The 57,671-nt window shown below is 33.6% G+C and carries 56 protein-coding genes and 1 pseudogene (2 of these 57 cut by a window edge); 46 read left to right on the forward strand and 11 right to left on the reverse strand.

Features of this window, described 5'->3' with window-relative positions:
* From ABH960_RS20460 to ABH960_RS20510, 11 genes are all read left to right on the forward strand, one after another.
* Positions 1–10: the end of a TIGR00282 family metallophosphoesterase gene (locus tag ABH960_RS20460; protein WP_404447978.1), read on the forward strand. The gene continues 785 nt to the left of window position 1, outside the view; the window shows 10 of its 795 coding nt (coding positions 786–795); its start codon lies beyond the left edge, outside the window; its stop codon occupies positions 8–10.
* 149 nt (positions 11–159) lie between these two features.
* The gene (gene spoVS / locus ABH960_RS20465) at positions 160–420 is read left to right on the forward strand and encodes a stage V sporulation protein SpoVS (protein ID WP_000404341.1); all 261 of its coding nucleotides are present in this window, start codon (positions 160–162) and stop codon (positions 418–420) included.
* Positions 421–479: 59 nt separating this feature from the next.
* A complete protein-coding gene (locus ABH960_RS20470; protein WP_061688551.1) occupies positions 480–1,403 on the forward strand; it encodes a dipeptidase in 924 nt (307 codons plus the stop codon).
* Positions 1,404–1,630: 227 nt separating this feature from the next.
* A complete protein-coding gene (locus ABH960_RS20475) occupies positions 1,631–3,388 on the forward strand; it encodes a 2-oxoacid:acceptor oxidoreductase subunit alpha (protein WP_016092174.1) in 1,758 nt (585 codons plus the stop codon).
* Positions 3,375–4,241: a 2-oxoacid:ferredoxin oxidoreductase subunit beta gene (locus ABH960_RS20480; protein ID WP_002088040.1), complete on the forward strand. Its 867-nt coding sequence runs from the start codon at positions 3,375–3,377 to the stop codon at positions 4,239–4,241. Before ABH960_RS20475 ends, ABH960_RS20480 begins: the two co-directional genes overlap by 14 nt.
* 433 nt (positions 4,242–4,674) lie before the next feature.
* The gene (gene miaB, locus ABH960_RS20485) at positions 4,675–6,204 is read left to right on the forward strand and encodes a tRNA (N6-isopentenyl adenosine(37)-C2)-methylthiotransferase MiaB (RefSeq protein WP_404447986.1); all 1,530 of its coding nucleotides are present in this window, start codon (positions 4,675–4,677) and stop codon (positions 6,202–6,204) included.
* 3 nt (positions 6,205–6,207) lie between these two features.
* Positions 6,208–6,639, forward strand: coding sequence for a YlbF/YmcA family competence regulator (locus ABH960_RS20490; protein WP_002033698.1), 432 nt, complete (start codon positions 6,208–6,210; stop codon positions 6,637–6,639).
* Between the two features lie 127 nt (positions 6,640–6,766).
* Entirely contained in the window at positions 6,767–7,309 is a 543-nt protein-coding gene (gene cotE, locus ABH960_RS20495; RefSeq protein ID WP_002014610.1) for an outer spore coat protein CotE, read from the forward strand.
* Positions 7,310–7,489: 180 nt separating this feature from the next.
* The gene (mutS, locus tag ABH960_RS20500; RefSeq protein WP_002128699.1) at positions 7,490–10,162 is read left to right on the forward strand and encodes a DNA mismatch repair protein MutS; all 2,673 of its coding nucleotides are present in this window, start codon (positions 7,490–7,492) and stop codon (positions 10,160–10,162) included.
* An 8-nt stretch (positions 10,163–10,170) separates the two neighbouring features.
* Positions 10,171–12,114 carry a DNA mismatch repair endonuclease MutL gene (gene mutL, locus ABH960_RS20505; protein ID WP_002167757.1) on the forward strand — a complete coding sequence of 648 codons (1,944 nt, stop codon included), beginning with the start codon at positions 10,171–10,173 and terminating at the stop codon, positions 12,112–12,114.
* Between the two features lie 238 nt (positions 12,115–12,352).
* A complete protein-coding gene (locus tag ABH960_RS20510) occupies positions 12,353–13,339 on the forward strand; it encodes a choloylglycine hydrolase family protein (protein ID WP_404447992.1) in 987 nt (328 codons plus the stop codon).
* 453 nt (positions 13,340–13,792) lie between these two features.
* On the opposite strand, the gene ABH960_RS20515 is transcribed toward ABH960_RS20510, so the two are convergent.
* Positions 13,793–13,978 (reverse strand): hypothetical protein, encoded by a 186-nt coding sequence (locus tag ABH960_RS20515; protein WP_002014615.1) that lies wholly within the window; start codon positions 13,976–13,978, stop codon positions 13,793–13,795.
* Between the two features lie 484 nt (positions 13,979–14,462).
* Between ABH960_RS20515 and ABH960_RS20520 the strand changes: the two genes are divergently transcribed.
* Complete coding sequence (locus tag ABH960_RS20520) at positions 14,463–17,246, forward strand: dynamin family protein (protein WP_404447995.1); 2,784 nt, start codon at positions 14,463–14,465, stop codon at positions 17,244–17,246.
* Positions 17,247–17,345: 99 nt separating this feature from the next.
* Here the strand turns inward: ABH960_RS20520 and ABH960_RS20525 are convergent, their stop codons facing one another.
* The 3 genes from ABH960_RS20525 to ABH960_RS20535 form a co-directional block, all read right to left on the reverse strand.
* A complete protein-coding gene (locus ABH960_RS20525) occupies positions 17,346–19,265 on the reverse strand; it encodes an LTA synthase family protein (RefSeq protein ID WP_404447998.1) in 1,920 nt (639 codons plus the stop codon).
* A gap of 550 nt (positions 19,266–19,815) precedes the next feature.
* Entirely contained in the window at positions 19,816–21,153 is a 1,338-nt protein-coding gene (locus tag ABH960_RS20530; RefSeq protein WP_404448001.1) for an NAD(P)/FAD-dependent oxidoreductase, read from the reverse strand.
* A gap of 303 nt (positions 21,154–21,456) precedes the next feature.
* Complete coding sequence (locus tag ABH960_RS20535) at positions 21,457–22,254, reverse strand: cell wall hydrolase (RefSeq protein ID WP_404448004.1); 798 nt, start codon at positions 22,252–22,254, stop codon at positions 21,457–21,459.
* Between the two features lie 381 nt (positions 22,255–22,635).
* On the opposite strand from ABH960_RS20535, the gene ABH960_RS20540 reads away from it, so the two are divergent.
* The 10 genes from ABH960_RS20540 to ABH960_RS20585 all read left to right on the forward strand — a co-directional run bounded on the left by ABH960_RS20540 (position 22,636) and on the right by ABH960_RS20585 (position 30,950).
* The gene (locus ABH960_RS20540; RefSeq protein ID WP_404448007.1) at positions 22,636–23,625 is read left to right on the forward strand and encodes a phosphatidylinositol-specific phospholipase C; all 990 of its coding nucleotides are present in this window, start codon (positions 22,636–22,638) and stop codon (positions 23,623–23,625) included.
* A gap of 205 nt (positions 23,626–23,830) precedes the next feature.
* Entirely contained in the window at positions 23,831–25,240 is a 1,410-nt protein-coding gene (locus ABH960_RS20545; RefSeq protein ID WP_103458250.1) for a glycoside hydrolase family 1 protein, read from the forward strand.
* A 30-nt stretch (positions 25,241–25,270) separates the two neighbouring features.
* A complete protein-coding gene (locus tag ABH960_RS20550; protein ID WP_404448010.1) occupies positions 25,271–25,978 on the forward strand; it encodes a GntR family transcriptional regulator in 708 nt (235 codons plus the stop codon).
* 193 nt (positions 25,979–26,171) lie between these two features.
* Entirely contained in the window at positions 26,172–26,366 is a 195-nt protein-coding gene (locus tag ABH960_RS20555; RefSeq protein ID WP_002066705.1) for a hypothetical protein, read from the forward strand.
* Positions 26,367–26,398: 32 nt separating this feature from the next.
* Positions 26,399–27,079, forward strand: coding sequence for a bacillithiol biosynthesis deacetylase BshB2 (bshB2, locus tag ABH960_RS20560; RefSeq protein WP_404448111.1), 681 nt, complete (start codon positions 26,399–26,401; stop codon positions 27,077–27,079).
* On the forward strand, positions 27,079–27,876 hold the full coding sequence (locus ABH960_RS20565) for an alpha/beta fold hydrolase (RefSeq protein WP_404448013.1): 798 nt from the start codon (positions 27,079–27,081) through the stop codon (positions 27,874–27,876). The genes bshB2 and ABH960_RS20565 overlap by 1 nt, the downstream gene beginning before the upstream one ends.
* 67 nt (positions 27,877–27,943) lie before the next feature.
* Positions 27,944–29,377, forward strand: a complete 1,434-nt coding sequence (gene pdxR / locus ABH960_RS20570) for a MocR-like pyridoxine biosynthesis transcription factor PdxR (RefSeq protein ID WP_002088019.1) — start codon at positions 27,944–27,946, stop codon at positions 29,375–29,377.
* 33 nt (positions 29,378–29,410) lie between these two features.
* The gene (locus ABH960_RS20575; protein WP_404448016.1) at positions 29,411–29,767 is read left to right on the forward strand and encodes a CidA/LrgA family holin-like protein; all 357 of its coding nucleotides are present in this window, start codon (positions 29,411–29,413) and stop codon (positions 29,765–29,767) included.
* A 23-nt stretch (positions 29,768–29,790) separates the two neighbouring features.
* Positions 29,791–30,462 (forward strand): LrgB family protein, encoded by a 672-nt coding sequence (locus ABH960_RS20580; RefSeq protein WP_404448019.1) that lies wholly within the window; start codon positions 29,791–29,793, stop codon positions 30,460–30,462.
* A 65-nt stretch (positions 30,463–30,527) separates the two neighbouring features.
* Complete coding sequence (locus tag ABH960_RS20585) at positions 30,528–30,950, forward strand: YfmQ family protein (protein WP_002088014.1); 423 nt, start codon at positions 30,528–30,530, stop codon at positions 30,948–30,950.
* Positions 30,951–30,977: 27 nt separating this feature from the next.
* Here the strand turns inward: ABH960_RS20585 and ABH960_RS20590 are convergent, their stop codons facing one another.
* Both ABH960_RS20590 and ABH960_RS20595 read right to left on the reverse strand, forming a co-directional pair.
* Positions 30,978–31,379 (reverse strand): CBO0543 family protein, encoded by a 402-nt coding sequence (locus ABH960_RS20590; protein WP_044442960.1) that lies wholly within the window; start codon positions 31,377–31,379, stop codon positions 30,978–30,980.
* Entirely contained in the window at positions 31,354–32,532 is a 1,179-nt protein-coding gene (locus tag ABH960_RS20595) for a DUF2515 domain-containing protein (RefSeq protein ID WP_219303385.1), read from the reverse strand. The genes ABH960_RS20590 and ABH960_RS20595 overlap by 26 nt, the downstream gene beginning before the upstream one ends.
* Before the next feature lie 467 nt (positions 32,533–32,999).
* Here ABH960_RS20595 and ABH960_RS20600 point away from each other — a divergent pair, with 467 nt between their 5' ends.
* Genes ABH960_RS20600 through ABH960_RS20615 form a run of 4 tightly spaced genes read left to right on the forward strand, consistent with a single transcriptional unit; the run spans position 33,000 to position 36,314 of the window.
* A complete protein-coding gene (locus ABH960_RS20600) occupies positions 33,000–33,986 on the forward strand; it encodes a UDP-N-acetylglucosamine 4,6-dehydratase family protein (protein ID WP_404448024.1) in 987 nt (328 codons plus the stop codon).
* Positions 33,983–34,894, forward strand: coding sequence for an SDR family oxidoreductase (locus tag ABH960_RS20605; protein ID WP_404448027.1), 912 nt, complete (start codon positions 33,983–33,985; stop codon positions 34,892–34,894). Before ABH960_RS20600 ends, ABH960_RS20605 begins: the two co-directional genes overlap by 4 nt.
* 25 nt (positions 34,895–34,919) lie before the next feature.
* Complete coding sequence (locus ABH960_RS20610) at positions 34,920–35,228, forward strand: DUF6572 domain-containing protein (protein WP_060752180.1); 309 nt, start codon at positions 34,920–34,922, stop codon at positions 35,226–35,228.
* A gap of 21 nt (positions 35,229–35,249) precedes the next feature.
* Positions 35,250–36,314: an undecaprenyldiphospho-muramoylpentapeptide beta-N-acetylglucosaminyltransferase gene (locus ABH960_RS20615; RefSeq protein WP_404448030.1), complete on the forward strand. Its 1,065-nt coding sequence runs from the start codon at positions 35,250–35,252 to the stop codon at positions 36,312–36,314.
* A 99-nt stretch (positions 36,315–36,413) separates the two neighbouring features.
* On the opposite strand, the gene ABH960_RS20620 is transcribed toward ABH960_RS20615, so the two are convergent.
* Positions 36,414–39,134 (reverse strand): putative bifunctional diguanylate cyclase/phosphodiesterase, encoded by a 2,721-nt coding sequence (locus ABH960_RS20620; protein ID WP_404448033.1) that lies wholly within the window; start codon positions 39,132–39,134, stop codon positions 36,414–36,416.
* Between the two features lie 435 nt (positions 39,135–39,569).
* On the opposite strand from ABH960_RS20620, the gene ABH960_RS20625 reads away from it, so the two are divergent.
* From ABH960_RS20625 to ABH960_RS20640, 4 genes and pseudogenes are all read left to right on the forward strand, one after another.
* A complete protein-coding gene (locus ABH960_RS20625; protein WP_113936867.1) occupies positions 39,570–39,956 on the forward strand; it encodes a VOC family protein in 387 nt (128 codons plus the stop codon).
* A gap of 19 nt (positions 39,957–39,975) precedes the next feature.
* Positions 39,976–40,464, forward strand: a pseudogene (locus ABH960_RS20630) (alpha/beta hydrolase); the annotation flags it as partial.
* A 94-nt stretch (positions 40,465–40,558) separates the two neighbouring features.
* Positions 40,559–41,134, forward strand: coding sequence for a histidine phosphatase family protein (locus ABH960_RS20635; protein ID WP_404448037.1), 576 nt, complete (start codon positions 40,559–40,561; stop codon positions 41,132–41,134).
* 322 nt (positions 41,135–41,456) lie between these two features.
* Entirely contained in the window at positions 41,457–41,774 is a 318-nt protein-coding gene (locus tag ABH960_RS20640; RefSeq protein ID WP_404448040.1) for a hypothetical protein, read from the forward strand.
* Between the two features lie 136 nt (positions 41,775–41,910).
* Here ABH960_RS20640 and ABH960_RS20645 read toward each other — a convergent pair whose 3' ends face one another.
* Complete coding sequence (locus ABH960_RS20645; protein WP_404448043.1) at positions 41,911–42,555, reverse strand: YczE/YyaS/YitT family protein; 645 nt, start codon at positions 42,553–42,555, stop codon at positions 41,911–41,913.
* A gap of 183 nt (positions 42,556–42,738) precedes the next feature.
* Here ABH960_RS20645 and pepT point away from each other — a divergent pair, with 183 nt between their 5' ends.
* Positions 42,739–43,971 (forward strand): peptidase T, encoded by a 1,233-nt coding sequence (pepT, locus tag ABH960_RS20650; RefSeq protein WP_404448045.1) that lies wholly within the window; start codon positions 42,739–42,741, stop codon positions 43,969–43,971.
* A 101-nt stretch (positions 43,972–44,072) separates the two neighbouring features.
* On the forward strand, positions 44,073–45,137 hold the full coding sequence (locus ABH960_RS20655) for a lactonase family protein (protein WP_404448048.1): 1,065 nt from the start codon (positions 44,073–44,075) through the stop codon (positions 45,135–45,137).
* Between the two features lie 34 nt (positions 45,138–45,171).
* On the opposite strand, the gene ABH960_RS20660 is transcribed toward ABH960_RS20655, so the two are convergent.
* The 3 genes from ABH960_RS20660 to ABH960_RS20670 are packed head-to-tail and all read right to left on the reverse strand — an operon-like array spanning position 45,172 to position 47,187.
* On the reverse strand, positions 45,172–46,083 hold the full coding sequence (locus ABH960_RS20660; protein ID WP_404448051.1) for a DNA-3-methyladenine glycosylase 2: 912 nt from the start codon (positions 46,081–46,083) through the stop codon (positions 45,172–45,174).
* A 2-nt stretch (positions 46,084–46,085) separates the two neighbouring features.
* The gene (locus ABH960_RS20665) at positions 46,086–46,610 is read right to left on the reverse strand and encodes a methylated-DNA--[protein]-cysteine S-methyltransferase (RefSeq protein ID WP_113936875.1); all 525 of its coding nucleotides are present in this window, start codon (positions 46,608–46,610) and stop codon (positions 46,086–46,088) included.
* A gap of 4 nt (positions 46,611–46,614) precedes the next feature.
* Entirely contained in the window at positions 46,615–47,187 is a 573-nt protein-coding gene (locus ABH960_RS20670; RefSeq protein WP_002014656.1) for a bifunctional transcriptional activator/DNA repair enzyme AdaA, read from the reverse strand.
* 154 nt (positions 47,188–47,341) lie between these two features.
* Between ABH960_RS20670 and ABH960_RS20675 the strand changes: the two genes are divergently transcribed.
* The 14 genes from ABH960_RS20675 to ABH960_RS20740 all read left to right on the forward strand — a co-directional run.
* On the forward strand, positions 47,342–48,100 hold the full coding sequence (locus ABH960_RS20675) for an exodeoxyribonuclease III (RefSeq protein ID WP_404448054.1): 759 nt from the start codon (positions 47,342–47,344) through the stop codon (positions 48,098–48,100).
* 309 nt (positions 48,101–48,409) lie between these two features.
* Positions 48,410–49,375, forward strand: coding sequence for an iron-hydroxamate ABC transporter substrate-binding protein (locus ABH960_RS20680; RefSeq protein ID WP_002087985.1), 966 nt, complete (start codon positions 48,410–48,412; stop codon positions 49,373–49,375).
* Positions 49,376–49,402: 27 nt separating this feature from the next.
* Positions 49,403–50,410, forward strand: coding sequence for a FecCD family ABC transporter permease (locus ABH960_RS20685; RefSeq protein WP_002087983.1), 1,008 nt, complete (start codon positions 49,403–49,405; stop codon positions 50,408–50,410).
* Positions 50,403–51,425, forward strand: a complete 1,023-nt coding sequence (locus ABH960_RS20690; protein ID WP_219303371.1) for a FecCD family ABC transporter permease — start codon at positions 50,403–50,405, stop codon at positions 51,423–51,425. The genes ABH960_RS20685 and ABH960_RS20690 overlap by 8 nt, the downstream gene beginning before the upstream one ends.
* Before the next feature lie 15 nt (positions 51,426–51,440).
* Complete coding sequence (locus ABH960_RS20695) at positions 51,441–52,259, forward strand: ABC transporter ATP-binding protein (protein ID WP_219303370.1); 819 nt, start codon at positions 51,441–51,443, stop codon at positions 52,257–52,259.
* Positions 52,260–52,274: 15 nt separating this feature from the next.
* Positions 52,275–53,093 carry an alpha/beta hydrolase gene (locus tag ABH960_RS20700; protein WP_404448059.1) on the forward strand — a complete coding sequence of 273 codons (819 nt, stop codon included), beginning with the start codon at positions 52,275–52,277 and terminating at the stop codon, positions 53,091–53,093.
* A 171-nt stretch (positions 53,094–53,264) separates the two neighbouring features.
* A complete protein-coding gene (locus ABH960_RS20705; RefSeq protein ID WP_404448062.1) occupies positions 53,265–53,639 on the forward strand; it encodes an ArsR/SmtB family transcription factor in 375 nt (124 codons plus the stop codon).
* 66 nt (positions 53,640–53,705) lie between these two features.
* On the forward strand, positions 53,706–54,413 hold the full coding sequence (gene gpmA, locus ABH960_RS20710) for a 2,3-diphosphoglycerate-dependent phosphoglycerate mutase (RefSeq protein ID WP_404448065.1): 708 nt from the start codon (positions 53,706–53,708) through the stop codon (positions 54,411–54,413).
* A 55-nt stretch (positions 54,414–54,468) separates the two neighbouring features.
* Positions 54,469–54,702: a ferredoxin gene (locus ABH960_RS20715; RefSeq protein WP_219375941.1), complete on the forward strand. Its 234-nt coding sequence runs from the start codon at positions 54,469–54,471 to the stop codon at positions 54,700–54,702.
* 54 nt (positions 54,703–54,756) lie between these two features.
* The gene (locus ABH960_RS20720; protein ID WP_404448068.1) at positions 54,757–55,704 is read left to right on the forward strand and encodes a cation diffusion facilitator family transporter; all 948 of its coding nucleotides are present in this window, start codon (positions 54,757–54,759) and stop codon (positions 55,702–55,704) included.
* 259 nt (positions 55,705–55,963) lie between these two features.
* Positions 55,964–56,191: a hypothetical protein gene (locus tag ABH960_RS20725; protein ID WP_000849103.1), complete on the forward strand. Its 228-nt coding sequence runs from the start codon at positions 55,964–55,966 to the stop codon at positions 56,189–56,191.
* A 386-nt stretch (positions 56,192–56,577) separates the two neighbouring features.
* Positions 56,578–56,880: a metal-sensing transcriptional repressor gene (locus ABH960_RS20730; protein WP_002014668.1), complete on the forward strand. Its 303-nt coding sequence runs from the start codon at positions 56,578–56,580 to the stop codon at positions 56,878–56,880.
* Between the two features lie 195 nt (positions 56,881–57,075).
* The gene (gene copZ, locus ABH960_RS20735) at positions 57,076–57,282 is read left to right on the forward strand and encodes a copper chaperone CopZ (RefSeq protein ID WP_002066751.1); all 207 of its coding nucleotides are present in this window, start codon (positions 57,076–57,078) and stop codon (positions 57,280–57,282) included.
* Positions 57,283–57,377: 95 nt separating this feature from the next.
* On the forward strand, positions 57,378–57,671 hold the 5' end (the start) of the coding sequence (locus tag ABH960_RS20740; RefSeq protein WP_404448075.1) for a heavy metal translocating P-type ATPase. 2,127 nt of this gene lie beyond the right edge of the window; the window shows 294 of its 2,421 coding nt (coding positions 1–294); it begins with the start codon at positions 57,378–57,380; its stop codon lies beyond the right edge, outside the window.

The following is a 57,671-nucleotide window of genomic DNA, read 5'->3' on the forward strand; positions in this document are numbered from 1 at the left end:
TTTTGATTGATTTTCAACGAAAAGTTAGAGAATTCGTTATATTTTAATTTTTTAGAAAAATTACAGAAATTTAGCAGGAATACGTGCCATTCCTCGTGAATATAAGTTAAAGTGAAATAATTGCTATTACTTTTTATAGAAACGAGGAGGAAACGCGGAATGGAAATATTAAAAGTTAAAGCAACGTCGGTCCCTAATTCTGTAGCTGGTGCACTTGCAGGTGTTATTCGCGAACGCGGAACAGCAGAAATTCAAGCTATTGGTGCAGGTGCATTAAACCAAGCGGTAAAGGCAGTAGCAATTGCAAGAGGATTTGTAGCGCCTAGCGGTTTGGACTTGATTTGTATCCCAGCGTTTACAGATATTATGATTGATGGTGAAGAGCGTACAGCGATAAAATTAATTGTAGAACCTCGTTAAGTTGAAACAACCTGTTTGCATGTATGCAAACAGGTTGTTTTTGTAATGGAGGAATGAAAATGAAAATTTTTGATGCACATTGCGATGTACTCTTTCAGTTATGGAGTGCAAAGGGAAAAAAAGACTTTCAAAACGATTCACAATTACATATTACATTTGAACAATTAATGAAAAGAAAAGGAAGTATACAATGCTTTGCTATATATATACCAGAAACAGTAGCGTATGAAAAGCGTTTTGAAGTTGCGCTGCAAATGATAGATATTTTTCATAATGAAATTCTATCGCTACCAGGAATGAAGTTTATTCAGACAAAAAACGATATTAACATGCTAAAACAGGACGAGATTGGAGCATTATTAACATTAGAAGGATGCGAAGCAATTGGAAAAGAAGCGATGAAATTACGTTTGTTTTATCGCTTAGGTGTACGTTCCTTTGGATTGACATGGAACTATGCCAATCTGTTAGCTGATGGAGCGCTAGAGGCACGTGGAGCAGGTTTAACTACATTTGGTAGACAAGTTGTACAAGAACTTAATACGTTACATTTATGGACCGATGTGTCTCACTTAAATGAAAGAAGCTTTTGGGATGTTATTGAAATTGCTAAAAACCCAATTGCATCTCATTCAAACTGTTATCAACTTTGTGGGCATCCACGCAATTTAACCGATGAACAAATAAGAGCCCTTATAAAGAAAAATAGCATTATTGGTATTACTTTCGTACCGCAGTTTTTAACGAATGAAAGACAAGCGAATATAGCAGATATATTAAGGCATGTGGAATATATCTGTTCATTAGGTGGAGAAAAAAATATAGGATTCGGTTCTGATTTTGATGGGATTTTAGAAACTGTTGTAGGTGTAGAAGTATATAGGGATTATGAAAATATAATGAATCAACTGTGTAAAAAGTATAATGAATCAACTGTAGAGCGATTTTTGTATAAAAATTTTGTTGACTGTATAACGTTCTAAAAATTATATTTTAATAATTCGGAAGAATTAAAATAAATTCACTTGAATTTATTGATTTTTTTAAGACCTAATACTAGAATGGTAAACGAAATAGCATTATACTAAAGATTCAGGGAAAACAGAAGAGGCATAATTTGCGTCCATTGTAGTTTATTTGCATAAAAAATGCTAAACTAATACTGTAAAAAAATACACTACAATGAATGCAGCCAAAAGGGGTGTAGGAGATGATTAGTCAACTTTCATGGAAAGTTGGAGGCCAACAAGGTGAAGGAATTGAAAGTACAGGGGAAATCTTCTGTATTGCATTAAACCGATTAGGATATTACCTATACGGTTACCGCCACTTCTCATCACGTATTAAAGGCGGCCATACAAATAATAAAATTCGTGTAAGTACAACAGAAGTACGCGCGATCTCAGATGATTTAGATATTTTAATTGCTTTTGATCAAGAAACAATTGATTTTAACTTCCACGAACTACGTCCGGGCGGAATTGTAGTTGCGGATGCGAAATTTAATCCGACAATACCTGATAATACAGATGTAAATCTATATGTGATACCGTTTACAGATATCGCTTCAGAATTAGGCACATCTTTAATGAAAAATATGGTTGCTGTTGGGGCATCTAGTGCGGTATTAGGATTAGACGAAACAGCTTATTTAGAGGTTGTTGAAGAAATCTTTGGTCGTAAAGGAGAGCAAGTCGTTCAAAAGAATATGGAAGCAATTAAACGCGGCTCTCAATACATGAAAGAATTGCTTGGTGAGAAAGTAAACATGATGCAGCTTGAAAAAGCTGATGGTCAGAAACGCATGTTTATGATTGGAAACGACGCAATCGCATTTGGTGCGGTAGCTGGTGGTGCTCGCTTTATGTCTGCATATCCAATCACACCTGCATCTGAAATTATGGAATATTTAATTAAAAAGTTACCAAAAGTCGGCGGAACAGTAATCCAAACTGAGGATGAAATCGCAGCTTGTACAATGGCGATCGGTGCAAACTACGCTGGTGTTCGTACATTAACAGCATCTGCTGGTCCTGGTCTTTCTTTAATGATGGAAGCAATTGGTTTAGCAGGTATTACTGAAACACCGCTAGTTATCATTGATACACAACGCGGTGGCCCAAGTACGGGCTTACCAACAAAACAAGAGCAGTCTGACTTAATGGCTATGATTTACGGAACGCATGGTGAAATTCCAAAAATCGTAATGGCGCCAAGTACAGTTGAAGAAGCTTTCTATGATATTGTAGAAGCGTTTAACTTAGCAGAAGAATATCAAGTGCCTGTTATTTTCTTAACAGATTTACAGCTTTCTTTAGGAAAGCAAACAGTAGAACCACTTAAGTTAGATAAAGTGGAAATTCGTCGTGGTAAGCTTGATTTAGAAGTAGAATTACCAGAACGTGAAAATAAAGCATACTTCAAGCGTTATGAAGTAACAGAAGATGGGATTTCACCACGTGTTTTACCTGGTATGAAAAATGGTATTCACCATGTTACAGGTGTAGAACATGATGAAACGGGTAAACCATCTGAATCAGCGTTAAATCGTAAAGATCAAATGGACAAACGTTTCCGTAAAATGGCGAATTTACAGTTTAATACCCCTATTTACAAAAATGCTAAGCATGATGACGCAGACGTATTGTTAGTAGGCTTTAACTCAACTCGTGGTGCGATCGAAGAGGCAATGCAGCGTTTAGAACAAGAAGGAATGAAAGTAAACCATGCCCATGTACGTTTAATTCATCCGTTCCCAACAGCTGAAATCGATCCACTTGTGAAAAAAGCGAAGCGTGTTGTAGTAGTAGAAAACAATGCAACTGGTCAGCTTGCTAACATTATGAAAATGAATCTTGGCAATGGTGAGAAAATTTCTAGTCTTTTAAAATACGATGGAAATCCATTCTTGCCGAAAGAGATTTACAACGAATGTAAAAAAGGGGTTGTATTAAATGGCAACATTTAAGGACTTTCGTAACAGTGTAAAACCAAACTGGTGCCCAGGTTGCGGAGACTTCTCGGTGCAGGCTGCGATTCAGCGTGCGGCAGCTAACGTTGGTTTAAATCCAGATGAGCTAGCTGTTATTTCTGGTATCGGCTGTTCCGGTCGTATTTCAGGGTATATTAATTCATATGGTTTGCATAGTATTCACGGACGTGCTCTTCCGATTGCACAAGGTGTGAAAATGGCAAATCGTGATTTAACAGTTATTGCATCCGGTGGTGACGGTGATGGTTTTGCGATTGGTATGGGACATACAATCCATTCTATTCGTCGTAACATTGATATTACGTACATCGTAATGGATAACCAAATTTACGGATTAACAAAAGGTCAAACTTCACCACGTAGTGAAGCTGGATTTAAAACGAAAAGTACACCACAAGGTTCAATTGAACCATCACTAAATGTTATGGAAATGGCTTTAACAGCTGGTGCGACATTTGTGGCGCAAAGCTTTTCAAGTGATTTAAAAGAATTAACGCAAATTATTGAAGCTGGTATTAATCATAAAGGCTTTTCATTAATTAATGTATTTAGTCCATGTGTTACTTACAATAAAGTAAATACTTATGATTGGTTTAAAGAGAATTTAACGAAACTAAGTACAGTAGAAGGATATGATCCATCTAACCGCATGATGGCTATGCAAACATTAATGGAAAAGAACGGGTTAGTAACAGGTTTAATTTATCAAAATACAAAGCAGCCCTCTTACCAAGAGCTTGTAAAAGACTATAGTGAAAAACCTTTAGTGCAAGCTGATTTGAATATGGATCAGAAAATGTTTGATGAGCTTGTTGCTGAATTTATGTAATGATCGGAGAGAAGGTTGCCACTTGGTAACCTTCTTTTTGAGTGAATAAAAATAATTAATAGATTTGTTTACTTAGAAAATTCTGAATGATAAAATAATATATAAATCGTTGTATAAAAATAGCATGTTCATTAACTGTGAAATGAAATATAGGATAAGAAGCCTTCTTCGTTAAAGTTGGCTAAAGGCTCTATACTATGATAATGTGTATAGGGATAAAGCAATATGCTTTTGGGTAGGACAAGATGAAATAATAAAAAGGGAATGTCTATTTGTGTGGGGAAGACTTCATTCTTACGGATGATTAGATCGATTACTCAAGTTTCAAAGGGCAAGTTATCTCTCATGCTATCTAACATCATTGAGATGGGTCTAAGCGCATTAAAATGGACTACAGAGTGTGTGTATAGTTAAGGGTGAAAGGAGATTACCGATGAACGAGCAACAACGATTAGCAAGTCGACAAGCAAATTCCTCTACGAAAAAAGAAGAGAAAGATTATAGTAAATACTTTGAAAGTGTATACCAACCACCTTCCTTGAAATTGGCGAAAAAGCGTGGGAAAGAAGAAGTTAAAATTGAAAGAGATTTTGGCCTACCTGAAGAGTTTCGCGATTTTGGCGCAGGAAGAAAGTTTTACATTCGTACATATGGCTGTCAAATGAATGAGCATGATACAGAAGTAATGGCTGGGATTTTTACAACACTTGGATATGAGCCAACCTTTTCAACTGAAGAGGCAGATGTAATTTTATTAAATACTTGTGCAATTCGTGAAAATGCTGAAAATAAAGTGTTCGGTGAACTTGGTCATTTAAAATCATTAAAGCGAAGAAATCCGGATCTTATAATTGGTGTATGTGGTTGTATGTCTCAAGAGGAATCTGTTGTAAATAAAATTATGCAAAAAAATCAGCATGTAGATATGGTGTTTGGTACACACAATATTCATAGATTACCGTATATCTTAAAGGACGCAATGTTCTCAAAAGAGACGGTAGTTGAAGTTTGGTCAAAAGAAGGGGATGTAATTGAAAACCTTCCGAAAGTACGTCGTGGTGATATTAAAGCTTGGGTAAATATTATGTATGGCTGTGATAAGTTTTGTACATATTGTATTGTACCGTATACACGCGGAAAAGAGCGCAGCAGACGTCCAGAAGATATTATTAAAGAAATTCGCCATTTAGCTGCGAACGGTTATAAAGAAATTACGTTACTTGGACAAAACGTAAACGCATACGGTAAAGACTTTGAAGATATACAATATGGTCTTGGCGATTTAATGGATGAACTTCGTAAAATCGATATCGCGCGTATTCGTTTTACAACAAGCCATCCACGTGATTTTGACAATCATTTAATTGATGTTCTTGGAAAAGGTGGTAACCTAGTAGAACATATCCACTTACCAGTTCAATCTGGTAGTACAGATATGCTTAAAATTATGGCGCGTAAATATTCGCGAGAACACTATTTAGAGCTTGTACGAAAAATTAAAGAAACAATTCCAAATGCAGTACTAACGACTGATATTATCGTTGGTTTCCCAAATGAAACGGACGAACAGTTTGAAGAGACGATGTCGTTATATCGTGAAGTAGGATTTGATACGGCATTTACATTTATTTATTCTCCGCGTGAAGGTACACCAGCTGCAAAAATGCAGGATAATGTTCCGATGGAAGTGAAGAAAGAGCGATTACAACGCTTAAATACACTAGTGAATGAATATGCAGTTAATAAGAATAAGCGTTATATAGGTCAAGTTGTAGAAGTATTAGTTGAGGGAGAAAGTAAGAATAATCCTGAAGTACTTGCGGGATATACACGTACGAATAAACTTGTAAACTTTGTTGCTTCAAAATCTTTAATTGGTCAGCTTGTGAAAGTAAAAATAACGGAAGCAAAAACTTGGTCTCTTAACGGGGAATTGGTTAAGGAGCCGATTGAGGTGAAATAATAGATGAAAGTATATACGAAAGATGAAATTGTTGAGCAAGCGAAAGAATTAGCGAAAATGATCTCTGAAACAGAAGAAGTCGATTTCTTTAAGCGAGCAGAAGCACAAATTCATAAAAATGAAAATGTAAAGCGAGCAATTGATGAAATAAAAGCTTTGCAAAAACAAGCAGTAAACTTGCAACATTATGGGAAATGGGAAGCTTTGAAAAAAGTAGAAGCTGAAATTGATGCACTTCAAGATAAGTTAGATAATATCCCAGTTGTACAGGAGTTTAAATCTTCACAAACGTATGTAAATGACTTACTACAGCTAGTTGCTAGTACCATTTCTAACAATGTAACAGATGAAATATTAGTTTCAACTGGCGGCGATGTGTTGAAGGGTGAAACTGGTGCAGCAGTAGAAAGTAAAAAAGGAAATTGTGGTTGTTAAAGAGATGTCTTATTGACATCTCTTTTTTTTTGGGGTTATATCGGAAATTCTTCTCAAAAAAAAGAATGACACATTCCGCTATTGTCACGCATATGATTAAGTGAATAGTGATTGAGGAGGGTTACGAATGTCCGAATTTAGAGAGATTATTACAAAAGCAGTGGTTGGAAAAGGACGTAAGTATACAAAGTCAACGCATACATGTGAATCGAATAATGAGCCAACAAGTATTTTAGGGTGCTGGGTAATTAACCATTCGTACGAAGCGAGAAAGAATGGAAAACATGTGGAAATTGAAGGTTTCTATGATGTAAACACTTGGTATTCATTTGATGGAAACACAAAGACTGAAGTTGTAACAGAACGTGTTAACTACAATGATGAAGTAAGTATTGGGTATCGTGATAAAAACTTCTCTGGTGACGATTTAGAAATTATCGCTCGTGTAATTCAGCCGCCAAATTGTTTAGAAGCTCTTGTATCGCCAAATGGTAATAAAATTGTTGTGACGGTAGAACGTGAATTTGTAACAGAAGTAGTTGGGGAAACGAAAATTTGTGTAAGTGTAAATCCTGAAGGTTGCGTAGAATCAGACGAGGATTTCCAAGTCGATGATGATGAGTTTGAAGAATTAGATCCGAACTTTATCGTCGATGCAGAAGAAGAGTAAGAGAAAGCTAGGGAGAAGTTCTTCCTAGCTTTTTACAGTACATAAGTGGTTCTGCATGAACATGATTCCTTATGAAATGTGCTATAATGAGGAGAGACTCCTGGAATAGGAGATATGGATGTCCGTGAAGTGTGACATATATGAATATAGATTATTATGTAAGAATTATGGAGGAAAGACATGACGCAATATACGCCTATGATACAGCAATACTTAAAGGTTAAGGCAGACTATCAAGATGCCTTTTTATTTTTCCGATTAGGTGATTTTTATGAAATGTTCTTTGAAGATGCGGTTAAAGCAGCTCATGAACTTGAAATTACATTAACGAGCCGAGATGGTGGTAGTAGTGAACGTATACCGATGTGTGGTGTACCACATCATGCAGCTAAAAATTATATTGAACAACTTGTTGAAAAAGGATATAAAGTAGCTGTTTGTGAGCAAGTGGAAGACCCAAAAACAGCTAAAGGTGTAGTACGTCGTGAAGTAGTACAACTAATTACGCCAGGAACGATGATGGAAGGGCGTACAATAGACGAGAAGGAGAATAACTTCTTAGCAGCATTAACACATTTCGAAGATGGATCTTATGCGCTAGCTTGTAATGACTTAACGACTGGACAAAATACAGTGACGTTATTAACTGGTTCAGTAGAAGATATTTTATTAGAAGTGTATGCGACTGGTTCAAAAGAAATTGTTGTAGATTCTACATTTTCAAAAGATGAATTAAATAAGTTAACTGAAACATTAAAAATGACGATTTCGTATGAAGATGCAACAACTATTCCAGAAGGATTAGAACATCTTGTGAAAAGTGTTTCCCAAGCAAAATTAATTAAAGCAATTGGACGCTTATTTAACTATGTGATAAGAACACAAAAACGTTCATTAGATCACTTGCAACCAGTAGAAATTTATTACACGAATCAATTTATGAAAATTGATGTGCATTCAAAACGTAATTTAGAGTTAACAGAGACTCTTCGCACGAAGGAAAAGACAGGCTCATTATTATGGCTATTAGACAAAACAAAAACGGCTATGGGTGGGCGTATGTTAAAACAGTGGATGGAACGTCCGCTTATCCAGAAAGAAAAAGTTGAAGAGCGTTTAGAAATGGTTGAAACGTTTGTAAATGATTACTTCTTACGTGAAGATTTAAAAGAAAAGTTAAAAGAAGTATATGATTTAGAGCGTTTAGCAGGGAAAGTTGCATTTGGTAATGTAAATGCACGGGACTTATTACAATTAAGACGTTCTTTACTGCAAGTACCAGCTATTTTAGAAGCGATTAGTCTTTTAGATAATGCTTATGCAGCAAGGTTAATTCAAGGTGCAGATCCATGTGAGAGCTTAACTGAATTACTAGGAAGAAGTATTCAAGAAAACCCACCGCTTTCTATTAAAGATGGAGATATTATTAAAGATGGCTATAATGATAAGCTTGATCAATATCGTTACGTTAGTAAAAACGGAAAAACGTGGATTGCTGAGCTTGAAAAACGAGAGCGTGATATTACAGGGGTTAAATCATTAAAAATTGGGTACAACCGTATTTTCGGCTACTATATTGAAGTGACGAAGGCTAATCTTGCAGCACTTCCAGAAGGGCGCTATGAGCGTAAACAAACACTTGCAAATGCAGAGCGTTTCATAACAGATGAGCTAAAAGAAAAAGAAACATTAATCTTAGAAGCAGAAGAGAAAATTGTACAATTAGAATACGATTTATTTACAGCACTTCGCGAAGAAGTAAAAGTATTCATTCCGAAATTACAGCATTTAGCGAAAGTAATTAGTGAACTAGACGTACTGCAAAGCTTTGCGACAGTTAGTGAAGAAGAGCAGTTTGTAAAACCTGTTTTAACAAATAAGCGCGAAATCTTTATTAAAGATGGTCGTCATCCTGTCGTTGAAAAAGTATTGAACGGGAAATTGTATGTACCGAATGATTGTATTATGCCGGAGAAGATGGATGTCTTTTTAATTACAGGACCGAACATGTCTGGTAAAAGTACGTATATGAGACAATTAGCACTTGTTACTGTTATGTCACAAATTGGTTGTTTTGTACCAGCGACAGAAGCAGTATTACCTGTCTTCGATCAAATCTTTACGAGAATTGGTGCAGCGGATGATTTAATCTCAGGTCAAAGTACATTTATGGTTGAAATGTTAGAAGCGAAAAATGCAATTGCAAATGCATCAGAGAGAAGTTTAATTTTATTCGATGAAATTGGACGCGGTACATCCACGTATGATGGTATGGCACTTGCGCAAGCAATCATTGAACATATTCATGACCAAATTGGTGCGAAAACATTATTCTCTACACATTATCATGAATTAACAGTGTTAGAAGAAAGTTTAGACCAACTAAAGAATGTACATGTTTCAGCAATTGAAGAGAATGGAAAAGTAGTTTTCCTTCATAAAATTCAAGATGGAGCGGCTGATAAAAGTTACGGAATTCACGTTGCTCAACTTGCCGAGCTTCCAGAGAGCTTAATCGCTCGCGCGAAAGAAGTGTTAGCACAACTAGAAGGACAGGAAGAAATTGTTATTCCGAAACGAGTAGAAGTGAAAGTGCCAGAAGTCGCTCCAGAACCAGTTGTTGTAAAAGAAGAACCAGCAGAAATACAAGAAAAGAAAGAAGAGACTGAAGAAGATTCACAACTATCTTTCTTTGGAGGAGAACAGTCTTCGAAAAATCAAGACAAGCCTGTGCTAAATCCAAAAGAAACGGCAGTACTTGCACAAATTAAAAAGATTGATTTACTCGATATGACGCCTTTAGAAGCGATGAATGAACTGTATCGTTTACAGAAAAAGTTAAAGAAAGGATGAGTAAGTAGATGGGGAAAATTCGCAAACTCGATGATCAACTCTCTAACTTAATTGCGGCAGGGGAAGTAGTAGAGCGCCCGGCCTCAGTTGTAAAAGAACTCGTGGAAAATTCCATCGATGCGAATAGTACATCTATTGAAATCCACTTAGAAGAAGCTGGATTATCGAAGATTCGCATCATCGATAATGGAGATGGTATTGCTGAAGAAGATTGTATCGTTGCATTTGAACGACACGCAACGAGTAAAATTAAAGATGAAAATGATTTATTTCGTATAAGAACGCTCGGTTTCCGCGGAGAGGCCCTGCCGAGTATTGCCTCAGTGAGTGAATTAGAATTAATTACGAGCACAGGTGATGCGCCTGGTACACACCTTAGTATTAAAGGTGGAGACATTATAAAACAAGAGAAAACGGCAAGCCGAAAAGGAACAGATATTACTGTACAAAACTTATTTTTTAATACACCAGCGCGTCTTAAATATATGAAAACTATTCATACAGAGCTTGGGAACATTACAGATATCGTGTATCGTATTGCAATGTCTCATCCAGAAGTATCGTTAAAACTGTTTCATAATGAAAAGAAATTGCTTCATACATCAGGGAATGGTGATGTAAGACAAGTACTTGCATCGATTTACAGCATTCAAGTTGCGAAGAAACTTATTCCGATTGAAGCTGAATCTCTAGACTTTACAATTAAAGGATATGTAACATTACCAGAAGTAACGAGAGCGTCGCGTAACTATATGTCAACGATTGTAAATGGCCGTTACGTTCGAAATTTCGTATTAATGAAAGCCATTCAGCAAGGATATCATACGTTATTGCCAATCGGACGATACCCAATCGGTTTCTTATCAATTGAAATGGATCCAATGCTTGTTGATGTCAACGTACATCCAGCAAAATTAGAAGTACGCTTTAGTAAAGAACAAGAATTGCTAAAGCTTATCGAAGAAACATTGCAAGCTGCATTCAAAAAAATACAACTCATTCCAGATGCTGGTGTAACAACGAGGAAAAAAGAAAAAGATGAAAGTGTGCAAGAACAGTTCAAGTTTGAGCATACAAAACCGAGAGAATCATCTATGCCTAACATCGTTTTACCAACAGGAATGGATGAGAAACAAGAAGAAACAACGACTGTAAAACAACCAGCACAACTGTGGCAACCGCCGAAGCAAGAATGGCAACCACCACAGTCACTAGTAAGAGAAGAGCAAAGCTGGCAGCCATCCTCTAAGCCGGTAATAGAACAAACGGTTCGAGAGGAAAAGGAATGGACTAGCAACGATGACGATTTTGAATTAGAGGAATTGGAAGAAGAAGTTCACGAAATAAAAGAGATTGAAATGAACGGTAACGATTTACCACCACTTTATCCAATTGGACAGATGCACGGAACATATATTTTCGCTCAAAATGATAACGGGCTATATATGATTGATCAGCATGCTGCGCAGGAGCGCATCAATTATGAATATTTCCGTGATAAAGTGGGACGAGTTACGCAAGAAGTACAAGAATTACTTGTACCGTACCGCATAGATTTATCTCTTACCGAATTTTTACGTGTCGAAGAGCAGTTAGAAGAACTAAAAAAAGTCGGACTATTTTTAGAGCAGTTTGGCCATCAATCCTTTATCGTTCGTTCGCATCCAACGTGGTTCCCGAAAGGACAAGAAACAGAAATCATTGATGAGATGATGGAGCAAGTCGTCAAACTAAAAAAAGTTGATATTAAAAAATTACGTGAAGAAGCAGCTATTATGATGAGCTGTAAAGCATCGATTAAAGCAAATCAATATTTAACGAACGATCAAATATTCGCTTTACTTGAAGAACTTCGTACAACAACAAACCCATATACATGTCCGCATGGAAGACCGATTCTGGTGCATCATTCTACTTATGAGTTGGAGAAGATGTTTAAGAGGGTTATGTAGGTATACTGTCCATAGAGAAAAAATGGTTCCTGGTTATTTTAATAAAATATAGAGAGAAATAAAAAGGAGCGATAGTAACAAGTCGCTCCTTTTTTAACATTCATTTATAAACTAGAAATGACCTATTTGTAATTTATATGTGCTTTCCCATTTTTTTGTAAGGAAAGGGTTTTTTTAATTTACAGATTTATCGGAATTATGTAAAGTGTATATAAAGCCATAAAATGGGGTGTTCTTTATGTGTACTAGTTTGACATTACAGACAAAAAGCGGTCAGCATCTTTTTGCAAGAACGATGGATTTCACATTAGATTTGAATCAAGAAGTAATAATCATTCCTCGACATTACCAGTGGAATAATATAACTGGTGAAATCATTAATACGAAACATGCTACGGTCGGAATGGGGATTAATCATCAAGGAAGGGTCATTATGGCGGACGGAGTAAATGAAGCAGGTATGACATGTGCAACACTCTATTTTCCAGGATTCGCTACTTATAGTAAAAGTATAGATGATAACAAAACGAATCTGGCTCCATTTGATTTTGTGACTTGGAGTCTTACACAATTCAATTCTGTCAAAGAGTTAAAGAAGTCTGTAGATAGCATTACCTTTTTGGATATACCATTACCGGATTTAGGACTTACGCCACCACTACATTGGATTTTAGCGGATAAATGGGGAGATTGTATTGTACTGGAGCCGACAAATGAAGGATTAAAAATGTATGACAACCCACTAGGAGTGATGACTAATAGTCCGGAGTTTAATTGGCATTTACAAAATTTAAGACAATATATTGGCCTTAAAGCGCAGCCATTCGCGCCAACAGAGTGGAGTGATTTACCATTAAGTGCTTTTGGGCAAGGCTCAGGCTCAATGGGACTTCCTGGGGATTTCACCCCGCCATCAAGGTTTGTGCGGGCAGCATATGGCAAACAAAATATTCAAGATATAGATAGCGAAGAAGAGGGAGTATCGGTCCTTTTTCATATCTTATCAAATTGCGAGGTTCCTAAAGGTGGAGTAATAACAGAAGAAGGTACATTAGATAATACCATATATACAAGCGTAATGTGTATGGAGTCCGGAACATATTATTACCATACCTACGATTGTAGACAAATTATAGCCATTCATTTATTTCATGAAAATTTAGATACAGATGAGATTAAAGCCTATTCGTTCCAACGAAAACAAAAAATATTTTATGAAAACTAAGTAGCTTTGAAACAACGCTTAGTAAATTTTTAAATATATATAATAGAGCAATAATGACCTATAAAAAGTAGGAATCGGAAGGGATATAATTGATAATCTAATAAGTAATCCGAATAAATATCCCTTAAGAAAAAATAGACGCAAAATATTCAAGGTATTATATAAATTCAATACAACGACTTCTAGAAGTGCCATTAAAGTGCTATTATGCAAAGTAAACATGAGCGTACTCCATTTATAAATAACAAAGAACAAAAAAGGTATGGAAAAAATCCATACCTTATATTTATAATTCAAGTTCTTCCATTATCTATGTATAAAAAAGCGCTGTATATCAGCACTTTTTAAAAGTACATGAGTTGTATAAGAAAGATTTATACATTAATAAAAACATAACTATGCAAGGTCTAATATAGATTCTTATTTGGCACATTGTTACAAGGATCTATGCGATTATTTATTTTTATTATTATTAATTTTTTCAGTATATAAAACCTGCTCTTTATAATGCTTTTTAATTGGGAAGTTATGTGTATCCGTGCCGTTCTTGAATTTTTTATCAATGGGGTTCTTTAGAGGAACTGTTGTAGTTTCAGTAAATTCGTATGGGTAATTTATTTTAGATTTATCTTCAAACATGAAAATGCCTCCTTTTTAGGATTTTCTAAATTCTTTACTATAACATGATATGCATATATATTTTTTTGGACTAGTTATTTATATAGGTTAATGGAATTTAATTACGTAACTACTGAAATATTTCAAAGGAAAACAATGTGAGAAATATATTATAATGATTTCTTTTATTTATTAGCGAAGGGAATCTTGCATATATATTCGTTATAGATTGTTTTTATAATGTAATATATATATAGTTTTCCTGATAATATAATGTGGAATATTATAGTGTTATTAGGTTATTAGGAACATTTAATGTTGTTTCACAACTGAAAGGGAATTGAAAAAAAACTGAAACTTTTCTCATAAAAATTCAATCTTACTTGAAAAATGAAAGGAAAATGAAATTTTTCAAAAGGAATTCTTTGTTAAGATAAAAAGCATACATACAAAAAAGTATTGACATATCTCAAAAAATGTATTTTGAGATATAGTGGGGGAAAAGATGAGATTAGAAAAACAATTAATAAAAAAGATGTATTATGAAACATTCCTAATGGAGAATGAAACACACCCACCTCTTCAAGTACTTGGAGAAGCTTATGTAAACGAAGAAAAAAATGAGATTTCTGATGGATCTTATATTCGTTTTGCACAAGGTGAATTTTATTATCACCATCAAGATTTTGAAACAGCTATTTTTAAATGGGAGAAAGTTAGTAATGAATTAGCGCCATGGGCACAAAAAAATATTGCGGATGCTTACTTCGAACTTAATAGATTATCAGTTGCTGAAAATGTGTATACTTCCATTACTACTGATAACAAAATACTTATGACCGAAATTGTACTGCAATTACTGTCTCTTTACATCGAGCAAAATAATTTTGATTCAGCTTTCGCTGTTATAAAAGAAGCGGTTTCTTTAAATCCCGATTATCCAAACGTCACAACAATTGCCCGTTCCTTTTATGAAGAACAGCAAGATTTTGATAGTGCAATAGAGCTTGCTGTGAACGAGTTAATTCGAACAGAATCTTATCCGTGGTTTGAGGTCCTAAAAGAATACATCGATAAAGGATTTACTAAAAATATTTCACCAGACTATTTTTATAAAGTATTAGTTACATTAAATAATGTAGATCAAGTACAATTTACGCAAATTGTTTCATCATTTTGGCACAGCTATAAAGATGAACAAAATTACTTATTATGGCTCAACACAATAAATGAATTTTTCATACATATCGAAATACATTCGTCCGATATATGGGACGAAATTTCTTCTCTTTACGAAGAAACATACTTTGAATTAATTCAAGGTCAATATATGCTTAGACAATTACACGATATCATTCCAAATCTGTTAACAAATTGGTTAAAGGTAGTCAATCCCTCTCATGCTGTATTTCCATCTGCAGCAGTATTGGCATGGGATGAGATTTTTCCTTCTAAAATAGATTCAGCGGATATAAAAGATGCGGAAAACCTACTTTCATATTCTATTAATCATGTGAATGGCTTAGAGTATAGTTTACATCTTTTTGAATCTATTACACACTGGGCACAAGAACATAATTTAGAAATGGGTCACCGATTTAGCTGGTTAGTTGGTGAGCTTGCAGATTTAAGAACAAATCGCCTATTAGTAACTGGAACTTCAGGAAACGGAAAAGCGTCGTTTATTAACTCTATTTTAGGAGAAAATATATTAGAAAACTCAATCTCAAATGTAGTTGTTTTTAAAAATGACACTTATACAGAAATTAACGCTATAACAGATTCGGAAATTACAACAACTGAGAATTTCTCTGATTTCCATAACATGATGGCAGTACACCGTCAAACATATAGAGATAGAGCATGTGTTGAATTTAAGTTACCATGCAGATTTTTAAGTAAAAACAAACTTACATGCGTTGTTACACCTAGCTTTAATAGGAACAATGATGCGAGAGATGAGGTGTTTGAATATTTAAATTCTGTAGATGAATTATTATTCGTATTGAATGCGGATTCACCTTTTACTGACAAAGAACGTGACATTCTATTAAGTATCCAAGAACATACACCACATCTACAAGTTCATTTTTTATTAAATAAAATTGATAACATTTACAATGAAGCAGAAGCAAAAAGAGTTATACAAGATACGCAAGTGAGAATTAACACATATTTCCCTAATGCAAGAGTTTTCCCTTATTCTTCGTTATATACAAATAGTAAACAACTAAACGATTTAACTGAGTTTATTCATTTTAACTTTAACTATAAAAATATCGATGCAGAACGTACTGAAAAGCTATTATTTTTCATTCGAAAAACAATTACATATCTTTTGGATAAACGCGTCGAGAGGGAAAAAGATCTAGTGGATTCTATTAATTCGAATGAAGATATGTTAGTTAAACTTAATGGTTGTATTAATAACCTTACTGCTTTTGAGAAGGAAAAAATTCATTTAATTACAGAATCATATCGTACGATGAAAAGCGAAATTACTAATGATCTTAAAGAACATATTCCGAAACTATTGCAGAGTTGTTCCGATTTAATTAGTGAAGAAAGCGACTTTAGTCACATTGATATTGAACTAAACACAGCGATGAATGGAAGAGTGCAACAATATCTAGAACAAACTGTATTACCTAATCTTGCTCGCTCTATGCAAAATTGGATTGCGACCTCTAATAATGAGCTCCTTCAAAGTCAATTGTACTTAAAAGAAACCAGTGAAGGACTTAATTCTTTATTTGGAGAAAATCGAATACAGTTAGAATGTGACTTTAAAGTAATTGATGACTGGCGCAGAGATACTGATAGAATGACAACTAGAATACAAATGGAAGAAGTAAATATTTTACGCCGATTTACACCAGCGCAATTTTTACTGAAAAGTGCCGGTAAATTATTTGGAGTTCTTCCTAAAAATAAAGCTATGCTATATAACAAATACAAACAGTATTTAGAAAATGAAGATTATACCGATGTAACGACTTCTATTATGAAGAAGTTTTTCTTGCAATTTGAGCTGTTTGAAAACACACAAGAGCGGGATATTAATATGTTCTTTAGAAATCCATTTGGTGCGTTGGAACAAGCTATAGAAAACACTCATTTAGAAATAAAAGAAAAACAAGATAAATTGCATAAAATGAAATCAAACCCTGAAGTTTACCATGATCCTATAAAGCTCTTTGAATTGAGATTACGTCAATGTGAAGTAATCTTGAATATAGGTGAGGATAATTCCTATACAGATGTAACTTTAGAAACAAGCGTAGAATAAAAGTAAAATATATCAGGTTTTTTATATGAAATTGCACCATGTGTTATAAGAAAGTAAAAAGGGAGCAACTTTTAATAAGTTGCTCCTTTGCCATATAGATTATTTTTCAGTTTCTTTAATTTTAGTTTTTACTTCTCCAGTTTTAATTTTATTACTTTCTGAGAAACGTAATAAATCGCCTTCAATAATTTTGTCAGACATTCGTAATTCATTTTGTGCACGGTTAATCATTTCTTGAGCTTCTTTTTTTGGTAAATCTACAACCTCACCTGTTTCTCGATTATAAAAAGTATGATTTGTATATGCATACTTGTCTGTAATAAAGCTACCATCACGTAAAACAACAAAACCGGTATATTCATCTGAAAACATATCATGGCCAAAACGGATATCGTTAGTAGTATCAATCCCTAATAAATTTAGAATGGTAGGTTTCATATCGATTTGTCCCGTAGGCTTTGAAATAGTTTGACCTTCTGTTTGGCCAGGGATATGAATATATAAAGGTGTGCGTTGTAAATTTAAAGTATCAAATTCTGTTATTTGATCTTTTTCTAAAAACTGTGCCATTGCGCGATTATGTTTTTCAGAAATGCCGTAATGATCACCGTATAACACAATAATAGAATCATCATACATTCCCTCGGCTTTTAAACGTTCAATAAATTTTTTAATTGATTCGTCTAAGTAACGTGCTGTTACGATGTAACGATCAAATACGCCATTACCAGAGTTGTATGGTTCAATGAATTTTGTATCTTCATCATACGTAAATGGATAATGGTTTGTTAAAGTAAGGAAACGAGCGTAAAATGGTTGATCAGCAGTTTTTAATATATCTACTGATTGATCAAAGTATTCGATATCTTTTAATCCCCAATTTAAATTTGTTTCGGGCGTAATTTTGTAATCAAGTTCATTATAGTAACGATCATAACCAAGAGCGGAGTACATAATATTACGATTCCAGAATGTTGCGTTATTCGCATGGAATACAGAAGTGAAATAGCCTTGCTGACGTAAAATTTCTGGAGTCGCAGTATAATCGTTGTTACCGTGCGTGAAGAATACAGCACCTCGATTTAATGGATACAACGATGTATCTATTAGAAATTCAGAATCCGATGTTTTTCCTTGACCAGTTTGGTGGAAAAAGTTATCGAAATAATAGCTTTCATTTATGAATTCATTTAAGAATGGCGTAACTTCTTGACCGTTAACTGATGCACCTATTAAAAAGGTTTGCAAAGATTCAAGAGTAACGACAATTACGTTTTTTCCTTTCGCTGCACCAAACATATTAGGATTTGGTTCACTTTGGTTTGATTTTACGTAGTTTTCAGTTTCTTGTAATTTACTACTATCTGCAAGTGCCTTTTGGGATCCAGCCTTTACTTGTAGTGTTAAATCATATACTTGATGAGTGTATAGTCCTAAATTTTTCACAAGCATTACGCGGTCGAAGGATCTCGTTAATAATTCAGGTCGTTCTTTTTCTGCAAGCTGTAGATTTGCAAAAAATACACCAATTGTTAAAAGAAAATATAATAAGCGTGAAGAATGAGTTACACGTTCTGTTTTAAAGACTATTGCTTTCTTTTTTAATAAAATAAAGAAGAAAATAATGTCTACGAATGCGAGTATAGTTTTGTAGTTCAATATTTCTATAATACTGCCGCCTAATTGGCCGAAATTTGATGTTTGTCCAAGTACTGGTAACGTAACGAAATCATTATAAAAATCATAGAACATTACATTCCCAACAAGTACGATTGTTAATAAGAGATTAATACATAGCGCTATATAATTTCTCTTTTCACCGGTTGCAAATAATGCTAATCCAACAAATGCTAACGATGCAGCGAGAGGGCTAATAAACAAAATAAGTTCTTGTGTAGAAGACTCAATTTTTAAATCAAAACTGAATCGCGTAATAAGATATGTTTTTAACCATACTGCTAAAGCAATTATTATAACAAAGCTTATATTTTGCAGTTGTAAATTTATTTTATTTTTCATTTTTACACCTTCTTTATAGAATTTATTTAACTAATGTTATATATTATATTTTTATAACTATTAGAGTGTGGTGAACCATTTAGATTATATTTTTCTAAAGGTAATAATTTGAAGTATTCAGATACATATAATGGAGAATTTTAAAGCGAAGTAACATAAATCTAATTTTTTTAGAAACGGAGCAGAAAAAGTCATAGTTGTAGTAAAAAATACTTATAGACATCCTAACATATTAAACACTACGGCGATGTTACAAAATATCGAACAAATGAAAGTGAAAATGAATAGATGATTTTTAAACTATTGACATTTAACCAGTTTAAATTTTCAGAAAATAAAGCTTGAAGAAAACGGTTATATTAATTAGTAGAAAACTACATTCTATATAGAATGTAGTTTTTCATGTGTGTTCAATATATCCCGTAAAATCCTGATTCTTTGTGGCTTAATCATCAGCGGGGGAGGGATAATAATTTCGTTAAAGCTATTATTAGATAAGTAAAGTGTTGGTGAAACTTAAAACATTTGACTGGTATCTTAATTAAAAAGTTTAAATACCTGATAAATATTTTCCAACATACAGACCACTTGCAGCTGCTTGAGATAATGAATGAGTGACGCCTGAACAATCTCCAATTAAAAATAGCCCATTCATACTTGTTTCAAAATGGTTATTGATTTTTATTGTAGGAGCGTAGAACTTTCCATCAATTCCATATAATAAAGTATCTTTATCGATAGGTTCTTGGATAAATTGTTCTAAACGTAATAAAAATTTTTTGAGTCCTTCAATATATAATGGAGGAATTTCTTCATTCAAATCTCCATAATCTCCGTGTAGTGTAGGCTGTATACGATTATGTTTCATGTTGTTCTCCGCTGTAGGTTGTTTCTTTATTAAGTCCTCTAAACGCTGTATAACAATCCGATTTCGTCCTTGGTTAATGCTTTTAATAATTGAACTTGCGTATACATTTGCTTCTTTGAGAGTTGGAAAATAGCGCGGGATAAATAAAGTGAAATTTAAGTTAGAAGTGCCAGTTCCTTGCTCTCGAAAATTTTGACCGTCAGGCATAACTAAACCTTCTTCATACTTTCGAATAATGCGTCCTTTTGGATTCATACAGTAAGTAGTAGCCGTGAAATGTTCATGCTGATAAGAAAGTTTCGTCTCAAATGTATCTTTTAATATAGAACGTAATTGATGTTCTTTCATCTCTACCCTAATACCTAAATCTATACGGGTTTGCTCCTGTGCAATTTCAAGGGAAGAGCACATTTCTTTTAACCAATCCGTTCCAGAACGCCCAGTTGCAAATACTAATTGCTTAGAATGGACAGTTCCTTGATTTGTAGATATTTTAAAATGGTCTTGCTGCTTAACGACATGTTGTACATCTATATGAAATCGGATATTTATTTTCGTAAGTAAAAATTCGTAGAGCTGCTGAAAAATGTTACTTGAAAGTGTAGTACCAAGATGCCTTACTTCTGTTGTTAGCATTTGTAAACCACAAGCTTCAGCTCTCTTAGTGAGATTTAGATTTTCTGTAGAATATTTTGAAACGGAACTTCCACCAAACTGACATAGAATTTCATCTACTTCAGCCATGAGTTGTATAAAAGCTTTTTTACCTACTTTTTGCTCAAGTTCGCCACCAAATCCATTTGTATAATTAAATTTCCCTTCAGACTTTCCTAAACCACCAAATCCGAAATATTTATCACATGTAGTACAATTACACACTTTTCCTTGGTCTAAAGGACAATGGCGATCTTTTAGCGCTTTACCTTTATCAAGAATTAAAATCTTTTTGTTACTTTGGGCTAATGAATAAGCCATAAAGATGCTACTTACTCCAGCTCCGATAATTGTAACATCATACATATTCTTTCACCTGCTAACGAATAGTTTGTTTTTTATTTTCTTAGTGTATAACACTTTTATGAAGTTAAGAAATAGCTTTTATTAATAAAGAGGGAGTTTTTGAACTTGATGCTTTTTTAATTTCTCCGAGTGGTGGAGTAAATACAAATGTTTTTATTTGAAAGAAGAAATAGATTTAAATGATCACTATGTCATATGATTAATAAAATCTTACATATAAAAAAAACAGACCTTTTAAGTGAAGAGGTCTGCTAATCATTGGAAATAGTTGTTAAGTGCATAAATTTGAAGAGAATTATAGTTTTATTTAGCGAAGACGTGGTTACCGATTACCGCTACTGTTTGACGTGTCGTAATCCATTTGTTTGTTGAAGTTTTTGGATTATAAAAATAAAGCCAATCAGAATTTATTCCATTTGTAGAGATAGCCTCTTCTACTGCCATTTTTGCTTCTGCGCTTGCAGGCTGATTAATTCTACCATCAGTAACAGGAGTAAATGCATATCCGCGTTTAATAGGTTCATAAATAACACCTGTTATTGTATTTGGAAAACCATTTGCATTTACACGATTCAAGATAACTTTCGCCACCGCTACTTTTCCTTTATATGATTCGCCACCTGCCTCAGCAGTAACTAAGCGTGCCATTAAGTCTTTTTCTTTTTCTGAAATACTTGAATTGATTTTTAAATGTTGTCCTGTATAAAGCTTGTTTCCGACTGTATTGTTAATTTGTTTTATAGATTGAACGGTAACATTGTAACGCTTTGCTATAATTTCTAATGAATCTCCCGGCTGTACTTGATAAATAATTTGTCCAGAGATGTTCTTAGGTTTGTCGTTTTGATGAACAGTGACCTCATTTGATTTCATGGATCCTGGAATATGTAACTGTTCACCAATAAAAGTTTGATCTTTTCCTTTATTATTTGCTTGTTTAATAGATTGTATTGAAACTCCATATTGTTTACTGATACCCCAAAGTGTATCATTCTTTTTTACTGTATGAATGGTGGAAGCCTCAGCTACACCTTGATTACATACGAATGTAATTGCTGCCGCAGATAAAGGAATTATATGTTTTATTTTTAATAATTTCATTGTAAATCCTCCCAATAAAAAATTAAGTTTTAACTGTTGAGTAATGTAGTTCAGAGTATATAAGGTATGTATTTGTATTTTAATATAAGTATATTAGCACGTATAGAATAAATAATCATTATAAGTTTTTTATTTATATCATGTAGGACCCAAATATGAAATATTGCATATGAAAGCCCATTGAAGTTCGAGTTGTTGCTTACTATAATTTATCTAGTGAAAAGGGATATTAAATTTTTTTAATGCATTGAGATGAGAATATGTGGATGTTTTTAAATTTTACTTCTATGCAATATTCCATATTTATGAAACATTATTTATTAAGTAGCTTATATTATATTCAATAAGTTTGATATAAAACAGAAAAAGAGAGGGATAAAAATGAGCAATAAGAAGTTTATTTTGAAATTATTCATATGTAGTACTATACTTAGCACATTTGTATTTGCTTTCAATGATAAGCAAGCAGTTGCTGCTAGCGCTGGTAATGGGCTTGAAAACTGGTCAAAATGGATGCAACCTATACCCGATAACGTACCGTTAGCACGGATTTCAATTCCAGGAACACATGATAGTGGAACATTCAAGTTGCAAAATCCGATAAAGCAAGTATGGGGAATGACGCAAGAATATAATTTTCGTTACCAAATGGATCACGGAGCTAGAATTTTTGATATTAGAGGGCGTTTAACAGATGATAATACGATAGTTCTTCATCATGGGCCATTATATCTTTATGTAACATTGCATGAATTTATAAATGAAGCGAAACAATTTTTAAAAGATAATCCAAGTGAAACGATTATTATGTCTTTAAAAAAAGAGTATGAGGATATGAAAGGGGCAGAAGATTCATTTAGTAGTACGTTTGAAAAAAAATATTTTCCTGATCCTATCTTTTTAAAAACAGAAGGGAATATAAGACTTGGAGATGCTCGAGGAAAAATTGTGCTACTAGAAAGATACAGTGGTAGTAATGAATCTGGAGGATATAATAATTTTTATTGGCCAGATAATGAGACGTTTACGACAACTGTAAATCAAAATGTAAATGTAACAGTACAAGATAAATATAAAGTGAGTTATGATGAGAAAGTAAAATCTATTAAAGATACGATAAATGAAACGATTAACAACAGTGAAGATTGTAATCATCTATATATTAATTTTACAAGCTTGTCTTCTGGTGGTACAGCATGGAATAGTCCATATTATTATGCGTCCTACATAAATCCTGAAATTGCAAACTATATGAAGCAAAAGAATCCTACGAGAGTGGGCTGGGTAATTCAAGATTATATAAATGAAAAATGGTCCCCAATACTTTATGAAGAAGTTATAAGAGCGAATAAGTCACTTGTAAAAGAGTAAAGATTGTCATAGTAAGAAGCGATGAAATACATCGCTTCTTTTTTGTTTTCTAAAAATTAACATCAAATATAGCTTTACATATCGTACGTTCATGATAGAAAAAAATCGAAACTTAAGCTATAATTACTACATATAAAATTTGTACCTATAAATTTTATATGTAGTAATGAATTTGATTTATTGTAATGAAACGGAGGTATATACTATGAAGTTTCCACATGATTTTTTATTCGGAGCTGCTTCAGCTTCTTATCAAGTAGAAGGTGCATGGAATGAGGATGGAAAAGGTGTTACGAATTGGGATGAGTTTTCAAAAATTCCTGGCAAAACATACGATGGAACAAATGGTGATATAGCGGTTGATCATTATCATCGATATAAGGAAGATGTTCGTTTAATGGCTGAGATGGGATTGGAATCGTATCGTTTTTCGATTTCTTGGGCGAGAATATTGCCGACTGGAGATGGAGAGGTAAATGAAAAAGGAATTGAATTTTATAACAATTTAATTGATGAATGTTTAAAGTACGGGATTGTACCGTTTGCCACTTTATATCATTGGGATCTACCATTACCGTTAGAAAAAGATGGTGGGTGGACGAATAAACGAACAGCAGAGGCTTTTGTAAAGTATGCAGAAATTTGCTTTAAGGCATTTGGTGATAGAGTGAAACATTGGATTACTTTCAATGAAACAGTAATGTTTTGTGGATTAGGCTATTTAAAAGGTGCACATCCACCAGGAATACAAAATGATGTTCCAAAGTATTTTCAAGCGACTCATTATGTATTTTATGCGCATGCGAAAACAGTTGCGGTGTACAAGCAGCTGAAACAGTATGGGGAGATTGGGATTACACATGTTTTCTTACCTGCTTATAGTGTGGATGATCAAAAAGAAAATATACTAGCAGCAACTCATGCGAATGAATATGAAACGTATTGGTACTACGATCCAGTTTTAAAAGGTGAGTATCCGTCTTATGTTGTACAACAATTAAAGGAAAATGGGTGGACTCCTAATTGGACGGTTGAAGAATTAGAAATCATTAAACAAAATGCCGAAAAAAATGATTTTATCGGCTTGAATTATTATCAGCCAATACGAGTAGAAAGATATGATATGGATATAAAGAGCGAGGAGCATTCTCGAGAAAACTCAACACTTGCTCCAGGTAATCCTTCTTTTGATGGTTTTTATCGAACAGTAAAAATGGATGATAAAACATATACCAAATGGGGTTGGGAAATATCTCCCGAAGGTTTCTTAGATGGATTGCATATGTTGAAAGCGCGTTACGGTGACATAAAGATGTATGTAACGGAAAATGGACTTGGTGATGAAGATCCAATCATTGACGGAGAAATTGTAGATGTTCCGCGAATTAAATTTATTGAAGAGCATTTAAAAGTAATGAAGCGTGCAATTCAAGAGGGAATTAATTTAAAAGGTTATTATGCATGGTCAGTTATTGATTTGTTAAGTTGGTTAAATGGATATAAAAAGCAATATGGCTTTATTTTTGTCGATCATAATGATAACTTAAAACGTAAGAAGAAACTTTCGTTTCATTGGTATAAACATGTGATCGAAACGAGAGGAGAAGAGTTATAACAGATAAAAGAGTATTTTAGGAGAAAGTGTATGAGTGCAAAGTATAAACAAATTGCAGATGTGTTAGAGCAAAACATTCGAGATGGGCTTTTTAATGAAACGAAAAAATTACCTACAGAAGAAGCGTTGATGAATCGATTTGAAGTAAGCCGTAATACGATACGTAAAGTAATTAGTCAACTTGTGAATAGAGGTTATATTTTTCAAGTGCAAGGTAGTGGTATGTTTTTACGTGAAACTTCTGTAACAGATTACATTAATTTAGGAAGTTTACGTGGATTAACGAAAAATCTCGTTTCACAAAATATTGAAACGAAAGTGCTAGAGATTGAAGTAATAGAGGCAAATGAAGAGATAGTAGAACGGATGCAATGTGAGATTGGAACTAGGCTATATTTTTTGAAGCGCTTAAGAATTGTAGATGGTAAACCATTCTCTATTGAAGTAAGTTATTTCAAAAAAGATATCATCCCATATTTGAATGAAGAAATAGCATTAAGTTCTGTATACAGTTATTTCATTGAGGATTTACGATTAAATATTGGCTTTGCCGATAAAGTTATTAGTTGTGAAAAAATAAATAAAGAAAATGCAAAGCTTTTAGAACTAAATGAAGATGATCCAGCGCTTCTTATTGAAAATACAGTTTATCTTGTAAATGGAACAATTTTCGAGCTATCTCAATCAATGTTTCATTATGAAAAGACTAAACTTTTAAATCGGATTAATTTTAATTGAAAATGAATATAAGTAGCCTTGTAAAAAAGCAACTGGTCCTAAGTGAGCAGTTGCTTTTTATTTTTAAAGTGGATGAGCAAAAAAACACAAAAGTGGTTGGTCCGTTTTTTATAAACTTCTATTATGATAAGAGAAGAAAGGTAGTATTTTATTCATGCTTTAAAATAGACTGGCCTTAGAGAGGTGGAAGACAATGAGTTTTGCGATTTCACTAGTTGTTATTATTGTAGTTGTATCACTGTTTGGGACCGTACTAGTCGCACGAAATGTAGAGGAGAATTACGGTAAGTCTACAAAGAGGAATGTGAAAAACTTATCCGCTATCTATATCATTCTTCTTTTAGTGCTTCTTGTAGGAGTTACTTGGTATGCGGTCGTTATTTTATAAAGTTTGTATATGATGAAGGAGTTAATATATTGATGAAAAATGAGCGCCACGTTTTAGTTGTTTTCCCGCATCCGGATGATGAGTCGTATTGCGTGGCTGGAACAATTTTGGCTTATACTGAGCAGAAAGTCCCTCTTACTTATGTTTGCTTAACGTTAGGTGAAATGGGGAGAGCGATGGGAAATCCTCCTTTTGCAACACGTGAATCCTTATATGCTATAAGAGAGAAAGAACTAAAGAGCGCTACTAATATTTTAGGGATTAAAGATTTACGTATGATGGGATATCGTGATAAAACGCTTGAATTTGAAACTCCTGGAGAATTAAGAAGTGTAATACAAAAATATGTGGAAGAATTGAATCCTTCGTTAGTCATTTCTTTTTATCCGGGATATGCAGTGCATCCAGATCATGATGCAACAGGAGAAGCGGTAGCCAGGGCGTTAGCTAATATTCCGGAAAATAAAAGGCCAACATTTTATGCTGTAGCTTTTTCAAATAATCATGAAGCAGAAATAGGACCTTCAAGTTTTAAAAATGAAGTAAAAGAATATGTTCCAAAAAAGCTCGAGGCATTGCAAGCACATGCATCACAATTTGCGACTAAGGTAACGGAACTGAAAAGAGAGTATGAAGATGGTGTTCCAGAAACAGTTGAGTGGTTAGAAAGAGAACCGTTTTGGATATATTCATTCAAAGATAAAAATATGTGATGCTACATCTGAAGGTGATGAATATGTATTTTGAATATAAGAATCGAAAGGTTTTTTACAATATAGAAGGATCGGGGCCTGTCATATTGTTTTTACACGGTCTTGGAGGAAATTCGAATAATTGGTTATATCAAAGAAAATACTTCAAGAAGACATGGACCGTAATCTCACTCGATTTACCTGGGCATGGGAAATCCGAAGGGATGGAAATTAGTTTTAAAGAATATTCAAATGTTTTATATGAGTTATGTAATCATTTAAAGCTAAAATCAGTAACAATTTGTGGTCTTTCAAAAGGAGCTAGAGTGGGTATCGATTTTGCTATTCAATATCCACGTTTTGTTTCTAGTTTAATTGTTGTAAATGTATTTCCCTATTTAGAACAGGCAGATCGTAAAGAACGACTTGAAGTATATGATTTACTTAGCTTACAGGATAAAGGGAAAACTTGGGCGGATACGTTATTGAGAGCAATGGGAGTAGAAGATAATGATGCAATTGTCCGAGGATTTCATCAATCCCTACAAACGATTCATCCGATTCATATTCAAAGGTTATTTGCTGAATTAGTTGATTACGATCAAAGACCATACCTGTCTAACATTGCATGTCCTGCATTAATAATACGAGGAGAGAATGATTATTTTGTTCCGGAAAAGTATGTGAGAGAATTTGAAAAACACCTGAGAAACGTGACTTTCGTTGAGTTGAAAAATAGTGGGCACTTACCTTATTTAGAACAGCCTACTAGCTTTAATGTGACGGTAGAGGCATTTTTAAATCATGCGCTTGATTAATACCATTTTTACAGTGAATACTGTTATTAATGAGTTCAGGACACCAGCTTGGAGAGGAGGGAACTAAATGGAATGGCAACCGAATCGTGAAGATAAGATACCAGTTTATAAACAAATTGCTGATTACATTGAAAGAGGCATTTCTACCGGTGAATTCCCTTCTGATAGAAAATTACCTTCCGAGCGTATGTTAGCACAGAATTTACAAGTGAACCGGAGTACGGTCGTAGCTGCTTATGAAGAATTGAAATCACTTGGGGTAGTAGAACGGAAAAAAGGAAGCGGCACCCGGGTGAATACAGATATATGGGGTGTGTCACATAAACGAATACCGAACTGGGGTAGGTACGTTGAGGATGGATCATTCTTACCTAATGTACCACTTGTTCAGCAAATTCGAACGGAAACACAAAAAGATGATTTAATCAATTTAGCGAGTGGTGAATTGTCATCAGATTTAATTCCGAGTGATAGATTTCGAACAATTTTGTCGGAGAAAACATTTATGGGAAATCTCGGTTATGACCATCCGCTTGGAAATGAAATGTTGCGAAAAACCATTGCGGCACATGTCGAGCAATATAAACAAATAGAAGCAGATTCAAGCTCTATTCTTATTACATCTGGAGCTCAGCAAGCACTTAATCTTATCGTTCAATGTTTGTTAAAGCCTGGAGATGCGATTGCAATTGAGGATCCCTCCTATTGTTATTCACTTCCGATGTTTAAATCAGCAGGTTTAAAAATATTCCGTTTACCAGTTGATCAGCATGGTATGAATCCAGATGACTTAATCGATTTGCACAAAAAGCATCGCATTCGTATGGTGTTTTTAAATCCGGATTATCAAAATCCAACTGGAACGGTACTTTCATTGGCAAGACGTAAAAAGGTTTTAGAACTATCTTCTGAATTTGGTATACCGATTGTAGAAGATGATCCGTATAGTTTGACTTCTTTTAATGGAGAAGTGAATCCAACATTGAAATCGATGGATCAAAATGGGAATGTTCTTTATGTGAGCTCATTATCAAAAATTGTTGCATCAGGATTACGTATTGGTTGGGTAATTGGCCCCACGCGCGTAATTGAGAGATTGGCAGATGCGAAGCAGCAAGTTGATTTCGGTCATAGTGTATTTACACAGTGGGTAGCGAACCAATTTTTAGAATCTGAGGATTTTCATACGCATATTACGATGCTTCGTGGACAACTGAAACAAAGAAGAGATGAGTTAATTAGAAAGCTTGAAGAAATATTAGGGGACCAGATTGAATTTTTTGTTCCTGAGGGCGGAATACATTTATGGTGCAAAGTGCAAGGAACGTTTGATGAATATCATTTACTAGGTGAATCTATACAAAATGGTGTAGCATTTGTCCCAGGAAGCGTCCTAGGTTCGAAAAGTGAATATATCCGATTTACTTTTGGCAGAGCGAATGTAGAACAAATTCAGCTTGGAGTTACAAGGTTTGCGGAAACATTAAATGAGATTTCATAATAGTGAAGCGTAATATGGAAATGAGGGAAAGAAATGAAGTACGTGACGCTTTCACTTCAAGTAGGCGTGCTATATGTGTTTAGCTTAGCTGGTACGTGGATTCAAGGAGTATTCCATCTATCTATGCCAGGAAGTTTAATAGGGATGTTAATATTGTTCCTACTCCTTTCTACTCGTATTTTGCCATTAAAGTGGTTTGAGGTAGGTGCAGAAAAGTTAATAGTATTTTTACCCTTATTTCTAATTCCTTCGACAACAGGATTAATGGAATATGGATATTTTCTTTTAAGTAAGGGGAGTATTATATTCCTTTTAGTAGTTGCAAGTACGGTAGTAACATTGATTGTTTCAGGGTATGTAAGTCAATTATTAGTAACATCAAAAAAATAAAATCGACAAGGTGCGCTATTCAAATGGTCTTAATTTTTATTACTGTAGTAATTTATTTATTGGCGACAAAGCTATATAAAAAATTTGCGTTTCCATTTACGTTACCGGTATTAACAGTTACAGCAATTATGATTTGTTTATTTTTGATATTTGGTATTTCTCATCATGAGTATAAGGAAAATGGGGGAGACATTCTTTCAGGCTTTTTGAGTCCTGCAATTGTAGCGTTAGCCATACCTCTATTTAAAGAGCGAAAGATACTTATGAAAAACTTTTTAGCGATACTAATCGGCGTAGTGATAGGTATAGTGGCTTTAACGAGTATGAATGTAGTGATTGGTGGAATTTTAAATATAGATAAGGAACTTATATTAACAACTTTACCACAATTAGCGACAATGCCCATTGCCATTTCATTAGCGGATCAAATTGGTGGCATTCCATCTATGACTTCTAGTTTTGTAGTTGTTGCAGGAATAACAGGTGCTATTATCGGACCGACAGTACTTAAGTTTTTCCGTATAACAAGTACGATTGGAAAAGGAGTTGGAATGGGCTGTGCATCACATATTATCGGTGTGAGTCGTCTAGTGAAGGAAGGCGAGAAAGAAGCAACTATCGGTTCGGTAACGATGATTGTAACAGGGATACTTATTAGTATATTAGTACCTTATGGAGTGAAATTTTTATTTTGAAAATTAATGAATCGTAATAAGGAGTATAACACTACTCATTTTAGAGCGTAATGGAGATGATTAAAATGACAACATGGTTTATAGTTACATTATTTATTTTTGGTGCTCTTAAAGTACTAGTTTCTAGTATGCCAACTTCTGTTGTAGAATCAATTATTAGTAGATTTGAGTTACACCAAAAACTTGATGAGGAAAATACTACTGTAACGGTAGATGGGGAAAGTATAGAAGGAGAAATGAAACTTCAAGTTATTCATGAATTTAACGAGGCTTTATTTTTAGATAAGCATTATTTTCCACCGCAAGGGAATGGAACACCGATAGTCATGGAGACGAAGAAAGGAAAAAGAGAGATTAGATTTTCTATATATAGCTACGAGGAACACGTTGATGTGGTAAAGCAATATAAGAAGAAAGTAGTTGCATATCGTTTGCGATCAAAAAGCCTTCAAAGTCGTTCAGTAGCAGTAACTGAAGATTATGCTTAAGGAGAGACCGTTATTATAACGGTCTCTTTATTTTTGCATCCAAGTATATAATTTCCAAATAAGAGAAAAGAAAATGATATATCCAAACAAAGAATAAGCATGATGCCAATTCCCGTTATGTACAAATAAACCTAACCTCTCAGCAACTTGTTCAAAAATACTAGCACAAAGCCCTATTAAAATAATAAATAGAGTTCTAGAAACTGCAGATAATGTTTTTGAAATTTGTATGAAAATGATTGTTAAAATTGGTAGCACAAACAACGTAAAGCCTATGTTAACTGAAAATATAGATGAGAAAGGTCTAACTGGAAAGGAATATATTTGTGTATGCACAAAGAAAGCATCTAAGCAAGTTCCAATAATAGAAGAAAGTAAGACTGTAACTAATAATGCTAAAAAATCATTCTTCTTCTCGAAGGAGGACATTTTTCTTTGCGAGAATTGCGAGTTCAATTTTTTCGAGTGTTTTGCAGTAATCTTCTGTAATTTGTCCATTTATATTTTCCTCCTTATCAACTAAATAATTTACAACTTGCCAATCGTTAAACCAATCTTCATTTTCAACTTCTTCATGTTTCATATCCCGCCATGCATAGATGAGTGCAGGGCTGTATATACGATACGCGTCACTACGTAACTGGCATTTCTTTATTCGGCGTTTATAAAACTCACGCGAAAAAGATTCATTTACACTAGAAAATAAATGAGGCCAGTAATCTTTTCTTGAGCCTGTATGTGGATGGTGATCGACCCAGTTTATTATTTGAGATAAAATATGTGTATCCCGAAATAACAATGAATACAACCGTTTTCCAAGTGAAATTCGTTCATGCAAAGAAGTGAAATGTTTCATTGTATCACCAAATAGTAATACTTTTTGCTTTTTATCATTTTCGTAAAATGGGAAAAGGATATGATTAAACTGAAAAAAATCAAAGAGTTTAAATCCAATACTATTTAATACAGTCTTTTTAAAGTGTGCATTTTGAATAACTCTTTTTTCTAAGTAGTTTTGTTCATTAACAATAGTTGCGATCGCTAATGTTTTTTTGTTACCTGTTTTCCAAAAATCGTTCCACATTGTTTCCATAAATGTAGAAACATTTAAGTGAGTGAGAAGGTGAAATAGCTTTTTTGATTTTTTTACACTTTGCTCATATAGTAAAAATTGAGGATATACATCTTGGAAAATGAGCCAATTTCCTCTTTCTAAAAAAGAGAAAAATGTAATTTGATCTTTCTCGGATAAAAGCCTCGTATATAAATCTCCCTTTAAATCTGTCATATTCCAGCCACCGTTACGTGATACGATATGCCCAAGTAGTGCCCAATGTATTTCTGGATATTGAATGTAAAATTGGTAGTATGCACGTGTTCTTGTGACGTTATTTTTATTTAGTTCTTTTGTCTGAGCTTTAATTTTATCGATGATAAGTTGCTCTTCTTTCGTTAATTTATATATGGTAACAGAAGAGATGAGATCGCTTTTTTGTTGTAACTCGTTTTTCACGTCGAATAGGGAGAGAGGGAGTGCTTTGGAGAATTCTTTAGATGTATTGTTTGAATTGCTTTGGTACATTCCATTACCTCCCTTTGCTATGAGTTTAAATGTGGTATTGGTTATGAATCATTCCATTTATCCCGCTATTAACGAGCAGTAAGACTCCCATCTTAAAAGTCGGCTAAAGCAAAGAAGTTAGGTGAGGGTGGGGCTGCTCGTAAAAGCCCGATTGATTCAACTAATAATCAGTGGGGGATGGACAAAATCCTCACTAATTAAAGTTTCACTTTATTTTATTACGAGTATAAGAAATAAATGAGTGGTGTTTTTTAAACCAGTAATATAGTTATCATTCAAACAGTATAAAGAAAATCTAATTGCTAAGAAGTGAAATGAAAAACAGAAACTATTAAAAAATAGTTTCTGTTTTTTTATTTTGTCAATTAAATGTAACAAACGACGATTATGATTTGAATCAATTGAAAATAATTCAATAACCTTAATAAATACAATTTAAATTGAAATGTATGGTAGGAGGAAAAGGAATGCTTAATAAAATAATTTTAATTACTGGTGGTACAGGTTCGTGGGGACATGAACTTATAAAACAACTATTAGAAAAATCACCGAAAGAAATTAGAGTTTTTTCAAGGAATGAAACGGTTCAGTTTGAAATGCAGCAACAGTTTATAAATGAAGAGAGATTAAAATTTATTATTGGAGATATTCGTGATAAAGAGCAACTAGTATATGCTTGCCAAGATGTACATTATGTATTTCATCTTGCAGCTTTAAAGCATGTTCCAGTATGTGAATATTATCCTTATGAAGCTATAAAAACAAATATACATGGTACGCAAAATGTAATTGAAGCATCTATCCAGAATCAAGTTGAGAAAGTTATATATGTTTCAACTGATAAAGCGGCCGATCCATCAAATACGTATGGGATGACAAAAGCAATTGGTGAAAAATTAATGGTTCATGCGAATGTGCAAACGAAGAAAACAAAATTTATTTGTGTTCGTGGCGGAAATGTTTTAGGAACGAGTGGAAGTGTGGTACCGCTTTTTAAAAAGCAAATTAAGCAATCTTCAAAAGTAGGGATTACGGATGCAAATATGACTAGATTTTTCTTAACCATTGAAGATGCTGTTGGATTGTTATTTAAAGCAGCATCTGAAGGAAGAGGAGGAGAAATCTTTGTTATGAAAATGCCAGCATGTAAAATAACGGATTTAGCAAAAATATTGATTGAAGATTCAAAAAAAGAAAACGTGAAGATAAAAGAGGTAGGGATAAGACCTGGTGAAAAATTAAGTGAAATGCTTTTATCTGAGGTAGAGAGTAAAACAAGTATTAGTTTTAATCAAAATTATTTTGTGGTACTACCGACTATACCTATAGAAGGGCTTCAAGAATATTATGCTAGTTATCCGCTTGTGGATGTGAAGAGTTTTAGTTCTCAACAAGACTTACTTACAAAACATGAGGTGAAACAAATGTTAGAAAAAGGAGGGTTTTTACGATGAAAAGAAATGCGAGCCTTTTAATAACTGGTGCAAATGGCTTCACAGGACGTCATGCTTGCCAATATTTTTTAGAGCAGGGCTTTCATGTAATTCCTATGTTTCAAAATCGTTCACATAGAGAAAAAATCGAAACTGGTATTACTTGTGATTTAATAAATAAGAGTGAAGTAATGAAGGTAATTAAACAAATAAAACCAGACTATGTATTGCATTTAGCAGGAAGAAACTCAGTTAATGAGTCTTGGACAGCTTCTCTGGAATATATAGAGATTAACGTAATAGGGACTTTATATTTATTAGAAGCCATTAAGCAGGAAGCCTCGCATTGTAAAACATTAGTTATAGGATCTGCATTGCAAGCAGATAGTATGAAAAACATAAAAGTTTCAAATCCATATAGTTTAAGTAAAACTATGCAAGTCATTATTGCAGAGGCTTGGGGCGGATTAATGGATTCAAATATTATCATTGCAAAGCCCTCAAATTTAATTGGTCCAGGAGTATCGAATGGCATTTGTTCTATTCTTGCAAAAAAAATGATAGATATACAGTTGGGGAAAAGTGAACCAATTATTGAAATAAACAGTTTGAAAGATAGTAGGGACTTTCTGGATGTACGTGATGCAGTTAAAGCGTATCATGTGTTATTACGTGATGGTATAAATGGAAAACAATATAATATTGGATCAGGAGTAAAACGTTCTTTATTAGATGTATTGGAACAATATAAAGGATTAACACAGTTGAATTTTACTATAAAAGAAACAGAGAATAGTGAGAGCGGTTCAAATGAAAGTTTAGTATTAGAGGATATAAAAAAGTTAGGTTGGGTTCCAGAAATTCCATTTCAGCAATCATTAAAAGATGTACTTGAGTATGCGAAGTATAGTGAAATCTGCATTCAATAAAAATATAAAAGGATGTAACAAATATATGAATTGTTATGAAGCGATAGATAATCAAAGTACGCTATTTCTTTCGATTGTTGATACGTTGGATTGGAAAGATGAAGAAGCGCATGTGTTGCACCTCTATGAGGCAATAAATCAATATCGAGCGTATGTGGAAGAAAAAAAGGTTGATCGAATAAAGCCAGCACTAGAGACTAGAACTAGGCATGTGATTCAAGTTTTTGCTCAGTATGAGTGTAGTGAGTATGGAAATGATTTTTATGAACTCATCAAAGATCTCTTACAAGATATAGGACTTGAATTAAAGATTAATATAAAGCTAGATTTTTAATGATAAAGGTGGATATAAGTTATGAATAAAAAGATTCTCTTTACTGGGGGCGGTACAGCCGGACACGTAATGATTAATATGGTATTGATTCCTAAATTTATAGAAAAAGGATGGGGAGTTGAGTATATTGGATCTCAAAATGGAATTGAAAAATTATTAGTTCAAAATGTTAAGTATAATAGTATTTCAACAGGAAAACTTAGGAGATATTGGGATTGGGAGAACTTTAAAGATCCTTTTAAAATTATAAACGGTTGTTTACAAAGTTATAAATTAATTAAGAAAATGAAGCCTGACGTTATCTTTTCGGCAGGAGGATTTGTTTCAGTTCCTGTAGTTATAGGGGCATGGTTAAATCGTGTACCTATAATAATACGTGAACCAGATAGTACGTTAGGGTTGGCAAATAAAATAGCATTACCTTTTTCTAAAAAACTATGCACAACATTTCCTCAAACAGGGGGTAATGTAAGTACTGAGAAGAAGGTTTATGTAGGGCCAATTGTAAGGGAAGAAATTGAGAGAGGTAACGTATTACGAGGAAGAAGCTATTGTAAATTTCAGCAAGATAAACCGGTATTGTTAATAATGGGTGGGAGTCAAGGTGCTAAGTGGATAAATGATATGGTAAGGAAAAGTTTAGATACATTATTATTAAATTTTAATATTGTTCATATGTGTGGTAAAGGGAAGGTGGACCCAGCTATTGGAATGGAAGGTTATATGCAATTTGAATATATAGGGGAAGAGTTACCGCATATACTGAATATGGCAAGTGTTGTAGTTTCCAGGGCTGGTTCTACTGCTATTTCTGAATTGTTATTTTTGAAGAAACCGATGTTGCTTATTCCGTTAACTAATGGTTCCAGTAGAGGGGATCAAGTTTTAAATGCTGACCATTTTGCACGACAAGGATATGCGGAAGTTTTACTTCAAGATAGAGTAAACAGTAGTACATTTACACATGCAGTAAATAAGTTGTATACAAATAAGAAGAGATATATTCAAAACATGAATGGATATAAGAAAACAAATGATGAGGGGATTCATCAATTAATAGATATAATAAATGAAGTGGTGAAGTAATAGAAATTTAAATAGAAATACAAAAGGAAAGAAGGTATCTTCTTTCCTTTTTACTATAGTTGCTCAAATTCATTATTACTTATACCGATTAGTTATGTACTATTGGTGAATACCGATTTCTAATAGCTCAGTAAATGCATTAGTATGAATAGGTTTACTGTAATAGTAACCTTGAATAAACTGACATTTATTTTTTTGAAGGAAATTTACGTGTTCTTTCGTTTCTACGCCTTCAGCAATGACAGACATTCCTAATGTATTTGCTAATGTGATGATTGTTTTAATGATTTCCATTCCATCTTCACACGTTTCAGACATTGTAATAAATTCTCTTGGGATTTTTAACGTATCGATTGGATATAAAGGTAAGTAGGCTAGGGAAGAATAGCCTGTACCAAAGTCGTCGATTGAAATGTGAATCCCTAAACTTTTTAGTGTACGCAGTTTTATCAATGTTTCTCTCTCATCCATCATTGCAATTCGTTCTGTTAATTCTAGATCAAGGGAACTTGCTGGTAAGCCTGTAGTTGCTAAAGCAGAAGAAATAGATTTTACAAAGCCGTCTTGTTCAAATTCTTTAGCAGATAAATTTACCCCTATTTTTAAATGCGAATATCCGAGTGCGTGCCAACGTTTCATTTGCTCACAAGCCTGCTGTAATGTCCATTTTCCTATTGGAATAATTTGTAGTGTTTCTTCTGCAATCGGAATAAACTCGTATGGAGAAATAACACCTAATTCAGGATGATTCCACCTGATTAAAGCTTCTGCACCGATAATTTTATTAGATTCACTATCAACTTGAGGTTGATACAAAAGGAACAATTCTTCATTTTGTATTGCGTTTGGTAAATCTTTTTCTAATCGTAATCGTCTTTCGATTTTTTTAGCGATTACATCGTCATAAATAGAGACAGAGTTGAGCTCTTTTGCCTTTGCATCATACATTGCAACATTAGCGTTTTTCAGAAGTGTAGCGGTATCGATTCCGGAATGTGGATAAATGGAGATACCGATACTCAGTGATAAAGTTAATTTATGCTCATGTATGACAAACGGCTTTTCCATGCTTTCAAATAATTGGTTACATAACTCGAATAAGGAATCTTCGTCAGTATAGTTTTCAATTAAGATTGTAAACTCATCACCACCGATTCTTGACAGATGAGTATGTGATGGAAGACATGATTGGAAACGTTTTGCTACTTCTTCTAATATGTAATCACCTGACGAATGTCCAAGTGTATCGTTAATTACTTTAAAGCGATCTAAATCTAAATATAATAATGCAAACTCACTTTGTGTTGTTTGAGCATTTTTTATAAATTTTCTTAGCTTCCTATGGAAAAAGGATCGATTCCCAATTTTCGTTACAGTATCGTGGAATGCTAAATATTTTATTTCTTCTTGTTGTTTTTTTAGTGCGGTAATATCCTTTACCATAATATAGCTTCCTGAAATTTGTCCATCTATCATAATAGGAACGATGGTAACGTATAAAAAATAAGTAAAGCCATCTTTATATTGAGAACTAAGTTGTAAGGATGCTGATTCTTGTTGTTTAACTTTTTCTAATGCAGATATCAGTTTATGTTTATCTGCATCTAAAATAATAGAAAAACATGTCTCACCAAGTAACTCGTTCGTTGGTGCTCCAAGTAGTATGCTTCCTGCTTTATTTACATTTAAGAATATTCCATTTAAATCAATCGTAAAAATGGGATCAGGATGATATTCATATAATGATTTGAATTTTTGTTGTTTCTGAGATAGGGCCTCTGATTTATGGACTAAATCAGAAGTTCTTAAAGTAACTTTTTCTTCTAGTTGAGCATTAAATACTTGTAAACGTTTTGTTAGGGTGTCGTTTTGCATACGCACAATAGAATGGCGAATAAGTACGAAAACAAAAGCGATACAATTTCCTGTAATGAGAGTTGAAGATGATGTTTGTTCTTTTAACGTAAACCCGATTAGTATTGCAACAGCAAGATAGGGAAATACGACTAAAACTTTCTTTCCTAGTATAGGGTTTACAATGAAATAATTTTTATGGCTATTATCATCTTCTGAAATAGACCCAGCTATTGCGATAAGCAATATAGGTATTCTATATAAAAGACGTAAAAATGTTATAGTGTCAGTTGATAAATGGGTATTTAAGTAAAAATAAATATAGTTAAAAGTTGCAGAACTAATTAATACAAAAATAAAGATATAAATTTTCCGCTTGGACTTAAAAATTGTTGGGCGGAAAAAGAGACTAACACCTAGTAGAAGAAATAATAGATCTGCAATTGGATATAGAAATGAAAGGAAAATATCTGCGAGTGAAAGTGAGAATATATTTAAATTTGGCTGATTAAATAAATACCATTCTAATGTGAATATGGAAGTAAGTACTATACATATATCACAAATAAAGAAAGCTTTTTCCCATTTATTGCATTCTTTTAAGATCTTATAGCAAAAAGCGATAAGGCAGAAGAATAGAAAAAACATGTAAAATACATCAGAAATAGTAAAATGATGTATTGGAAGTTCGAAAAAGGTATCTTGATACGTATATACTACTTTTCCTAATAAAAAACTACCAATTGCAATTGTAATACATATCCAAAAAGGATTTGAACTAACTTTTTTAGAGTATATAGAGTAAATTAGCGATATAAATGTAATGACTTCAACGATGAGTGAAGCGAAGCGTACATTGAAATTTGAAAAATTAGTAGGGAATAGAAAGAGAAACATAAAATAGATTGAATAGCATATTAATGTTGTGATTAATATACATAGCTGTAAATTTTTATTTAATTTCAAAAAAATCACCTTCTTTAAGTATGTACTATATTCGTAATATCTATACATAATAATATTACTTAAGGATTGTATCAGATTTCCTTATAAAAAGCATGCTTATAAGGAAAAAATGAAGAATGTAATACTTCTTAAAATTGAAAAAGTATTGAGTTCAATGATTTTTCAATTTATAAGGAATGCAGATAGAATTTGTATATTTAGTCATCCTTTAGATTTTAAAGGTTTTTTAGTGATTTGCAAGCGGAGATGTAAAATTGCATATAAAGTGATGGGAACTTCTCTCTAGATGAGGGGAGTTTTTCGTTATTAAAGTGTATTAAGTAAGACCTTTGTATGTACCTATTCTCATACTAATGAGGGATTAAAGAAACGTGTTGATTATATACAATAATATGTAATACAGTAATTGATTTTTAATATGGAGGGAAAATCACGATGAAATGGGTGAAGTTTAGAATAGCACGTCCAACTGATAAATTTGAAGAGGTTATTGCATTCTATGAAGAAGGATTAGGTTTAAAACGTATAGGTGAGTTTTATGATCATGATGGTTATGATGGAGTCATGTTTGGTCTACCGGATGAAGAATATCATTTAGAATTTACAAGACATATAGATGGAAGCCCATGTCCAGCCCCAACAAAAGATAATTTACTTGTGTTTTATATAAGAGAATATAATGAAATAGAAAAAGTGAGTAAAAGGCTGCATGCAATGGGATATGATGAAGTAGAACCAGAAAATCCATATTGGAAAGAAAAGGGGATTACTATAGAGGACCCAGATGGTTGGAGAATTGTATTGATGCAAATAGAAGAATGAGGCTAGAGAAGTTTCGAATTTTGATAGAGTTAGTGGATTATTGTTAGTATGTCCTGTTGTTGTAGCGCAACGAGAAAAAAGGCTTCTCCCAGATAAACAGGTAATTGTAAGAGAGGAAGAATTTTTAAATACGCTTACTTCAACCGAAAGGGAAGAATTTTGTGAGCTAGCAGTGGTTGCGAATGAGTATACATATAAGCGTTTCAAAGAAAAAATTAAGCCAGGGCTAGATATTGCTAATGATGGGTTTATTGAAAGATTACAAAAGAATTACTCTCTTACTTTGGACTTCCAGCATAAAAAATATGAGAAACCCGTTCTTTTATTAGTTGGAAGACAAGATACATCGGTAGGTTATCAAGATATTGTAGGAATCATTGAAGATTACCCAAGAGCGACATTAGCGGTATTAGATATGGCGGGACATAATTTACAAATCGAACAGCCTGAATTATTTGAGAGTTTAGTTTCGGAGTGGGTTAGACGAACTGCTCAGCAGAGTTCATAAAAAAGAATAAATTAATATTTTGATTGTATTCAAGTTTTGATACAGAAAAGATTAAAGTAAGTAATTAACTTATAAAAATTTTCAAGGAGGAATTATGAATACATATATCTATATGGTTAGGCATGGTGAATCACCAAAATTAGAAGGAGATGAAAGAACACGTGGATTAACTGAGAAGGGAATTTTAGATGCTCATAGAGTAACTGAGATATTAGAAACAGAGGGAATTGATACTTTCATTTCAAGTCCGTATAAGAGGGCTATGTTAACGATAGAAAGGTCAGCTAATTACCATGAAAAAGAAATAGTAGTATATGAAAATCTCAAAGAGTGTAGGTTTTTAAGTGAGGATAAGATTATATCAGATAAGGAAGTGTATCCACTCGTAAAGAAGATGTTCTCTAATCCAGATTTCACACTAACTGGAGGAGAATCGTATGTGGATTGTCAGAGAAGAGTAGTGAAAATATTAAAAGAAATATTAATGGATTTTCAAGGACATAAAATTGTAGTTGGTACACATGGGTTTGTAATGACACTAATGATGAACTATTTTGATAACCAATATGGGCTTGAATTTTTAATGAATACATCAAAACCAGACCTATATAAGTTAGAATTTAAAGACGAGCAATTAATAAATGTAGAGAGATTATGGAGAGAAGAATGAAATGGGATATATGGAGTGTGTGTTAAAAGTTACTTTTAACACACACTCTTTTTTTGAAGAGAAAGCATCTTTATCAACTATTTTTAGAATGTTAAATCAATAAATAATTATTCAGTTTTTGAATAGTTTATTGAGAAATTGGTTTAGGGAAACAATTTTAAATGTGACAAAACTCCAAACGCTGGATTTATATTCAATAGGAGAAAAAAATGTAGAATTTTGTCTTGTTGTACGTGTTTACTTTTCATTTCGTTACATATAGGCTTTGTGGTGTAGGGGGGAGAAATCGCCTTTACACTAAAATTATAAGGGGGTCATTGTGATGAAAAAAATGAAAAAATTTGCAGGAGTAGCTCTAGCGGGTTCAATTGGATTAAGTGGACTACTATTTTTAGAACCAAGTGTAAGTACTGCAGAAACACCACAAGCGAAAGAGGAGAAGTTCAATACTATTAATGTAGCGATGAATCAAAGTGAATCTTATTTATTGAGTGGTAGAAGTATTGATATTCTTTCAGGAGATAAAGAAGCGGTACAATTAAGTAATTATACAGTTCAGTTCAATAAACCAGGTAAGTATGTTATTAGAGTAAATGGTTGTATTTATAATGATGTATATACTTTTATTGTGAATGAGTAGTATATGCTTTTGATGTTTAATTAAATATATATTATCGGATGAAAAAAGAAACACCCTATTTGCGGTGGGAATCGTAAATAGGGTGAATTATTTGTAAGAAAGTTAATGAAAAGAGTAATTGGTATTAAGTTATGTTTTATATATTTTCATTAATTCGCTCTTTGTTTTTGTTATGTAAAATATGTAAGAGTGCTTGAAATACCTTAAATGAATGCTGGAATATTGGACTTTGAATAAAAGTGTATAGAAAAGTTACGATAAAAATAGGACCTCCTAGCATGTATCCAATGACTAGTACAAAGCATTCTACAATGATTCGAGCACGACTAATAGATAACCCAGTTTTGTCAGAAATAGTAAGCATGAATCCATCGCGAGGTCCAGCACCAATCCCAGCCGCAACGTACATACCGCCCCCAATTCCTGTAATTGCGATACCAGAAAATAAAATGAGTAAGTTTATCCATAAATAATCACTAGCGTTTGGAAGGATGTTTGATCGTAAGAAAAAGTCCATAATAGGACCGATAAGTAGTGCATTTAAAAATGTACCTACGTTTATATATTTTGGATCTACTAATAAAGAGATAAGAACGAGGCATAACCCACATATGACACTCCAAGTACCAAGTGTCCATCCGAATCGTTCATAGAGAGCCATATTTAATACTTCCCAAGGGTGTAAACCGAGGAATTTAACTTTGACTGCGAGAGCATTTCCAAGTCCAAAAAAAATTAATCCTAGGAAAAAAAGAAAATAGCGAAAGAGAGTTAGCCTCATCTTTAAAACCTCCCAATATATAATGATGTATATTACATGTTTGAATTTTAATGTACAAATATTATGTCTTTTTATGATTTATTAAAAATGTAAATGGATATATATTTTCACAGTCAAAAAAGTTAAAATATTTCGTTTTAAGGATTATAATGGAGAAAGAAACAGAAAAGGGAGTGAACGAACTTGAAACAAGAACTTATTGAAAGATTTACGAGATATGTAAAAATTGATACCCAATCAAATGAAGAAAGTCATACAGTACCAACAACACCTGGACAAATTGAATTTGGTAAGTTATTAGTGGAAGAGTTAAAAGAGATTGGATTATCAGAAGTGACGATGGATGATAATGGTTACGTAATGGCAACATTACCTGCAAATACAGATAAAGATGTTCCTGTAATCGGCTTTTTAGCGCATTTAGACACAGCAACAGATTTTACAGGGAAAAACGTAAAACCACAAATTCATGAAAATTTTGATGGTAATGCGATTACGTTAAATGAAGAATTAAATGTTGTGTTAACACCTGAACAGTTCCCGGAATTACCATCATATAAAGGACATACAATTATTACAACTGATGGTACAACACTTCTTGGAGCAGATGATAAAGCTGGTCTTACAGAAATCATGGTCGCAATGAACTATTTAATACATAATCCGCAAATTAAGCATGGGAAAATAAGAGTAGCATTTACACCGGATGAAGAAATTGGTCGTGGACCAGCGCATTTTGATGTAGAAGCGTTTGGTGCATCGTTTGCTTATACGATGGACGGAGGTCCATTAGGTGGTTTAGAATATGAGAGTTTTAACGCTGCAAGCGCTAAATTAACTTTTAAAGGGACAAATACACATCCTGGAACAGCGAAAAACAAAATGCGTAACGCAAGTAAACTTGCTATGGAATTCGATAGACAGTTGCCAGTAGAAGAGGCGCCAGAATATACAGAGGGATATGAAGGTTTTTATCATTTACTTTCTTTAAATGGTGACGTCGAGCAAAGTAAAGCTTACTATATTATCCGAGATTTTGATCGTAATCATTTTGAAGCGCGTAAAAATAACATTAAAGATATTGTGAAAAACATGCAAGAGAAGTACGGCGAAAATGCGATTGTTTTAGAGATGAATGATCAGTACTATAACATGCTTGAAAAAATTGAACCAGTGCGAGAAATTGTTGATATTGCATATGAAGCGATGAAAAGTTTAAATATCGAACCGAACATCCATCCAATTCGTGGTGGAACAGATGGATCACAATTATCGTATATGGGATTACCAACGCCAAATATTTTTACCGGTGGTGAAAACTATCACGGTAAATTTGAGTATGTTTCGGTAGATACTATGGAAAAAGCTGTTCAAGTAATTGTAGAAATCGCAAGACGATTTGAAGAACAAGCTTAAAAAGAGAACCAAGTAGTAATGAAGTGCTACTTGGTTCTTTTCTATAGTAAAACATACAAAGTGAAACTTGTTACAGGACGTTTGTAAAAGGGGGAAATGGTATGAGTGAAAATCAGTTTCATGGTTATATAGGGACATATACAAAAGCAGAGAGTAAGGGGATTTATAAATTTCTACTTGATACGAACATCGGAAAAATTAAAGGGGTCGAATTAGCAGCTCATATAGGAAGCCCGACGTATGTAACGATTAGTCATAACAACGAGTACCTTTATTCTGTTGCGAAAGATAATGGGTTAGGTGGAATTGCTAGTTTTTCCATTCATAATAAATCCGGTAATCTAAATTCGATTAACATGCAAGTTTTAGAAGGGGTATCGCCGTGCTATGTAAGTGTGAATCGGGAGAATAGTATAGTAGTAGCAGCGAATTATCATAAAGGAACAGTTGAATCTTATATAGTGAAAAAGGGTAGTGGAAGTATAAATACTGCTACGACAATTGTAGAACATAAAGGTTCAGGACTGAATAAGGAAAGACAAGAAAAGGCGCATGCTCATTATGCGAATTTTACTCCTGATGAAAAATATGTAGTAGCAGTTGATTTAGGAATAGACAAGGTGATTACATATAAAGAAAGTGACGGAGGATTAATGGAAGCTGCTTGTTTATCTGTTAAACCTGGTAGCGGTCCGAGACATCTTGTATTCCATCCCAATAAACATCTTGCATACGTTATGACGGAACTAAGTTCAGAGATTATTGTACTGCAATATGATGCACATAGTGGTAGTTTTAAAGAAAAACAATATATCTCTACATTACCTGAAGATTATAGTGAAGAAAGTTATGGAAGTGCAATTTATATCTCTTCAGATGGCAAATTTGTTTACGCAGCAAATAGAGGGCATAATAGTATCGCAGTTTTCCGAGTAAATGAGCATAATGGAGAGCTAACTTTTATTGAAACAGTATCGACAGAAGGAGATTGGCCACGGGACTTTTCTTTAGATCCGGATGGGAAATTTTTAATTGCAGCGAATGAAAGATCTAATACTTTGACTTTATTTGCTAGGGATGAAATGGCAGGGGAGCTAACGCTTGTACAGACGGACGTAAATGTTCCAGAGCCAGTATGTGTGAAGTTTTTACATGTGAAAAAATAGATAGGTTTCCCTATCTATTTTTTATTAGGAAATTTTAATATAACACCCGCCACAAATAAAAAGTCGTGTAAGACTCCCAATTTGTCCAATTTGATGCAAATTCTTTTATTTCATTTTTAGTCGGTTTCTTTTCGGAACCTGTTATAAATTTAATTGCATTATGCAAACCAACATCATCAATTGGAAAAGCTGAAGGGAATCGTAAACAACGCATCAAAACATAGTGAGCTGTCCATGGCCCTATACCGCGAATGCTAGTTAATTGTTTTTCAGCTTGCTTCACATCTTGTATTTGTAATAGAGATTCTTTTGATAATTTACCTTCTGTAATGAGCTGCGCGACGTCAATTAAGTATTCGCACTTTCTTGTAGTCATTTTTAATGTTGCGAGATCTTCTACATCTAAATTTGCTATTACTTCAGGTGATGGGAATATCCAATGTTTTCTACCGTTCCAATCTACATAATCGCCAAAATTTTCGACTAATCTTCTTTTTAGAGTATAGGCATATGTGAGGTTGATTTGTTGACCTAGAATCCCCCAGCATAGTGCTTCAAATAAATCCGGAATTCCCAAAGTACGAAGACCGTAAAATTCTTTAATGGGTTTTTGAAGGAGTGGGTCGTGTTTAGCTAATTTATAGAAGGGAGCTAAATCAGTAGTTAAATCAAACCACTCTTTTACATAGTTAGATACGGCATCGTGTGCCCATTTTTCAGAGACATATGATTCTCCTAAAAAACGTATTTGAATATTACTATCGGCATTCAAACCAATTTCAACTAATGGATTTATGTTTTGAACAGGAATGACTTTATAGATTTTATTGTTTTCAATATGAAACATACATTCATTTTTAGAACGTGATAGATAGCGTAAGTTTTCTTGAAAACTAAATTCTTTTGGAACGACTAAAGACAATATTTCATTACAACCCTCTGTCATATTTACTCCTCCCGAAGCGCTTCTAATTTGAGCAATTCTTTTTTCATTTCTAAACCACCTCTAAAACCGGTAAGTTTACCATTTTTCCCAATAACGCGGTGACAAGGAATAGTGATAAGCAGAGGATTTGCCCCAACGGCAGTCCCAACTGCACGTACAGCGTTAGGTTTTTGAATTCTTTCCGCAATCTCTGAATAAGAATGTGCCTCCCCATAAGGAATTTCACGTACTGTATTCCAAACAGCTAATTGAAATGCAGTTCCGTAAACATCGATAGGAATTGTAAAGGTTTCTAGTTTGGTTTCCAAATACTCGATAAGTTCTTTTGTATATGTTTGCAGATGATCTGGATTTTGGATGAATGTATGTTGTGGCAGTTTTTTGCTAGCCCACGTATTTAGTTCTTCAAAAGTTTCATTTTGCGATCCGATGAAGCATAATCCATTTGAAGTAGCTGCAATATGCATACGCCAATGTTTATGAATAAGCAATGTCCAATATATAGTTTTATTTTCATATGGTTTCATTATTTCATACCTCTTTTATTCCGTTCTTTTTTCGATATTCAGTAGGGGTAAATCCTGTCTTCTTTTTAAATAAAGTCGCGAAATACTCCGGATTTTCTATCCCGACATCAGTACTAATTTCCATAATGGATTGATTTGTATGTGAAAGGTATTCTGTCGCTTTTTTAATTCTGAATTGCTGTATATATTCTATTGGACTAATCCCTACAATTTTCTTGAAAGTGCGTTGTAGATGATAAGGGCTACCATGGCATATTTCTGCGAGTAAGTCGAGGGTTAACACGTCACAATAATGTTTTTGGATATATTCTTTAATTTGCTCTACCCATTCTTCATTAGGTAAAGTTAGCCCGTTTGGTTTACAACGTTTACACGGACGAAAATTTTCATGTAATGCTTGCTCTGCCTTAAGAAAAATACGTACATTGTTTTTATTCGGTATTCTCGATTTACATGATGGTCGGCAAAAAATACCGGTTGATTTTACAGCGTAAAAGAATTTGTCATCATATGTGGAGTCATTATGAATAATTGCTTGCCAATACTCATTTGTTACTGTGAACTCTTCATTATGCACAGAACATCACCTCTGGCATTAGTATAACCTGAATAAAGTACGTATGTACGTATTTACGAATGTAAGAGCAAGATTACAAAGATGAAACTATGATAGGGTATCTATTTTGTGTTAGCATGAAAATTGAAAATGCACATCAAGAGGAGGAACATAGATGAAGTTGATTTCATGGAATGTAAATGGTTTGCGAGCAGTTATTGCAAAAGGTGGATTTCTAGAATATCTAGAAGAATCTAATGCAGATATATTTTGTTTACAGGAAATTAAATTACAAAGTGGACAAATTGATTTAAATCCCGAGGGATATTATACATATTGGAATTATGCTGTGAAAAAAGGCTACTCAGGAACGGCTATTTTCACGAAAAAAGAACCGATTTCTGTTACATATGGTTTAGGGATTGAAGAGCATGATCAAGAAGGACGAGTTATTACGTTAGAATTTGATGATTTTTATATGATAACGCTGTATACACTAAATTCTAAACGAGGATTAGAACGTTTAGATTACAGAATGGAATGGGAAGATGATTTCAGGGCCTATATTAAGCGATTAGATGAAAAGAAACCAGTTATTTTTTGTGGAGATTTAAATGTTGCCCATAAAGAAGTAGATTTAAAAAATCCGAAAAGTAATCGGAAAAATCCTGGTTTTTCGGATGAAGAAAGAGAGAAATTTACATGTGTTTTAGAGGCGGGATTCATTGATACGTATCGCTATCTTTATCCCGATCAAGAAGGAGCGTACTCATGGTGGTCATACCGTATGGGTGCAAGAGCGAAAAATATCGGTTGGCGTTTAGACTACTTTGTGATTTCTGAAAGGCTAAAACATAAAATTACCGATGCGAAAATTAATAGTGAAGTGATGGGATCGGACCATTGTCCAGTTGAATTACATATAGATTTCTAAAAAAAGAAGTATCTTCCTGAAAAAAGGAGATACTTCTTTTTTGTTCAGTTTGTTAAAATTTTTCAAATCATTCTTGAAATAATCTGATATTAAATATATACTTAATAACGATAATCATTATCACTGGTAGTGATTATCGTGGGATGAGGGTTGTAAAGAATTTAATACTAGGGGAAGTGAACGAGAATGGCTCTCCATTTTACGTAGATTTATTAATGATGTGAAATATAGATGAGGATTATGTTTCATATAATTAAGTTTCATTGTTGAAATAATATATTTGAAGATTTCGAGAGGAGATATATAAAGATGAACAAGAAGTTATTTACATTAGGGATGGTTACAGTTTTAAGTGTTGGTTTAGCAGCATGTAATAGTGCAGACAAAACTTCTGGGGAACAAAAACAACAGACAAAGGCTACGGAAACGAAAAAAGACGAAAAGCGAAAGATTACATATTTAGGTAAAGAATATACAGTACCAGCAAAAGTAGATAAAATTGCGACAGCTAGTTTAGAGTCAATGGAAGATGCGGCAGTACTTGGAATTAAACCGGTAGGTGCAATTACGGTTGGTGGGAAATTACCAGGGAACGTTGCAAAAGATTTAGAAGGTGCGAAATCTGTCGGTGAGAAAATGGAACCCAACTTTGAAACATTACTTCAATTAAAACCTGATGTTATTACATCAAGTACGAAATTCCCAGCAGAAGCGGCTGAGAAATTTACGAAGGTAGCTCCAACAATCCCAATATCACATGTTTCTACAGATTGGGAAGAAAACTTAAAATTAATGGGAGAACTATCTGGTAAAAAAGACAAAGCAGAAAAAATTATTAAGGATTATAAAGCAGACGCTGAAAAAGCGAAAGCAAAAATTGGAGATAAGTTAAAAGATAAAAAGGTACTTGTAATAAGATTAAGAGCGAATACATTATTCGTTTATCCAGAAGGAGTATACTTCAACCCTGTAATTTATAAAGACCTTGGATTAACTGCTCCAGAACAACTTAAAAATGTAAAAGCGCAAGAGAAACTCTCTTTAGAACAACTGGCTCAAATAAATCCAGATTACGTATTTTTACAATATGAAGCAAGTGAAAATAATAAACCGAAAGTACTAGAAGAAATAGAAAGTAATCCAATTTGGCAAAGTGTAAATGCTGTAAAAGAGAAGAAAGTATTTGTAAATACTGTAGATCCTATTGCACAAGGTGGTACTGCTTGGAGTAAAACAGTATTTTTAAAAGAAGCAGTGAAAAATTTGACTAAATAATAAAATTAGTAAGGTGCGTTGAATGATATGCGGAAAATAAATTCACTTCCAATGATAATTTTATGCTTAGCACCCATATGTATTTTACTTACTGTTATTTTATCTATCTTATATGGGACAAAGAATATCGATTTTGAAACGACGTGGAATGCATTGTTTCATTTTGATTCGAGTAATGTAAATCATAATATTATTGTTACATCTCGTTTACCAAGGGTAATTGGAGCTCTTTTAGTTGGAGCTTTTCTAGCCATATCAGGAGCACTTATGCAGGGGATGACAAGGAATTATCTTGCATCCCCTTCTATTATGGGTGTGACGGATGGTTCTGCTTTTGTTATTACAATGTGTATGGTATTCCTTCCGGGAATGTCTTCAGTCAACATGATTTTATGTTCTATGCTGGGTTCAGCATTAGGTGCGGGAATTGTTTTTGGATTTGGTTCACTGCTTAGAAACGGATTGTCACCTGTAAGATTAGCAATTATAGGAACCGTGATAGGGACATTCTTAAGTAGTCTTTCTGCCGCAATTGCTTCTTATTTTCAAGTCTCTCAAAATATTAGTTTTTGGTACAACGCGAAATTAGATCAAGTAGATCCCAATATACTTAAATTAGCAATTCCTTTTGGTATAGTTGGTATTATTTTAGCACTTCTCATTTCAAAATCTATTACAATCCTTTCACTGGGAGAAGAAGTGTCTATTAATTTAGGGCAGCGTACGAAAATTATAAAAGTGACTGCAATTTTATCTGTTGTATTTCTGACTGGTACAGCAGTTGCTTTAGTAGGAAAAATAGGTTTTGTAGGACTAATTATTCCTCATATTACCCGCTTTTTAATCGGTGTAGATTATAAATGGATTGTGCCTTGTGCTGGAGTAATTGGTGGTGTGTTTCTTGCTTTATGTGATGTGTTAAGCAGATTTGTAAACTATCCATTTGAAACACCAATAGGCGTTGTTACGTCTCTAATTGGAATTCCTTTCTTCCTTTATTTAATTCGTACAAGAGGGGGAGAGAGACATGCTTAAAGGCTCAAATCAGCGTTTTGTAATGACTATGGGGACTATTATACTTTTAATTTTATGTACCATTTATATTAGCTTAACGAATGGTACATTTGATATTACAATTATGGACGTCTTTCGAACAATTTTTCGGATTGATCCAGTCCCAGAACATGATTTAGTTATATTTGATTTTAGACTGCCGCGAATCATAATTGCTGGCCTAGTAGGATTAGGTCTAGGGATAGCTGGCGCTGTTATTCAAGGGATTACGAGAAATGGTTTAGCAGATCCGGGTATTTTAGGAGTAAATGCTGGTGCAGGAACTGCAATCGTAATTTTTATGTTCTTTTTCCAAGGACAAATAAAGAGTACGGATTGGATTTCTATAATGATGATGCCGATGTTTGGCTTAGTTGGAGGGTTAGGCGCGGCTATATTAATTTATATATTTTCTTGGCGAAATGGAAAGTTAGATTCACAGCGTCTGTTACTAACAGGGATCGCAATAGGGTCAGGTTTCGGAGCGCTTTCTATGTATTTATCATTGAAAATGAAAGCAACTGACTTTGAAATGGCAGCTGTCTGGGTTTCAGGTAGCATATATAATGCAAACTGGAAATACATTATTGCAATGTTGCCATGGCTTATTATATTAATTCCAATTATAAAAAAGAAAGCTTATTTGCTAGATTTATTTCAATTGGAAGAAACGAGTATTACAAGTCTAGGTGTTTCAGTAGAAAGAGAGAAGTCTATTCTATTATTAAGCAGTATTGGACTTGTAAGTGCATGTGTTGCTGTTTCAGGAAGTATTGGATTTATTGGTCTAATGGCGCCACATATAGCCAAAAGACTTGTTGGCATTCAACATAAATATGTAATTCCTACATGCGGAGTAATTGGGATGTTGCTTGTAATTGCTTCAGATTTTATCGCAAAAACAATTTTTATGCCTGCAGAATTGCCTGTAGGGATTGTTATTGCTATTGTCGGTGTACCGTATTTCTTATATTTACTTTATAAGGCGAAAGCGTAAGAGGAGGAAACATAAGTGAATATTTTAAGTGCAAAAAACTTGGAAGCAAATTATGAAAAACTTACAGTGTTTCGCGATTTAAATGTGGAAATACAAAAGGGAAAAGTAACGACAATTATAGGTCCAAATGGATGCGGAAAATCGACATTATTAAAAACGATGGGAAGAATTTTAAAACAAAAAAGCGGTAAAGTATATTTACAAGGACAAGATTTAAATACGATTTCAACGAAAGAAATCGCGAAACAGTTAGCTTTGCTTCCGCAAAACCCGATTGCCCCGGGAGAGATTAAGGTAGAAGAGTTGGTTTCTTATGGGCGTTATCCACATCGTAATAACGTGAATAAGTTAACTTCAAAAGATAAAGAAATGATTGATTGGGCATTAGATATTACCAAAACATCAGCGTTTCGAACGAGACAAATTGCGAATTTATCAGGTGGACAAAGACAAAAAGTATGGCTAGCAATGGCCTTAGCGCAAGAGACGGAAGTTTTATTATTAGATGAGCCAACGACATACCTTGATATGTCACACCAATTAGATGTACTGCAAATCGTTGAGAAACTGAATAAAGAACATAATTGTACGGTCGTAATGGTATTACATGATATTAACCACGCAGCTAGATTTTCAGATAAAATTATCGCAATGAAAGAAGGAAACATTATTACAACTGGTAGTCCTATAGAAATTATTACAAACGAGGTGCTAAAAGAGGTATTTCATATCGATGCGCGTGTCATGATAGATCCATATAACGGAGCTCCCGTTTGCTTCGGTTATGATAGTGTATTTCAAGAGGAAAAAGTAGAGATGTATGTAACGAGTTAAGGGGGGATGTGCATAATGAATACTGCTATTGAAAAACAACAAATTATTGTATCTAATACCGAACAGTGGAAAATGTATTCGACATTAGAGAATCGTGAGTATCAAATTCATATTTCAAAACCGAAGCAGCCAGCACCGGATTCTGGTTATCCTATTATATATGTATTAGATGGGAACGCCTTTTTCCAAACGTTCCATGAAGCTATTAAAATACAATCGGTAAGAGCAGAAAAAACAGGTGTGTCACCAGCAATTATAGTAGGTATTGGTTATCCAATTGAAGGCGCATTTTCAGGAGAAGAAAGATGTTATGATCTTACACCTGTCGTAATTTCAAAAGATGCCCCGTTAAAACCGGACGGTAAACCGTGGCCTAAAACAGGGGGAGCACATAACTTCTTTACTTTTATTGAAGAAGAATTGAAACCACAAATTGAAAAGGAATTTGAGATTGATAAAGGAAAGCAAACGTTATTTGGACATTCTTTAGGTGGTCTATTTGCTTTACATATACTATTCGCAAGCGTAAATGCCTTTCAAAATTATTTTATAAGTAGTCCATCTATTTGGTGGAATAACCAATCCGTGCTTGAAAAAGAAAAGAATCTTATAAATGAATTAAACAATGCTAAGGTTGAAACGGGAGTATTCCTTACAGTTGGGTCATTGGAACGAGAGCATATGGTTGTAGGTGCAAACGAATTATCAGAGCGCCTTCTCCAAGTAAAACACGATCAGTTTAGATTTATGTTTTATGAAGCTGAAGGGGAGAATCATGCATCTGTTGTGCCGACATCTTTAAGTAAAGGGTTAAGATTTATTAGTCAGTTGTAGAATAATCGATAATAGCACAAAAAGAATCCCATAGTATGTGGGATTCTTTTTGTTGTATAAACATATTTAAGGTATAAACGATAAACATTCAAATAAACATTTGAATGTTTATCGTTTATAAGGTATACTACATACATAATCAAATATGTATTTGAATAAGAGGTGTTACATATGAAGGAAGAACATTGTGAACTTTGTTATCATGATGAGCAAAAAGTAAAACATGCAAGTGATATGTTAGAGAAAGAAAATATAAGTAGTGTAGCGAAAATGTTTAAGGCACTTGCAGATGAAACACGTTTGAAAATTGCTTATGCGTTGTATACGGAAAAAGAGCTTTGCGTACGTGATGTCGCAAGTATTATTCATAGTAGTATTGCAACAGCTTCACATCACTTAAGGCTATTACAAACGATAGGATTAGCGAAAAAGCGTAAAGAGGGGAAACTTGTTTTTTATTCATTAGATGATTCTCACGTAAATGGATTAATTGAATTAGCGTTTAGTCATAGTAGTGAACTGAATAAGAAAGAACTTGATATGTAATCATGCATTTTCATAAAGATACTTCTTTATGAAAATGCAACTTTAAAAGGAGAGGAGATAATAAGTATGGTAAAGCTAGTTTTAATACGGCACGGACAAAGTGAATGGAATGTTGAAAATCGGTTTACAGGTTGGACGGATGTTGATTTATCCAATAAAGGTTTGGAAGAAGCAAGAGAAGCCGGAGTAATGCTGAAAGCTAATGGTTTCTCATTTGATATAGCATATACATCTGTTTTGAGAAGAGCGATGCGTACTTTATGGATTACTCTCGAAGAAATGGATTTGATGTGGATACCTGTTCATAAAACATGGAAATTAAATGAGCGTCATTACGGTGCGCTTCAAGGATTAAACAAGGAAGAAACAGCGAGAAAATATGGTGATGAACAAGTAACTTTATGGAGACGTTCAACAAATGTACGCCCACCATCACTTACAAAAGATGACAAAAGATATGAAGCGGCACATCCGAAATATAGAGATTTAAAAGATCATGAGTTTCCTCTTACAGAAGATCTAGAAGATACAGAGAAACGAGTTGTTTCATATTGGGATGAAGAGATAGCTCCTAATGTAAAAGCTGGTAAACAAGTAATTATTGCAGCACATGGAAATACAATACGTGCTTTAGTAAAACATTTAGATCAAATTTCAGATGAAGATATAGAGAATGTAAACATTCCAACAGGAACACCATTGGTTTATGAATTGGATAACGATTTAAAACCGATAGACCATTATTATTTGAATAGGGAAATTTGTATAAAATAAACACTTTAATATACCCTACCGATGTATTGTATATTTATAATGGAGGTGATTTATATTGTTACATTATACGGTCGTAAATAAAAAGAATTGTGAGTCATGTGGATTATGTACTTCTATAGCACCTGATATATATCAATTAGATGGAAGAGGGAAATCATTTAGTGCATTAGATAATAATCAAGGAATAATGGGAATCCCAAAAACTTTCTTGAAAGCAATGTTGGCGGCAAGTGACGGCTGTCCAACAAGTTCGATTCAGGTAAGAAAAGAGCCATTTATAAATAAGTGAAAATTCAATAGAGGAATTATTAAAGACAAAACAAAATTAAAAGGAGGAATTTATATGGGACATCATCACGGTCACCAACATCATGGACATACTCACGGGCATTCGCATGGACATCATCATTTTGAGGAGAGCAGGAAAGGGAATAGAAAAGGGTTAATTACAGCTTTAGTAATTACAGCAACTATTATGTTCCTTGAATTTTTTGGAGGACTAGTTACAAATAGTTTGGCCTTATTATCTGATTCAGGACATATGTTAAGTGATACAAGTTCATTATTATTAAGTTTAATTGCAATAGGACTTGCAGCTAGAACGGTTACTTCTACAAAAACATATGGATATTATCGTTTTGAAATATTAGCAGCATTAATTAATGGAATTACATTATTTGTTGTAGCAGGGCTTATCGTATGGGAAGCAATTGGTCGTTTTTTTGAACCACCAACTGTAGCAAGTGGCCCAATGATGTTAATCGCATCAATTGGTTTACTAGCAAATTTAATTAGTGCATGGGCGCTCATGAGACAAGGTGATGTAAAAAATAACGTGAATTTACGTAGCGCATATTTACATGTTCTTGGGGATGCTTTAGGATCAGTTGGCGCATTAGTAGCTGGTGTACTTATGTCATTATTCTCATGGTATATTGCAGATCCAATTATTTCAGTAGTTGTAGCTCTATTGATTTTAAAGAGTGCATGGGGAGTAACAAAACATTCCATTCATATACTTATGGAGGGTACACCTGTTTCAATTGAAATAGAACAAGTTAAGAAAGCTATTAAAGGAGTAAAAGGTGTACGTGATATACACGATCTTCATATTTGGACAATTACATCTGGATTAGATGCATTAAGCGTCCATGTAATGATTGATAAAAAACAAGATGATCAAGAAGTCCTTCAAAATATTATTAATATCTTAAAGCAAGAGTTCCATATTGAACATGCTACAATTCAAATTGAAACACTTAACATTAAACATAATGAAATGATTGTCTAATAAAATGCAAACGAAAGGCTATGGGGAAATTCTCCATAGCCTTTCGTTTGTTCAAGTAGAATTGTCCTTTTTGAAAGTTTTGTTTCAACTTTTCGTCTAAACAGACAAAAAGTTGTCACAATTCGGTCACAATTAGCATAAACATAAAATAGACGAAATGAACTTACTTCCAAAAGGGCTTGGTTAATTCAATTTATGATTAGTAAAGCTGAAAAAGAGCGGATTTAAAGTTCACTATATTCTCAAGGAGGTAGATCGTATGAAAACTATTCTTGCTATCGCTGGGCTTATTTGGGTTTTATCACATGGCATTCCAATTTATGAAGGAGAACAAATTCGCAGTGCTCTGAATAAAAATTTTAATGAATATCATATCATTGATCGGCAAGATAATGTTGTGACAGTTCGTGTAAATGACTGTTTTCATACGGTAACAGTTGAAGGAACTTCAGTAGTGAATGATACAAAAGTATGTGATCAGCAATAATTATATATAGGAAGAAAAAAGCCTTGATTTAAACGTGTGAAGATTGAGGCTTTTATATTTGTGGGCGAATAATAAGTGGGGAATGGACAATCCCCGCTTATTATTGTTTCATTTTATCCCGCATTAGCTACCCGTAAAAGCTCGATTGGTGAGGGGTGATTAAAGTTTCACCTTATTGAGTTTTGATGGGAGATGAAATGTTTTTTGAAAAAAAGAAAGGGTATCATATTAATTGAGATTGAGAAGCTAATGATGTGTTAAGAATAATCATAAAGCGAAAATATACTCATATGGGGTATCCTACATAGATATTTGATGATATAATTGGTATACTCATAAAAGCAATTGTTTTATTGGATGAAGAGAAACTTTAAGAAGGTGATAATATGGATCATAAGGACCATGAATCAGTAACACATAGATCAGAAAAAGAAAAAGAACAAATTATAAATAGATTAAAGAGAATTGAAGGCCAAGTCCGTGGTATTCAAAATATGATTGAAAATGATCGTTATTGCGTGGATATTTTAGTTCAAATTTCTGCGATTAATGCAGCGATGAAAAAGGTAGGAATGGGTGTCTTAAAAAATCATACGAGTCATTGTGTTTCAGGAGCTATTAAAAATGGTAATGGTGACGAAGCAATTGAAGAATTAATGACAGTATTTGAACGTTTTTCAAAAGCATAAAAGCCAAGCTAGTATTTGACTAGCTTGGCTTTTGTTTATATAGGAGAAGATATATAAATTCATAATTGGAGCAAAAAAATAAAGATTTTAGAAAAGAATTAAAATCATGATACAAAACCATTGATTACCTTAGGGGGGTATGGTAAGATGTAGTTGTGATTAACAAACAATGAAGAAACAAGAGGAGGATTTTAAATGGAACAGTTAACATTACAAGTTGAAGGTATGTCTTGTGGACATTGTGTAAATTCTATCGAAGGCAGCGTGAAAGAACTAAACGGTGTTGAACAAGTGAAAGTTCAATTATCAGAAGGAACTGTTGAAGTTACTATCGACTCATCAGTTGTAACGTTAAAAGATATCGTTGCTGTAATTGAAGATCAAGGATACGATGTTCAATAATTATTTTTAGATACGGAAATAAATCGTACTTTAAACGAAGTACGATTTATTTTGCTAATAATTATACCTTATAAGGGTATATAGAGGTGAGAGACATGAATGAACAAAAAGAGGCCAATCTTCAAATATCAGGAATGACATGTGCAGCATGTGCAAATAGAATTGAAAAAGGTCTTAAAAAAGTAGAAGGTGTTCAAGATGCAAATGTAAATTTTGCACTTGAAAAAACAAAAATTATATACGATCCAACTAAAACTAATCCGCAACAATTTAAAGAAAAAGTTGAATCGTTAGGATATGGAATTGTAAGTGATAAAGCTGAGTTTACTGTTTCGGGAATGACATGTGCAGCATGTGCGAATAGAGTAGAAAAACGTTTGAATAAGCTA

Source organism: Bacillus sp. RC252 (assembly GCF_044909215.1).
Classification (GTDB): domain Bacteria; phylum Bacillota; class Bacilli; order Bacillales; family Bacillaceae_G; genus Bacillus_A; species Bacillus_A mycoides.

Excerpts from the sequence above, each read along its gene's own strand:
- spoVS (WP_000404341.1), top strand. The coding sequence starts at position 160 with ATGGAAATATTAAAAGTTAAAGCAACGTCGGTCCCTAATTCTGTAGCT.
- ABH960_RS20470 (WP_061688551.1), top strand. The coding sequence starts at position 480 with ATGAAAATTTTTGATGCACATTGCGATGTACTCTTTCAGTTATGGAGT.
- ABH960_RS20475 (WP_016092174.1), top strand. The coding sequence starts at position 1,631 with ATGATTAGTCAACTTTCATGGAAAGTTGGAGGCCAACAAGGTGAAGGA.
- ABH960_RS20480 (WP_002088040.1), top strand. The coding sequence starts at position 3,375 with ATGGCAACATTTAAGGACTTTCGTAACAGTGTAAAACCAAACTGGTGC.
- miaB (WP_404447986.1), top strand. The coding sequence starts at position 4,675 with ATGAACGAGCAACAACGATTAGCAAGTCGACAAGCAAATTCCTCTACG.
- ABH960_RS20490 (WP_002033698.1), top strand. The coding sequence starts at position 6,208 with ATGAAAGTATATACGAAAGATGAAATTGTTGAGCAAGCGAAAGAATTA.
- cotE (WP_002014610.1), top strand. The coding sequence starts at position 6,767 with ATGTCCGAATTTAGAGAGATTATTACAAAAGCAGTGGTTGGAAAAGGA.
- mutS (WP_002128699.1), top strand. The coding sequence starts at position 7,490 with ATGACGCAATATACGCCTATGATACAGCAATACTTAAAGGTTAAGGCA.
- mutL (WP_002167757.1), top strand. The coding sequence starts at position 10,171 with ATGGGGAAAATTCGCAAACTCGATGATCAACTCTCTAACTTAATTGCG.
- ABH960_RS20510 (WP_404447992.1), top strand. The coding sequence starts at position 12,353 with ATGTGTACTAGTTTGACATTACAGACAAAAAGCGGTCAGCATCTTTTT.
- ABH960_RS20515 (WP_002014615.1), bottom strand. The coding sequence starts at position 13,978 with ATGTTTGAAGATAAATCTAAAATAAATTACCCATACGAATTTACTGAA.
- ABH960_RS20520 (WP_404447995.1), top strand. The coding sequence starts at position 14,463 with ATGAGATTAGAAAAACAATTAATAAAAAAGATGTATTATGAAACATTC.
- ABH960_RS20525 (WP_404447998.1), bottom strand. The coding sequence starts at position 19,265 with ATGAAAAATAAAATAAATTTACAACTGCAAAATATAAGCTTTGTTATA.
- ABH960_RS20530 (WP_404448001.1), bottom strand. The coding sequence starts at position 21,153 with ATGTATGATGTTACAATTATCGGAGCTGGAGTAAGTAGCATCTTTATG.
- ABH960_RS20535 (WP_404448004.1), bottom strand. The coding sequence starts at position 22,254 with ATGAAATTATTAAAAATAAAACATATAATTCCTTTATCTGCGGCAGCA.
- ABH960_RS20540 (WP_404448007.1), top strand. The coding sequence starts at position 22,636 with ATGAGCAATAAGAAGTTTATTTTGAAATTATTCATATGTAGTACTATA.
- ABH960_RS20545 (WP_103458250.1), top strand. The coding sequence starts at position 23,831 with ATGAAGTTTCCACATGATTTTTTATTCGGAGCTGCTTCAGCTTCTTAT.
- ABH960_RS20550 (WP_404448010.1), top strand. The coding sequence starts at position 25,271 with ATGAGTGCAAAGTATAAACAAATTGCAGATGTGTTAGAGCAAAACATT.
- ABH960_RS20555 (WP_002066705.1), top strand. The coding sequence starts at position 26,172 with ATGAGTTTTGCGATTTCACTAGTTGTTATTATTGTAGTTGTATCACTG.
- bshB2 (WP_404448111.1), top strand. The coding sequence starts at position 26,399 with ATGAAAAATGAGCGCCACGTTTTAGTTGTTTTCCCGCATCCGGATGAT.
- ABH960_RS20565 (WP_404448013.1), top strand. The coding sequence starts at position 27,079 with ATGCTACATCTGAAGGTGATGAATATGTATTTTGAATATAAGAATCGA.
- pdxR (WP_002088019.1), top strand. The coding sequence starts at position 27,944 with ATGGAATGGCAACCGAATCGTGAAGATAAGATACCAGTTTATAAACAA.
- ABH960_RS20575 (WP_404448016.1), top strand. The coding sequence starts at position 29,411 with ATGAAGTACGTGACGCTTTCACTTCAAGTAGGCGTGCTATATGTGTTT.
- ABH960_RS20580 (WP_404448019.1), top strand. The coding sequence starts at position 29,791 with ATGGTCTTAATTTTTATTACTGTAGTAATTTATTTATTGGCGACAAAG.
- ABH960_RS20585 (WP_002088014.1), top strand. The coding sequence starts at position 30,528 with ATGACAACATGGTTTATAGTTACATTATTTATTTTTGGTGCTCTTAAA.
- ABH960_RS20590 (WP_044442960.1), bottom strand. The coding sequence starts at position 31,379 with ATGTCCTCCTTCGAGAAGAAGAATGATTTTTTAGCATTATTAGTTACA.
- ABH960_RS20595 (WP_219303385.1), bottom strand. The coding sequence starts at position 32,532 with ATGTACCAAAGCAATTCAAACAATACATCTAAAGAATTCTCCAAAGCA.
- ABH960_RS20600 (WP_404448024.1), top strand. The coding sequence starts at position 33,000 with ATGCTTAATAAAATAATTTTAATTACTGGTGGTACAGGTTCGTGGGGA.
- ABH960_RS20605 (WP_404448027.1), top strand. The coding sequence starts at position 33,983 with ATGAAAAGAAATGCGAGCCTTTTAATAACTGGTGCAAATGGCTTCACA.
- ABH960_RS20610 (WP_060752180.1), top strand. The coding sequence starts at position 34,920 with ATGAATTGTTATGAAGCGATAGATAATCAAAGTACGCTATTTCTTTCG.
- ABH960_RS20615 (WP_404448030.1), top strand. The coding sequence starts at position 35,250 with ATGAATAAAAAGATTCTCTTTACTGGGGGCGGTACAGCCGGACACGTA.
- ABH960_RS20625 (WP_113936867.1), top strand. The coding sequence starts at position 39,570 with ATGAAATGGGTGAAGTTTAGAATAGCACGTCCAACTGATAAATTTGAA.
- ABH960_RS20635 (WP_404448037.1), top strand. The coding sequence starts at position 40,559 with ATGAATACATATATCTATATGGTTAGGCATGGTGAATCACCAAAATTA.
- ABH960_RS20640 (WP_404448040.1), top strand. The coding sequence starts at position 41,457 with ATGAAAAAAATGAAAAAATTTGCAGGAGTAGCTCTAGCGGGTTCAATT.
- ABH960_RS20645 (WP_404448043.1), bottom strand. The coding sequence starts at position 42,555 with ATGAGGCTAACTCTCTTTCGCTATTTTCTTTTTTTCCTAGGATTAATT.
- ABH960_RS20655 (WP_404448048.1), top strand. The coding sequence starts at position 44,073 with ATGAGTGAAAATCAGTTTCATGGTTATATAGGGACATATACAAAAGCA.
- ABH960_RS20660 (WP_404448051.1), bottom strand. The coding sequence starts at position 46,083 with ATGACAGAGGGTTGTAATGAAATATTGTCTTTAGTCGTTCCAAAAGAA.
- ABH960_RS20665 (WP_113936875.1), bottom strand. The coding sequence starts at position 46,610 with ATGAAACCATATGAAAATAAAACTATATATTGGACATTGCTTATTCAT.
- ABH960_RS20675 (WP_404448054.1), top strand. The coding sequence starts at position 47,342 with ATGAAGTTGATTTCATGGAATGTAAATGGTTTGCGAGCAGTTATTGCA.
- ABH960_RS20680 (WP_002087985.1), top strand. The coding sequence starts at position 48,410 with ATGAACAAGAAGTTATTTACATTAGGGATGGTTACAGTTTTAAGTGTT.
- ABH960_RS20685 (WP_002087983.1), top strand. The coding sequence starts at position 49,403 with ATGCGGAAAATAAATTCACTTCCAATGATAATTTTATGCTTAGCACCC.
- ABH960_RS20690 (WP_219303371.1), top strand. The coding sequence starts at position 50,403 with ATGCTTAAAGGCTCAAATCAGCGTTTTGTAATGACTATGGGGACTATT.
- ABH960_RS20700 (WP_404448059.1), top strand. The coding sequence starts at position 52,275 with ATGAATACTGCTATTGAAAAACAACAAATTATTGTATCTAATACCGAA.
- ABH960_RS20705 (WP_404448062.1), top strand. The coding sequence starts at position 53,265 with ATGAAGGAAGAACATTGTGAACTTTGTTATCATGATGAGCAAAAAGTA.
- gpmA (WP_404448065.1), top strand. The coding sequence starts at position 53,706 with ATGGTAAAGCTAGTTTTAATACGGCACGGACAAAGTGAATGGAATGTT.
- ABH960_RS20720 (WP_404448068.1), top strand. The coding sequence starts at position 54,757 with ATGGGACATCATCACGGTCACCAACATCATGGACATACTCACGGGCAT.
- ABH960_RS20725 (WP_000849103.1), top strand. The coding sequence starts at position 55,964 with ATGAAAACTATTCTTGCTATCGCTGGGCTTATTTGGGTTTTATCACAT.
- ABH960_RS20730 (WP_002014668.1), top strand. The coding sequence starts at position 56,578 with ATGGATCATAAGGACCATGAATCAGTAACACATAGATCAGAAAAAGAA.
- copZ (WP_002066751.1), top strand. The coding sequence starts at position 57,076 with ATGGAACAGTTAACATTACAAGTTGAAGGTATGTCTTGTGGACATTGT.